Genomic DNA, 57,671 nt, shown 5'->3' with positions numbered 1-57,671 from the left:
CCCTCACCTGCGTTCCCGCTGGTGAGGGGCTTTTCAGTGCGCCATCAGGGACTCGAACCCCGAACCCGCTGATTAAGAGTCAGCTGCTCTGCCAATTGAGCTAATGGCGCGTGCCGTGCGAGAGGAAACCTTACAGGCTCACCGGTGCAGAAGTGAAATCGCCTGCTCGGGTGGCCATGACGGCTCTCGCACGGGCCTGCCCGTCAGGCGTTGCCCTTCTTCCACACCGCCCAGGGGACGTTCCAGTCACCGAGTCCGTCGTCGCCGGGCAGCTGAGGACCCACGGTGTTCTTGGCGATCACCACATCTCCACGCAGCGAGTTGTTGAGGAACCACTCCGCGTTGGCGGGACTCACGTTGAGGCAGCCGTTGCTGACGTCGTCCACCCCCTGATCGCCCAACGACCACGGCGCCGAGTGAACGTAGATGCCGCTGAACGAGATTCGCGTCGCGTCGTATACCGTCTCGCGGTAGCCGCCGGGCGAGCTGACCGGCACACCGTAGGTGGACGAGTCCATGATGACGCTCGGCGCGCGTTCGGCTGTGATGTAGATGCCGTTGTTGGTGGGCGTGGAGTCCTTGCCCATCGACGTCGGCATGGTCTTGACCTCCTTGCCGTCGATCGACACGGTGATCATGTGCGTCTTGTCGTCGGCCACCGACACCATGCTCCGGCCGATCTTGAAATCGGTGGTGAGGTCGTTGTCGCCGTAGACGCCGCCACCGAGGTCGATGCCCTTGGTGCGCACCGCCACATGCACTTTGGTGCCGGGCTTCCAGAAGTGTTCCGGACGCCACCGCACCATGCTGTCGTTGAGCCAGTAGAAGGCTCCCTCGACGGGCGGATCGGTGGTGACGGTGATCGCCCGCTGCGCGTTGAGCTTGTTGACGATCGGGGTGTCGAAGTTGATCGCGACGGGCTGGCCGATGCCGACGGTCTCGTTGTCCTCGACCACCGACGATGCGTCGGCCAGTGACTCGGCAGACGCGGTGGTGAACCCGATCTTGCGGGCGCCGTTGCCCTCGACGCCCTGCGCCGCCGCGGTCAGCGTGTAGTCGCCGCCGAAGTCGAGCGCCTGCCCCGAGGTCCAGGTGGACCCATCAGCCGACAGCGCGCCCTGGACCGGACCGTTCGGGCCGGACACGACCACCGAGGTGAGGTTGCCGTTCTGCGCGCTCACGCGGATCGGCGCACCGGGCATCACGCCGACAGCGTGATTGATCATCGGCTTGTCGCCCCAGCCGGTCACCGAGATGTCCGGTTGCGCGAGCGACTGCAACGCCGGAGCGTTGGTCACTGCGTCCGAGTAGGTGGGTTGCTGCGAGCAACCGGCCACCCCGACGACGACGACTCCCGCCGCGGTCAGCGCGCACAGCCCACGCTTCATGCCACGATCTTCCGGACCACCACGACCACGACGAGCGCGCCGGCGGCGGCCAGCGAGTACTTGACGGCCGGCTTGCCGAGAAATGCCTTCACGGTCGACTTCGCGTCCGACGCCAATCGGTCCGGGCTCACCCGCTCGGCGAGTGTGTCGAGCGTGTTGGCGAGGTCCTCCCGGGCCTGCACGATGTCCTGTTCGATACGGTCGGTATCCCCGGCCACTTCTGTCCTCCCACTGCTGTGTACCCACTCGGCCCGAGGTGCCCACCACCTGCGGCCACGACACAATCGGCGCGCTGATCCCCGACGACTTCGGGAGTGCGCGCCGACGATGTCGAACGATGGCACCAGGATACGTCATCGGCACGCGATTTCCGGGCAGAGGCACGTCACACCAGGAACTTTGACCCATATGTCCGACTACCGGGTGTGGTCGGACTCATCCGGGCGATCGACTAGCCTGGCCACATGGCTGGCACCGCACGCCTCGCCGTCGGCGACAAGGCCCCCGGGTTCACGCTCTCCGACGCACACGGCAACCCCATCTCCCTGTCCGACTACGCCGGACGCAAGGTGATCGTCTACTTCTATCCGGCGGCGGGCACACCCGGCTGCACCAAGCAGGCCTGCGACTTTCGCGACAACCTGGCCGAACTCGAGGGTGAAGGCCTCGCGGTGGTCGGCATCTCGCCGGACAAACCCGCGAAGCTGGCGGCGTTCGCCGACGCACAGGGACTCACCTTTCCCCTGCTCAGCGACCCCGACAAGGAGGTCATGACAGCCTGGGGCGCGTTCGGCGAGAAGAAGCTCTACGGCAAGATCGTCAACGGGGTGATCCGGTCGACATTCCTGGTCGACGCCGACGGCACCATCGCGCTCGCGCAGTACAACGTGCGGGCCACCGGACACGTGGCCAAGCTGCGCCGCGACCTGTCGGCCTGACGCCACCGGACCGATGAGCGCCCACTCGCTGGCACCCGATCCCCTGGTCCCGCGTAAACGTCCGACGCAGGAACGCAGCAAACGGAAGTTCTCCGCGATGCTCACCGCAGCCCGCGAATTGCTCACCGAGGTGGGTTTCGAGTCGCTCACCTGCGAAGAAATCGCCGCGCGGGCGGGTGTCCCGATCGGCACCCTCTACCAGTACTTCGCGAACAAGTACGTCATCGTCTGCGAACTCGACCGGCAGGACACCGTCGGGGTGCGCGAGGAGTTGGCCGCGTTCGGCTCGGAGGTGCCGTCGCTGGACTGGCCGATCCTGCTCGAACGCTTTCTCGATCACCTCGCCGCACTCTGGCGCGACGATCCGTCGCGCCGCGCCGTGTGGCTGGCGGTGCAGTCCACACCCGCCACCCGTGCCACCGCGTCGCTCAACGAGCGGGTGCTCGCCGAGCAGGTGGCCCGAATTCTGGCGCCGCTGACACCGTCGCAACGCGAACGGCGCGAGATGATGGCCCAGGTGCTGGTACACACCGCGTATTCGTTGCTGAGCTTCTCGGTCCAGGACGGCCACGACCACCCCGAAACCGTCACCGAACTCAAACGCATGCTCGCCGGCTACCTGATGCTCGAAGAGGCCACCGCCTGAGTCGTGGTCCGAGGCGGCGAGGGTTACGTCGGCTCCTGGCCCACCGACCTTCCCCGGGCTTTCCGACGTTCCCCTAGGAATATCTGGGGGACGAATGCGAAAGTAGGGGAAGGACATTCGTCCCCTACTTTCGGCCCGCCGCCGGGAGCAGTCTGGGGCAGTCTGGGGTGCGAACGCGACGCACCGGCGCCGACTAGCCGTCGCCGGCCGGCTGGTCCTCCAGAATGGCCACGGCCGCGGCGGTGGGCCCGTCGTGCGTCAGGGAGATGTGCACCGCCGCGCCGCGCAGGTGCTCGGCGATCTCGCCCGACAGCCGGATCGCGGGCCGGCCCCAGGTGTCGGTGACCACCTCGATGTCGCTGTGACGGATCAACGGCAACAGCGGTGATCGCGAGAACCGGCTCACCGACCACGCCTTGACCACGGCCTCCTTCGCCGCCCACCGGGCCGCCAGATGACGTGCCTCGTCTCCGGTGCCGGTGGCCGAGTCGCGCCGCTCCCCCACCGTGAACCGGTCGGCGAAGGTGGTCCCCGGCTGGGCGAGTTGCTCGCCGAACTCCGGTATCGACACCACGTCGATACCGACTCCCACGACCGCCATCGTCAGCTCACGCCGGTTGCGGTCGGCCCGTAGGCGCCCGTCGCCGACAGCCGTAGCTCCGGATCGAGCAGCAACTCCGACTCCGCGTCGTGTTCGTCACGGACGGAATCGAATCGGCGGTCGGCGGGCCTGCGGTAGGCCGGTTCGCCGCCACACATCGCGACGAGTCGACGTTGCGCACCGTCACGCTCCCGACGCGCAGACCGCGCCCGGTAGGTGCGCGCCGCCTCCGAATCCAGTGTTGCCACAAACGCTTCCGGATGCACCACCGCGATGAGACCGGAGACGTGCCCGAAACCGAGACTGGTCAGCAGGCCCGCCTTGAGCGGGAACCGGTCTTCGAGCACGAGGGGTTCGCGGGGCCACACCAGGTGCGGGTACTCGCGCATCTGCTCGTCGACACAGTCGAGGCTGCGGTTGGGAGGGATCACCCCGTCGCGCAGTACCTGGCACAGCCCGATCAGCTGAAAGGCCGCCGCCCCGCCCTTCGCGTGGCCGGTGAGTGACTTCTGCGATACGACGAACAACGGTGCCCCGTCGCCCCGGCCGATCGCCGCAGCCAGCCGTTCATGCAACTCCGATTCGTTGGGATCGTTTGCCCGAGTGGAGGTGTCGTGCTTGGAGACCACCGCCACATCGTCGGCGCTCACCCCGAGTGCCGAGAGCGCGGTGGCCAGCGGGGAATCCTGCGCACCGCGTGCCGCTCCCAACGCACCCAGACCCGGAGCGGGAATGGAGGTGTGCACGCCATCACCGAAGCTCTGCGCCCAGGCGACCACGCCGAGGACGGGCAGCCCCATCTGCGCTGCCACGTCGCCGCGGGCCAGCAGAATGGTTCCGCCGCCCTGGGATTCGACGAATCCGCCGCGGCGCCGGTCGTTGGCACGGGAGAAGCGGCGCTCATCGATGCCACGCGCGGCCAGTGCGTCGGATTCCGCGGTCGCCGACATGTCACCGAACCCGACGATGCCCTCGATACCGAGATCGTCGAATCCGCCGGCGACTGCGAACAGGGCCTTGCCGAGACGGATCTTGTCGACGCCCTCCTCGACCGACACGGCCGCGGTGGCGCACGCGGCCACCGGGTGGATCATCGCGCCGTAACTGCCGACATACGACTGGACCACGTGCGCGGCAACGATATTGGGCAACGCCTCCTGCAGGATGTCGTTTGCCTTGGACTCGCCCAGCAGGGTGTTGACGTAGAGCTCGCGCATCGACGTCATCCCGCCCATGCCGGTGCCCTGGGTGTTGGCCACCAGTCCCGGATGCACCCACCGCATCAGTTCGCTCGGGGTGAAGCCCGACGACAGGAAGGCGTCGACGGTCGCCACCAGGTTCCACAGCGCCACCCGGTCGATCGACTCGGCCATGTCGGGGGTGACGCCCCATCGGGTGGGGTCGAACCCGGTCGGGATCTGACCGCCGACCTTGCGGCTCAATTCGAACCGGCGCGGCACGCGGATCTCGGTACCGGCCATCCTGGTGACCGTCCAGTCACCGGACTCCGCGTCGGCCACGATGCGGGTCCGCTCGGGATCGGCCGCGGCGAACGCGCGGGCCTCGGCTTCCGAACTCACCGTGAACGACAGATCGGAGTCGAGGAACACCGACGTCAGCAGCGGCGACGAGTTGTCGACCATGGCACCGTCGTCGCCGTACCGGCGAATTCCGCACCGTGCCACCACCTCGTCGTGGTAGCGCTGCGCGATCTCGGCTTCGGGAACCGGGTCGCCGCTCGCGGTGTCGTACCAGCCGGGTTTGGGCACCGAATCCCAGTGGATCAGCCCCGTATTCCAGGCCAGTTCGAGAACCCCTGCCGCACTGAGCTTCTCGTCGACCTCCATCTCGAAGCGGGTGCGCGCCGATCCATACGGGCCGAGTTCCCCGGCGCCGACGATGACCACGAGGTCCTCGGGGGCGGTGTCGAGCGACGGCCACTCCGGCGTCATCGCCCTGTCCGCGCGTGCGGGAGCCGGCAGTGCGGCCACGGTGGCCGACTCGTCGAGGCCGGCGTCGTCCGCATCGGCGACCAAGTCGGTATCGGCCGCGGCTGCCTTCGCGGCCAGCGACTTCAGATCGATCGACGGATCGAGCCCGCCGGTGAAGTCGGCGACGATGGCAGCTTCGGTTGCGGCCGAGCGCTGTTCGGCCGAGCACAGTCCCAGCAGCCGGGCCGCCATCTCGTCGGTGCTCCACGTGCGCACCCCGGCCGCCTGGACCGCGGTGACCATTCCGTCGTTGTGCCCCATCAGGCCGGTGCCGCGCACCCAGCCGATCAGTGCGTGCGCGAGTGTCGTCTTGGCTCCCCAGGATTCCTCGGCTGCCCATCGGGTGACCAGGGCGTCGAGCGCAGCCTTGCTCTCGCCGTAGGCGCCGTCACCACCGAACATGCCGCGATTGGGGGATCCGGGCAACACCACGTGCAGTCGTGCGGCGAGGTCGTGATCGGAACCGATGTCCGACAGCCCGGCGATGAGACGCTCCACCGACCAGAGCAGCACCTTCATCTCCAGTTCGGCGCGGCCACCGGCCTCGGTGAGGTCCCCGGCCACGCGGGGCGCGGCGAACGGGAACAGCAGCGTCGGCTTCATCGCCGGTTTCACGACGGCGGTGGTGCCACCGAGGTTCTCGGTCTGCTCGGAGCCCAGCCAACCCACCAGGTCGTCGACGTCGGTGTAGGACGCCATGTTGGCCGGCGTCACCCACAACGCCGCGTCGAAGCGGGCATGGGTGCGGTAGAGGTTCTTGTAGAACGCCAGCCGGTCCGAGTCGAGCCGGGAGGTGGTGGCCACCACCGTGGCACCGCCGGCCAGCAGTCCGGCGACCACCGATGCGGCGATCGAGTCCTTGCTGGCGCCGGTGACCACCGCGATGTCGTCGGAGAACTCACCGCGTGCGGGGTGGTCGGCGAGGTGTGCGATTTCCTCGAACGCGCGGGCGTGCACCCCGTTGCCCGCGACGAGTGCCTTGCCCTGCCACCACGTGGCGTGTTGCGCGACCACCGCTCCGGCGCCGGCGAAACGAGCCACCACATCGTCGAATCCGGTGTGCAGCGACTCCTCGTCGCTCAGCCACAGCCGCACCAGATCCTCGCGGGCGGTGGCCCACCGGTCGTCCACCAGCACCACCTTCGCCTCGTCGAAAGCCGGTGCGACGGTGCGCGCCCAGTCGGTGCCGAGCTCGGCGCCGACCCGTTCGGCCACCAGCGCGTCGGCGTTGTCGGCGGCCTGCGGTGCCGAGACCTCTTCGGCGAGGCCGAGTTTGGTGAGGATCGTCTGGGCGGCCGCGGCCAGCACTCCGCTGCGGCCGGTGATCTGCTCGGTGAACTCGCCGAGCGCGGCAGCGTCGACGGTCGCCCCGCCACCGGATTCGGCGGCCGGCTTGGCCACCGCGACACCACGCTGGGCGCCCACCGCGCCGACGGCTCGGTCGATGAGGGCATCGAGCGCACCGACGGTCGACGGCGGGCCGTCGAGCAGATCGCCGAGATCGCCGCCGCGTACGCTCACGCCGTCGCGGGTGCCGAGCGCCAGTGCGATCACGGTATGCGTGCCCCAGCCCGAACCGAGTTGCCAGACCTCGCTCACCCGGTCGGTGATGTAGGACTGACGTTTGCCGACGGGCCCGAGGATCTTGCGGATCTGGTCGGCGACCGCATCGGTGAGCACCGCACCCAGTGGCCGGTACCCGCGGGCAAGTGTGTCGACGGTGGATGCCAGCGCCACCATGTCGGCCTCGGCGGCGCCGTCGATGGCGCCGAGGCCGAGTTCACCGCCGATGTCGAGCAGTAGCTGATTGCGCCGCGACGACACGCCATCGCAGAGGGCCTCGATGGTGTCGGCCGGCCCGATCTGATCGACCCTGATCTTGGTCCACAGCGCGATCACGGCCTGCACCGCATCCGACGGACCGAACGCGAGGTCGTCGGGGCGGGGAGCACCGGCCGGGGCTGCCGGCGCCGGGACGGCGGCGGGGGTATTCGCCGTCCCGGCTCCGGGGGTGGCCGATTCGGCTGCGGCGGCGACGTCATTGTCGGCCGCGGCCGCGTCGACCTGGTCATCGACGATCTCGGGTGCGGAATCGCGGGCGAGGATCACCTCGGAATCACGTTCCAGATTGAGCACCTCGGTGGTCGCCGACGCGTAGTCGTCGAGCTTGAGGGTGTTGGTGGCCAGACCGGTCAGGGTCGGGGCGCCCTTGAGCCCGATCTCGACGAATCGCTGCACGTCCAGGCCGCCGGGCCCGGCGTCGGCGAAGAGCAGGTCTTGCGTCTCGATCCAGCGGACGGGGCTGGCGAACTGCCAGGCCAGCAGCTCGATGAGGATGGTGCGGGCCAGGCGGTGCGGGTCGGCCGACCACGTGTCCCAATCGGCCAGTACCGCATCAAGGGGATCGGAGGGCACCAGCGCTGCGATCTCCTCCACGAACGAGCGGTCGAGGGTGAACAGCCGCGGCACCAGGTTGGGAATGTAGCGGCCCACCAGGATCTGGGGGTCGATGTCGGCGGGCAGCAGTTCGTCGAGCTTGCCGCGGAACTCGGGGACCCCGGCACGCAACACCGTCGAGTGGAAGGGCACGTCGATGCCGGGCACCAGAATGAACGAGCGTTTCCCGCCGAATTCGATACGGCGACGCTCGATCTCGGCCTCGAGGTGTTCCAAACCGCGTACCGTGCCGGCGATCGCGTACTGCGAACCCAGCAGGTTGAGGTTGACCACCTCGAGGAACTCCCCGCACGCCGAACCGATCTCGGCCACAAATGCGGGCACCTGCGCATCGTCCAGCCCGAACTGGCTGGGCCGGATCGCCGCCATACGGTAGTCGCTGCGTCCCAGGTCGTCTCGCGGCACCAGATGATGCATGGCCTCACCGCGCTGGAACACCACCTCCAGCACGGCTTCCAGCGGCAGCACTCCGGCACAGGCGGCGAGCGCGTTGTATTCCCCGACCGAGTGCCCACAGGTGATGGCACCCTCGACGAACCCGCCGGACTCCTCGAGTTCGGCGATCTGCGCGACACCCAGGGTGGCCATCGCCACCTGGGTGAACTGGGTCAGGTAGAGCACGCCCTCGGGATGCGAGTACGTGGTGCCGCCGGCCACGAGCGTGGTGGGGTTGTCGCGCACCACCGCGAGGATCGAGAAGCCGAGCGCGTCGCGGGTGTGCCGGTCGGCTCGATCCCACACCGCGCGTGCGGCTTTCGAGCGTGAACGCGCATCGAGGCCCATACCCTTGCTCTGAATGCCCTGGCCCGGGAAGGCGTAGACGGTGCGCGGGGCGGCCAGCAGACCGGTGGCACTCATCACCAGATCGTCGCCGATCCGGCACGACACCTCCACCACCTCACGTCCGTGGTCGAGACCCACCCGGTCGACACGCACCGTGATCGGGTCACCGGTGCGCACCATGCCCAGATACCGCGCCGTCCAACCGAGCAGGCGGCGCGGAGACGGCGTCGGATTCTTCGAATCGGTGGCGGTGACCACGTGCTGGGCGGCCGCCGACAACCACATGCCGTGCACGATCGGGGCGCCGAGTCCGGCCAGTTTCGCCGCCGACGCATCGGTGTGGATGGGGTTGCGGTCGCCGGACACCGCGGCAAACGCGCCCATGCGGGCCGGGGCCACGATGGTGGCCGCGCGCAATGGTTTGCGGGTGGCCTGCTGTTCGTCGGTGGTCGCTCCCCCGGCCCGGACCGGGTCGGTGAGCTCGGCGGACCCGTGACGACCGCGGATGGCGAAACGTTCTGCCAGCCGTGCGATCTCGCCTTGGGGTCCACTGACCTCGACACTCACGCCGATGACGCGGCCGACCTCGGTGTCGAGAACTCCGGTGGTGCGCGCGGTGACGGTGAGTTCGGCCCCGGCCATCGGGATGGGACCGGTGAGTTCGATCGCGTGGTCGAGGTGCACGAGGTCGAGGAGACCCTCCACGACGGGTGCGCCGTCGTCGGTGCGGGCGGCACCGATCACGCTGAACACGCTCGGCCAGCATGCCCCCACCAGGGTGTCGGGGACGGCGAAGCCGTTGGGCTGCGACGGGGTGGTGGCGTGCAGGTGCGGCGGCAGGGTGTTCGCGGTCACCAGCGCGTGGTCGGCGATGCGGTCGGGGTCCCAGGACACGGTGGTGGTCGCCGTACCGTCGTGAACCTCGGCGAGCGATCCGCCCGCGGCGACCCGCAGGATCGCCGACATCGCGCCGGCGGCATCGGCGCTGTCGACGCGAGGGTTTCCGCCGTCGCGGATCGACGGTCCCACCTGCAGCGGGATGCGTACCGCACTCCCGGAGATCGGCACCACGAGGTCGAAACGGTCGTCGATGACGTGCTCGAGCAGAGACCCGGTGGGCTCGTGTTCGGCACGGCGCGCGTCGACGATCTCCCAGCGATCCCGGTCACCTAGCGCCACAACGGGACTGGGCACCATACGACCCACCCACGAGACGTCGTCGGCGTCGAGGATCGCGGTGAGGACGCCGCCGTCGGCAATGCTGCTGTTGCGTTTACGGACATCGACCGGAGTCGGCCGCACACCGGTGGCGGCGAGGTCGGTGACGACCTGCGCCTCGAAGCGGTCGAGCAGATCGCCCACCGGCTCGTCGACACGCGTGATGCCCGACACGGCGACGGGACCGGGAATGATGCACACCTGATCGGCGCGATACCGCGGATCATGGGCCTGCCACAGCGAATCGCTGCGCCACCACCGCCGGACGTCCTTGTCGATCACCGGTACGAAGTTGACCGGCTTGCCCGGGGTGCGGCACAGGTCGAGGAAGAACGCCACATCGGCGGGGTGCAGGATGTCCACCTCGACTGCGGGGTAGACGCTCGCGAGGGCGTCGATCGCGGCGTGCGGGTCGTCGGTGCTCGCCGGCGAGGCGAACATGGTGGGCACCGGGCCGCGGTCGGCCGGGTGCAGCCGCGCCTCGGTGCGCTGCAGCATCTCGACAAATCGCTGCTGCCAGGTGATGTCGGCCCACGGTAGCTGATCTCGGCGGCCATCGGTGCCGGGAGCGAGTTGCGCGTCGTCGCCCACGGCCAGCGTCGCGTAGCGGTCGAGCCACTCGCGGTAGGTCATCTCCGACACGTCGCCGAAGTACGGCTTGGCGGTGTCGGCGAGCGCGCCGATGATCTCGTCACGACGCTCGGCGACGGCCTCGGCGTCGCCGGCCACCTCGTCGAGCAGTCGGCCGCATCGCGACGCGGTGTTGTCCACCTCGTGGATGTCGGCACCGAGTTGGCTTCGGCCCGAGGCCATTCCGTGGTCGGCGTGTCCGGCGCCGATCCATTCGTCGCAGCCTGCGGTGTCGACCAGCAGTTGTTTCACCTCGGGTGTGGTGGTGGCCTCGGCGGTCGCCATGGCCGCGGTGCCCACCAGGATGCCGTCGAGCGGCATCGTCGGATAGCCGTGGTCGGCGGCCCACGCCCCGGTCAGGTAGGCGCTGGCGCGTTCGGGGGTGCCGATGCCGCCACCGACGCAGATCACCACGTTCGGGCGGGCGCGCAGTTCGCCGTAGGTGGCCAGCAGCAGGTCGTCGAGGTCCTCCCAGGAGTGGTGTCCGCCCGCGCGTCCACCCTCGATCTGGACGATGACCGGGTGGTGGGGCACCTCCGCGGCGATCCGGACGACCGACCGGATCTGCTCCACGGTGCCGGGTTTGAATGCCACGAACCGCAAGCCGGCGTCAACGAACTCGTCGACGAGGGCGACCGCGTCGGCGAGTTCGGGGATGCCCGCGGAAATGATGACGCCGTCGATGGGAGCGCCCTGCGCGCGGGCCTTCTGCACCAGGCGTTTGCCGCCGAGTTGCAGTTTCCACAGGTACGGGTCGAGGAACAGTGCGTTGAACTGCGCCTCGCGTCCGGGTTCGAGGAGGTCGGTCAGCCGGGCGATGTTGCCCGCGAAGATCTCCTCGGTGACCTGCCCGCCACCGGCGAGTTCGGCCCAGTGCCCGGCATTGGCGGCCGCCGCGACGATACCGGGGTCCACGGTGGTGGGCGTCATGCCGGCGAGCAGCATCGGCGAACGACCGGTGAGCCGCGTGAAGGCGGTCTCCACCACCCTACGTCCGTCGGGCAGGGTGGCCAGCGTCGGCGCGAACGCCGACCAGGGCCGGGACACCTCGGGAATTCCGCCGGGGCTGAACAGGTTTCGCTGTCCGCCGCGCGATGCGGCGGCAACCAGGCCCACCCCCTGCCCACGCACCAGCGGTGCGGCCAGACGGGTCGCGAGGTCACCGGGCCCCAGGTCGATCATCCATTTCGCCCCGTCGGCGACCGTGGCGTCGACGGCCGAAACCCAGTCCACCGGATTCACCAGGATGTCGGCCGCGTGCTGTGCGGCCACCTCTGCGTCGATGCCGCAGGCGAGCGCCCATTCGCGGACCAGCTCGACCGCGTCGGCCATGCCGGGATGGTGGAAGGCCACGCTGACCGTCAACGCGTCGAAGATGGGCGCGAAGGGGGCACCGCCGGTGACCTTGCGCTTGCGGGCGTCGGCCTCGGCGGCGGCGATGGTCTCGCACCGGGCGGCGAACGCGGCGAGGTGTCGGGGCGCACCGGACAGCACCACCGACCGCCGGCTGTTGCGGATCGCGACCACCGGCACGGTGCTCGAACCCGCCTCGGCCGCGCCCTGCCCGGTGACGTCCGCGCAGTAGTCGGCGAGGATCGTGTCGATCCGCGCCGGGTCGACACCGCCGATCGCGAGCATCGGGCTGCCGTCGGGACCGGCCGCCAGGCCACGACGCCGCGCGATGAGGGTGCCCGCGGCGCCGATGAGGTGCGCCACCGCCAGCAGCAGTCCCGGACCGGTTTCCGCGGCGTCGCCACGTCCGATGGCGTCGACGGCCAGCGACCCCTGAGAATGCCCGATCACGGCGCGCGGAGTCAGCACCGAGGGGTCGAGTCCCTGTTTGCGGACCGATTCGATGCCGGCGAGCTGGGAGAGCAGCACACCGGGTCCCGAGAGAGCGAAGTCGGCGAGCGCGGCGTCGTCGGGCACGTCGTCGCCGGAGTCGTGTGAGCGTATCCAGGAAATCGGGTGGAATCCGTCGGGCCGCGCCACGGCCAGGGAGTCTGCGACCGGCTCCACAAGTCGTTCGGCGGCGGTGACGACCGTCGACACGCGGTGTTCGAGATCGGCGTCGATCACGAGTTCGGCGAGGGTGGGCAACCACGGCCCTCCCTGCCCGCCGAAGCTGATGGCGTAGGGCTCGCCGGCGGCGATTCGCTCGATCAGGGACTGCGCGGGCTGGCCGATGTTCGCGGCGCCATGTGCTCCGGGGCGGAATTGATCGACGGTCACAGACTCTCCTCGTGGCGGTTGGCTTGTCGGCACGCACATCGGCGAGGTCGGCCAGAGACCCGCGGCGGGGTTCGGCGCCTCGGTTGCGCGATGACGCGAACACGCTTGCACCCCAACACTTCTCGCTCGCTCGGGGACACCTGGCGACTCGGCGACGAGTCTGCCTACGTGAACGTGGGACCCATCATGGCACACAAAAGTGAGGGATTCCTCATGTTTGTTGGTGACCCTCGGGTATACCCACGGGTAACCGCGCGGGTAACTTCTCGCCGGACCGGGAGGGCCGCACGAAGCCACGCCATCCGCCCTGCTGGGGCCGAATTCGAGGCCGCAAATGACATGGGCGGGGACACCCCTGGGGACCGTTATCAGATTGTGATGTGATCTGGTGCACTCGTCGTGTCGTCCGCCCGCCGACACTGTCGGCCCGAGGCAGCGACGGCCCGGACAAGGCGCGACCCCAACCCCCGATAGGGTGCAGGGATGACCGAATGCATCTTCTGTCAGATCGTCGACGGGTCGGCGCCGGCACGGAAGGTGTACGAGGACGAGACCGTGATCGGCTTCCTCGACATCCGCCCCGTCGCGCGCGGCCACACGCTGCTGATTCCCCGCACCCATTCGTCGGGCCTGGCCGACCTGGATCCGGAAACAGGCGCAGCCCTCTTCCGTGCCGGACAACGTGTCGCCGCGGCGCTGCGACGCGCGCCGCTTGCATCCGACCGGCCCGCCGACGGCGTCAACCTCGTGGTCAACGACGGGCGCGCCGCCTTTCAGACCGTGTTCCACACACACCTGCACGTCGTCCCCCGCCAGCAGGGCGACAAACTGCGTCTGGCCAGGACACTGGTGGTACGACGCGATCCCGACCCCGACGCCACCGCGGCGGCGCTGCGATCGGCACTGACCAACTCGCCGGAGTCGCCGTGATCGCCGAGCACGGCGAGACGGCCGGGGTCGAGGTACCCGAGGGCGCCGTCGCGGCCCTCGCGAACGCCGAGTGGGTCACCGTGTTCACCGGCGCCGGGATGTCCGCCGAAAGCGGTGTGCCGACCTTCCGTGACGCCCAGACCGGCCTGTGGCGCAACTTCGAGGCCGAAAGTCTGGCCACTCCGGCGGCCTGGCGCGCCGACCCCGCCCTCGTCTGGGGCTGGTATCAGTGGCGCGCCCGCCGGGTACGTGAGGTCGCCCCCAATGCGGGTCACCGCGCGCTCGCCGAGTTCGGCCACGACACCGCGGTGCAGATCGTCACCCAGAACGTCGACGACCTGCACGAACGGGCGGGCAGTTCGGTGATCAGCCACCTGCACGGCAGCCTGTTCGAACCTCGGTGTTCGCGCTGTGGACTCCCCTACGAGGGCACCGACGCCGATCCGGGCACCGCCACCGACGAGTCGCCGGCCGAGCCACCGCTGTGCCCGGTGTGCTTGTCTCCGGTGCGCCCCGGCGTGGTCTGGTTCGGTGAGCCGTTGCCCGCGGATGCCTGGGAACGGGCCCAACGGGTGTTCGACCTCGCCGACGTGATCGTGGTGGTGGGCACCAGTGGCGTGGTGTACCCGGCCGCCGCGCTACCCGAACAAGCCGCCGACCGCGGCGTGCCGTTGATCGAGATCAATCCGGAACCGACGGTCCTCACATCCAGGGCCACACACAGCATCCGGACCACCGCGGCGGTCGGCCTGCCCGCCCTGATCGCCGCCGCGCGGCAGCGCTGATCCCGCGATCACTCCCCTACGGTCAGGTCGATCGGCTCCCACGCGACCGCATCGCGCGACGCCGTCGCCGACACCGATCCCGGCTTGACCCCGCGGGATTCGAGCGCGCGGACCACCGAGGCCAACGCGGTGTCGGCGTCGAGTTCGAACTCCGATTCACGCACGCGGGCGAATTCCCATCCGCACCGACGCAATTCGCGTTCGCGTTCCAGGTCGGAGCGCGCCTGCGCGCCGGTGGTTGTGAATTCGTCTCCGTCGCATTCGACGGCCATCCGCCCGTCCGAACCGGTCACCACGAGGTCGATGGTCCGATTGTTGACCACAACCTTCGGTGTCACGTGATAGCCGAGCGCGGCGAGATGGTTGAACACGCGCTGTTCGAAGAGGCTGTCGAACGGCGGTACGCGACGGTCGCCGGGCACATCGACCGGCATCGGTTCGATGGTCGGCCCCTGATTGGCCTGCATGTAGCCCAGCAGCGAGAAACGCAGGTCGCTGTGGCCGAGATCGTCGAGTGCGATGGAGTGGAAAAGCCACATCTGGTCCATCGCCCTCGACGCGGCGACATTGACGCGCCGCTGTGACTCCGCGCGGGTGAGGGCGTTGACCGCGTCGGGGTCGGACACCACCATCGACAAGAACACCACGTGCCGCTCGTCGCCCTGGAAGTCCGGTGGCGTGCCAACCCGGATACGGCGCTGCCGCCACACCTGTTCGCCGACGCGCTCGCGCAGTCGGCGCGAGATCTCGTCGACCTGTTTGCTGCCCTGCAGCGCGATCACGCCGACGTCGAGGCCGTCGTAGGCGGGATCGGCGAGACAGTCGGCGACCGTCGCGGCGATCGCCTCGGCCTCGGCATCGTTGGTCAGTGACTGCCCCGATCCCGTCGCGATCCCGTCGACCCGCACGGTGCGCAGCGGCTCGAGCCGGTCGGCGCCGAACTGCCGGACCGGGACCAGCGGGGAACCGCGGTAGAACTGTTGCGACGAGTACTCGATGATCTCGGGCATCGACCGGAAGTGTTCGCGCAAGCGGATCAGATGACCGAATCGGCTGCGCAGCAACGCGAACAGGCTCGACCTCGGCGTCAGTCCGTCGCGCAGATAGTGCGGCAGGTCGGGCAACGCGGAATCGAGTTTGGCGAACGCCTCGTCGAGCGAGGTGCCGGTCACCCCGCTGGGTGCGCACTGTTTGTCGTCGCCGACCACGATCACCCGCGGCGCCAGCCACAGCAGGAAGGCGCTGGTGATGTCAGCCTGGCTGGACTCGTCGACGATCACCACGTCGAACGAATTCGGTTCCGGCGCAAGCATGTCGGCAACCTGGCCGGTGGACATGATCCACGCCGGTACCGCCGAGGACGCCTGCACCATGGCATCGCGCGCCGCGGCACGAAACCTGTTGGCGTGCTTGCCCGATCCCTTGCCCAGGTTGATCATGTGGTCGCGATAGGACTGCAGCGCCTGCACCTGCGCGACCGTGGTGCGTTCCAGACAGGCACGCCAGGCGCGAGCGGCGGCGAGCTTGGTGGTCAGTTGCGCGATGTCCACGTCGGCCTCGTCGATGGCCGCCGACAGCCGCGTCTGCGCCTCGGGATCGCTGCGTTGCGCCACCCAACTCCTGGCCCGGCGCCACGACCATGCGCCACCCACCTCGCGCAGCCGCGCCCCCCACTCCGGGTTGTCGGCGGTGTCGGCGAGAAGTGCCGCGAAGTCGGGCGCCTTGCTGCGCAGCCGCAGCATCAGCAGGTCAAGGCCCGCCTGATCCTCGAACTCGGATCTGGCGGTCACCAGGGCGCGGCGCGCGGTCCGGATCGCGTCGGCGTCGGCATTGGCCAGCGCCGCCACCAGCGCGTCTCCCTCCGGTGACGGCCCGTGCTCGAGTTCGGTGGCCAGCCGGTAGGCGTGGTCGGCGAGTTCGTGCTCGGCGAGCACGGCATCGTTGGTGGCCGCGATCGCCGCACCCTGATGCGCCACCTCGGTCACCTCGCCGACGGTGCGGGGCCGCGGTCCGCCGGGGCTGATGGCCTCCAGCTCGCGCACCAGCTGATCCCGGGTGAACAGCAGTTCGGAGACCCAGGCGAGTTGGCTGTCGAGCCGGACGAGGCGATCGAGTTGCGCCGACCGTGAACCGGAGGTGTCCACCTGCACGTGCAGGTCGGCGAGCACCCGGTGCACCTGGTGCACCGCGTCGAGGACGGTGAGGTGATCGGCGACCAGCGCCAGCGACGTCGCATCGGTGGCGGCACGGCCGTCGACGGTGGCGGTGACCCCGGATTCCTCCACCGCGCGCTGCTCGTCGGAACGCAGCAGCCTGCCCCGCCACCGTCCGCCCGAGGCGAAATGCTCGGCGGCGGCGGCGAACACCGCGGACGCTCCCGGCCGCCCGCCCTCGGTGACGACGGTGTGCACACCGATGGACCGATCACGCTGCGCGGCGTCGGCGATCAGTGGTGACAGTGCGGTGACCCGGGACCACAGGTGTGCCGCCTGACCGGAGAGCAGACGGTCGGCCATGTCGACGATCATCGGCGGGAAGCCGGACACCTCGGCACAGGCGATGGCGAGCTGATCGCACGTCGCCTTGATCCGGAGCAGCCGATCGCTGTCGACGTCGGCGAGGATCGACAGTAGCGATCCGCTGCCGACCATGGGTTCGGCGGGACGCTTGGCGATCCGTTCGCAGATCGCGTCCATCTCGACGGTGTCGGGGAGATATTCGTCGAGTGCCGGCAGGCGTTGCGCGAGCCGGGCACTGCTGCCGCCGGTGCGACGCAGCAGTTCGAGAAGCCGGCCGAACTCCGCGTCGTCGAGCGGCGGCAGCGCTCCGTCGAGCGGGCCGGGCAGCCAGTCGAACCGGGCGGCGTCGGCGTTGCACTGCCGCACGACCTGCGCGGCGGTGCCCCGGTAATCGCCGGCAACCCATTCGTGGACCTCGGTCTCGGCCGCCCGCAGGTCCCACAGGCCACGCAGTGCACGTTCTCTGCGGTCGAGTGCCTGCCGTCGCCTGCTGTCGAGATCGTCGATCTCGGCCTCCGCGACACGCGCGGAGTACGTGGACTTGCGTTCGGCGATCGCCCCCACCCCGCCGACGATCGCCTCGTGGCGGTCGGTCGCGACATCGGCGATCGAGATGGTGAGTTCCCGCAACTCCGGGGGCAGGATGTCGCGCAGCACCCGCAGTGCATTGGCCTTCTCGCTGGTGACCAGCACGCGTTGTCCCTTGGCGAGCAGCGCCGCGAGCACGTTCGCGATGGTCTGGGTCTTACCGGTTCCGGGTGGTCCCTCGACCACCACACCGCTGTCGACGCCGAGCTGGGCGAACACGTCGCGCTGCTCGACGTTGGACGGGAGTGGGAACAGCGCGTCGGCCACCAAACGGTCGGCGGGCATCGCGTCGCCGTCGGCCAACGCCGCCAGCCGCTCGTCGGCCTCGATCGGCGCCACCAGCTGCGCCAGCCCGATCGGGACCGGGATGTCGGTGTCGCGCAGCGAGGCGAGGATCGTGTCGTAGAAGCGCAGCGACGCCATGCTGCCGCGTTCGCGCAGCACCACCGCGGGGCGCATGTCGACGGTGATCCGGTGAGCTCCCGGGTGGACCCGCTGCTGCCAGTCGTCGATGAGTTCGCCGGCCTGCGGAATCAGCACGTTGGTGAGCCCCGCCACCCGGCCCCGCACCTTGAGGGTGTCGGCGAGGTCGACGCCGTCGAGTGAGGCCAACAGGTGCATGTCGTGGATCATCGGCACCGACCCGGCGCCGAGGGAGAGCCGGATCGTTCCCGTCTCGGCGTCGCGGTCGGCGACCAGTTCCTGGGTGAGCAGGTGCTCGCGGACCCGGTGGTCTGTGTCGTCCTCGGCGTCGACGACGGTCACCAGGGCGTTGGCCAAGACCAGCTCGTAGGTTTCGGGAGAACTGTGCAGTTCGTCGACCAGGACGGCCAGCTCGTCGTATGCCGGGTCGTCGACAGCACGCTCGATGACCACCTGGCCGGCCGCAGCCGACATACGCACACCGACCGGCGTTGCCCGACCCACCCACAGCACGCCGGGATGCGCGTCGACATCGCTGACCGACACCGAGCGCGAGCGCACCAGCTCCCGCAGGAAGTCCAGCAGCCGGGTCACCTGATCCCGACGGGTATCGGTGACGCAGGGGTCAGGAGCGTCGTCGGACATCGATGGACAACCTCCTGAGGTGAATACCGGATGCTCAACGCTATCAAGGCACCGGTCAGGGGGCCGTCGGGCCGATTGTCGCCGGCCGGCGACTCACCGCGGGGTGTTGCCTCGCAGGGCCGGGTACCCGCCGTCGACGTAGTGCACGTTGGTGTAGCCGAGGTCGGCGATCTGCTCGGCGATCCGCGGCGCCTGCGAGTTCACCGAGACGACGGCGATCTCGGTGTCGCGGTCACGGATCACCGGAAAAGTGCCGGACGGCGTCGGCGCCAGCCGCTCGCACACGTCGGTCGGCTCGACGACCACCGCACCGGGCAGGCTGCCCTGGTGGCGCACAACCTGCGGTCGCGCGTCGACAACCACGGCACGTCCGTGCTCGTAGTGGTCCAGTACTTCGGCTGCTGACATCGAATTCACCACTGACACTGGTGACTCACCATTCCCTGATCGTGCTTCTCGACTTACGTTGTGGGGAAGCCGATTGCGGCCGCGCGGCCCGTCTTCCCTCAACCGAGGTTACGGATTTATCTCAATCTGTAAAGCTCCGCACCACACGTCGCACGTCGCGCTGTGGCTGCGCCGCCGGAGGCGCGGCGGTTCGCTAGCCGCGCCTGCGGCCGGCGACGTGGGGAGTGTTGCGCTTGCCCCAGGTGTCGCCGCGTTTGCCGTGGCCTTCGCGTCCATACCCGCGCTGCCCCTGAGCACCGCGTTTACCGCCGCGAGCGCGCGGCGGGCCCTGGTCGCGCCGGATGTCGATCGGATTCTTGCCGATCCTGGTGTGTCGCAGCGACTCGAGCGTCTCGCGATCGAGATTCTCGGGCAGCTCCACCAGACTGAAGTCGTCGCGGATGCTGATGTTGCCGAAATCACCCCGCGTGAGGCCGCCTTCGTTGGCGATGGCGCCGACGATCGCGCCGGGAGACACCTTGTGTTTACGGCCGACCGCGATGCGATAGGTCGCAAAAGCACCTCCCGCGCCCCGCGGCTTGCGCTCACGGCGTTCCTCGCGACGCCCCTCCGGCGGATCGGGAGCCATCAGGAAGCCGCCGTCGCGGGTCTCCAGCGCAAGCGCGGCGGCGATGTCGGCCATCGCCACATCGTTGTCGCGGGCGTAGTTCTCCACCAGCTGCCGGAACATGTCGAGATTGTCCGACGCCAGGTTCTCGGTGATCGAGTCGGCGAAGCGCGACACCCGCTGCGCGTTGACGTCGTCGACCGACGGCAGCCCGATCTCGGTCAGCGGCTGGCGGGTCGCCCGCTCGATGGCGCGCAGCAGGTGACGCTCGCGCGGTGACACGAACAGCAGGGCATTTCCCGAACGGCCGGCACGGCCCGTGCGGCCGATGCGGTGGACGTAGGACTCGGTGTCGTGCGGGATGTCGTAGTTCACGACGTGCGAGATGCGGTCGACGTCGAGTCCGCGTGCGGCGACGTCGGTGGCCACCAGGATGTCGATCGAACCATCCTTGAGCTGGTTGATGGTGCGTTCGCGTTGCGCCTGCACCATGTCGCCGTTGATCGCGACTGCGGAGAACCCGCGGGCACGCAACTTCTCGGCGAGTTCCTCGGTGGCCTGTTTGGTGCGCACGAACACGATCATCGCGTCGAATGTCTCGACCTCGAGGAAGCGCGTCAGGGCGTCGAGTTTGCGCTGGTGGGAGACCTGCAGATAGCGCTGCGTGATGTTCTGGGCGGTGGCGGTCTTGGACTTGACCGTGATCTCTTGCGCGTCGTGGAGGTAGCGCTGAGCCAGACGCCGGATCGCCGAGGGCATGGTGGCCGAGAACAGGGCCACCTGCTTGCTGTCGGGGGTCTCGGCGAGGATCCGTTCCACATCCTCGGCAAACCCCATGGTCAGCATCTCGTCGGCCTCGTCGAGCACGAGGAAATCGAGCTCGGAGATGTCGAGGGTCCCCTTGTCGAGGTGATCGATCACCCGGCCGGGGGTGCCGACGATCACCTGCGCGCCGCGCTTGAGGCCGGCGAGTTGCACTCCGTAGCTCTGACCGCCGTAGATGGGCAGCACCCGCACCTCGGGCATGTGCGCGGAATAACGACCGAACGCCTCGGCCACCTGCAGCGCGAGTTCACGGGTGGGCGCGAGCACCAGGGCCTGCGGGCGTCGCTGCGACGGGTCGATCCGCGACAGGATCGGGATCGCGAAGGCCGCGGTCTTTCCGGTGCCGGTCTGCGCGAGCCCCACCACGTCGCGTCCCGCGGACAGCGGCGGGATGGTGGCGGCCTGGATCGGCGACGGCGTCTCGTAGCCGACCTCCGCGATGGCGCTACGGACACGGGGGTCGATGTCGAGATCGTCGAAGGTCAGCGTTGCGGCGGGCTCGGTGGGCGACGCGTCGGCAACGGGTGAGTCGGTCATGGCGTGGGTATCGCATTCATCGAGACAACTGTAAACCGCGGGGTGCCCCACAGTGGCATCGAGCGCAGGCGACAACGACCCCAGAATGTGATGCACGCCACTACTGCTGGTAGTCTCGTATCACTTGCCCCCGAAACGCAAGCGTTGCCGCTTGCCCCATTTGCCGTGTTCTGAATCAGGAGCGACATGCAGGAATACACCACCCCGTCGAACCTCACGATCGAGGAGAAGGCCACCACGGTCGACGCGATCCTGCGGCACCGAGAACAGCGGCCGACGTTGCCGGCGCTGCGTCGACGAGTGGCCGGAGAATGGACCACCGTGACGTCCAAGCAGTTCGCCGATGAGGTGGATGCGCTGGCCAAGGGGCTCATCGCCTCGGGTGTGGTGCCCGGCGATCGCGTCGCGATCATGTCGGCCACTCGCTACGAGTGGAGTCTCATCGACTACGCGATCTGGCGAACCGGGGCCGTGACGGTCGCGGTCTACGAGACATCCGCGCCCGACCAGGTCCAATACATCCTCGAGAATTCCGGTACCACCGTCCTGTTCGTCGAGGACGACACCTACCGCGACCGGCTCCGCGAGGTCACCGACGCCGCACCCGAACTGCGCGAGACGTTCGTGATCGACGACGGCGCCGTCGACGACCTCGCTGCGCGCGGCGCCCAGGTGTCCGACACCGAACTCGATCAGCGCCATGCGAACGCGTTGTCGTCGGATGCGGCAACCCTGATCTACACCTCGGGGACCACCGGGCGCCCCAAGGGCGTGGTGCTCACCCACGCCAATTTCCTGGCCGAATGCGCAGCCACCCGCGACGCCGTCGGCCCCGGACTCACCGAAGGCAAGACCACCCTGCTGTTCCTGCCGCTCGCGCACGTCTTCGCCCGCGTCGTTGCCGTCGCGTGCATCGAGAACTCGGTGGTGCTCGGACACACCAGCGACATCCCCAATCTGGTCGCCGACCTGGGGGTGTTCCAGCCGAACTATGTGCTGTCGGTACCGCGGGTGTTCGAGAAGGTCTACAACTCCGCCAAGCAGAAGGCCTACGACGGCGGCAAGGGAGCGATCTTCGAGAAGGCGTCCGACACCGCCATCGAGTACAGCAAGTCACTCGACACCGGCGGCCCCGGACTGCTCCTCAAGGCCCGCCACGCGCTGTTCGATGTCCTGGTCTACAAGAAGCTGCGCGAGGCGCTCGGCGGCAATTGCGAAGGCGCGATCTCCGGTGGCGCTCCGCTCGGCGCGCGGCTCGGGCACTTCTTCCGCGGTGCCGGCATCCCCGTGTACGAGGGGTACGGACTGTCGGAGACCACCGCAGCGGTCACCGCCAACAACGAGGCACACATCAAGGTGGGCTCGGTGGGTCGACCGATCCCCGGTATGAGCGTCGGCATAGGCGACGATGGCGAAGTGCTCCTGAAGGGGCCGGTGGTGTTCACCGAGTACTGGCATAACCCGGACGCCACCGCCGACGCCATTCGTGACGGCTGGTTCCACACCGGCGACATCGGCCACCTCGACGACGGGTTCCTGTTCATCACCGGCCGCAAGAAGGAGCTTATCGTCACCGCCGGCGGCAAGAACGTCTCACCCGCGCAGCTCGAGGACAGTATCCGGGCGCATCCACTGGTCAGTCAGTGTCTGGTGGTGGGCGACAACAAGCCGTTCATCGCCGCTCTGATCACCTTGGACCCCGAGGCGCTGCCCGGATGGCTCGAGCGTCATCACCTGCCCGAGGACACGTCGCTGGCCGATCTCGCCACCAACGACAAGTTGCGCGCGGAGATCGACACCGCCGTTGCCGACGCCAACTCCAAGGTGTCCAAGGCCGAGGCGATCAAGAAGTTCGCCGTGCTCGACACCGACTTCACCATCGAATCCGGGGAACTCACGCCGACGATGAAGCTCAAGCGCAACATCATCCACTCCTCCTACCAGCAGGCGATCGCCGACCTGTACACCTGAGGCGCTAAACCGCCTGCGCGGTAGCGCATTACACTCGCGAGTGGCCCGGACCCAGTCCGGGCCACTCGTCGTTTGTACGCACGGAGGAGGAGACATGCCGATGAGTGAACCCGGATCGCCGGGCGACATGACGGTCGCCGTACACAGCGGCAACGACGACTCCGGCCCGTCAATCCGGACACCGATCACGATGGCGAACTCGTATCACCTGTCCGCGGAGCCCGAGAAGGCCGACTGGTCGGGCACCGACAGCCTGCTCTACACCCGCAACTCCGGCGTCAATCAGCTTGCGCTGCAACGCAAACTGGCAGCGATGGACGGCGGGGAGGATGCCGTCGCGCTGGCGTCCGGGGTGGCCGCGTTGCACGCGGTGTTCTTCACGCTGCTGCAATCGGGCGACCACGTGGTGGTCTCCGACACCACCTACGAGGCCACCTGGAAGCTGTGGACGGAGCTGCTACCACGCAAGTACGGCATCGATGCCACGTTCGTCGACGTCGCCGATCCCGCGGCGGTCGCCCACGCGCTACGCCCGACGACCCGTCTGGTGATCACCGAGGCGATCGCCAATCCGACCACCAAGGTCGCCGACATTGCCGTTCTTGCCCATATCGCCCATTCCGCGGGCGCGCTGCTGATGGTCGATTCGACCTACACTCCCCCGCCGCTCTACCGGCCGCTGCGTGACGGTGCCGATCTGGTGGTGCATTCGCTGACCAAGTACATCAACGGGCACGGCGACGCGATGGGCGGCGCGGTGATCGGTCGCCGCGCCCTGATCTCTGACATCAAATCGCAGGCGATGGTCGACGTCGGCGGGGTGATCTCGCCGTTCAACGCCTGGCTCATCGAGCGCGGGTCGGTGACACTGCCGCTACGGCTCGCGCAACACCAATCCTCGGCGCAGGCGGTGGCCGAGTTCCTCGACGCAGACCCCCGCGTCGCCTTCGTCGCCTATCCGGGGCTGGCGACGCATCCACAGCATGAACTGGCGACCAAGCAGTTCGGCGGCCGCGGGTTCGGGGGCATGATGGCGCTCGCCGTCGACGGCGACCCGGCCACCCAGAACCGGTTTGTCTCCCACCTGCGCATCATCACCTCGGCAGTGTCGCTGGGGCACGACGAATCGCTGATTGTGCATGTCGGCACCGATGGGCCGCGAGTGGCCGCCTATCCCGAACCGTTTCGCCGGCTCGGGCACCTGCGGCTGTCGGTGGGACTCGAGGACGCCGTCGACCTCATCGCCGACCTGCGACGCGCGCTCGACCTGACGTTCGCGTGACCTGCCGGATTCAGCCCGCGGTCCACGCTCGCGCGATGTCGAGGCGCTGCCAGCCGCCCTGCGGACCGGACTTGTCGAGCGGGTAACCGCCCGGCAGCGCGGTGCGGGCGAGCGGGTCCCGCAACTGCGCGGTGGACCAGCCCGGATGGGCGGCGCGGATCAGATTTTCCGCACCCGCGGGCACCTGCACGGGCGTCACCGGCCCGGTCGGCAGGAAGGAATACGTCGAGCGCTGCCGGTAGCTGCTCAGCGCGTCCGCGGTGCCGACGTAGGGCTGCTGGCAGGCCACGATCCGGCCAATCGGCGCGCCGACGCGGGCGGCGAGCACGGTGCGCAGTTCGGTGCGGGCCTGCGCGAGGAGAGTGGCGAAGTGCGGGTCGGCGATCACCTCACTGGCGATGGCCTCGCCCATCATCCGGCCGCCGATCACGTCGAGCGGGTAGTGCACGCCCAGCACGATGCGGTGATACCCGTATTCGGCCCCGCGGGCCAGCACCTGCGGACCGACTTCGGGGAGCATGGTGGCGATGAGGAAGGCCTGCGTGTATCCCCACGTGGTGTGCCCGGAGGGGTACGACCCGCTACCGCGGACCGACTCGTAGAGGTCGGGCCGACCGTCGCCGTAATGCCGGATGAGGCCGGGCGCGACCTCGAACGGCCGCTTGTAGTCGAAGTGCTTCTTCTCCTTCGACGTGGAGACCCGCTCACCCACGAGCGCATTCTCACCGAGCAGCAGTTGCGAGGTCTTCGGCAACTGACCGGCCTGCAGGGCGTCGTAGAACGCCGGGGAGAGTCGGGAGCCCAGCGCATTGAAGATCGCCGGTCCCCCGATCGCGTAGTTGTCGTCGACGGCGTACTCGGCGACCGGCGGCGACGCGGTGTTGTTGGTGATCACCGTCTCGGCCAGGTTCTGCTGCTTGACCAGCGGCGAGAGGGTGCTGAAGGCGTCCAGGACGCCGATGTGATCCGACGGTGCCGGCGTGGCGAAGGGATCGGACTTCTCCGCAGCACCGAAGCCGGAGTCGGCGCTGACCTTGGTGGGCGCGAACGCGCAGGTGGACGGCGCCGCAGCGGCGTGCCCGGGAACGAGCAGCCCGATCGCGGCGAGCAGGGTGACGACGAGCGTGGCTATCGGTCGGCGGCGCGCTGGACCCATCAACTACCCCTCTGCACGATGCCGCGGGCTCGAACCGGGCATCCGGTGGACTGCAACCTCCCCACGAGACCATGCCCGATCGACGAGGCGTCGACGCCACAGTGAACTCTTGGTGCCGACATCGGTGGTACCGATGGTGTGCCCTCACCGCACTTCGTAGAGAATGCCCCGACCGATGGCTTCGCGGATCACCGGCAGTGCGGCGTCGGAAAGTGCGGTGGCATCGACGTCATGCACTCCGGCGAGGAGTTCTATCAGCATCAACAGCGGCACCTCGCCGCGACAGCCCGCGAGCAGTGCGCGCGACACCTCGTCGACGCCGAGTACGGCTCCCGGGCCGCCCGGGCGCCGCACCGAGGCCCCGATCTCCTGCCAGCCGTCGTCGCCCGGCAACGACTGCGACTCGAGGAACACCGGCGCCGTCCTCAGCCGGGCGTCGAGCAGTTCGGCGTCGCTGACAGCGCGAAGGTAGGTGCGGCGGTCGAGGAATGCCTTGGCCTCCGGACCGGTCATCTCCTCGCCGGCGCCGGTGATCTCCTCGCACACCACGTCGGGCGCGCTGCGAGTGCCGCGTCGATCGCGAAGGGTGATGACGCCCATGCCGATTCCGGTGATGTTCTCGGCGGCGAACCAGTCCAGCCAGTCGGCGCCGCGGGCAGCCACCTGGTCGGGGTCCTCGCCCGCGTCGGACAGCCACAGCGAGATGTAGTCGACCGGATCGGCGAGTTCACGTTGCACCACCCATGCGTCGAGGCCGGTGTCGGCGACCCAGCCGCCCACGCGGTCACGCCAGTCGGCGCCGTCGTGCACGATCCAGTTGGCGAGTAGTTGCGCGGTGCCACCCGGCCGCAGGTGGTCGGGTAATTCCCGGATGAGCTGGGCGCACAACGCATCACCGGCCATGCCCGAATCGCGGTACTCGTAGTCCTGGCTTCCGGCGCCGACGACGAACGGCGGATTGGAGACGACGAGATCGAAACGCTCGTCGCCGACGGGTGCGAAGAGGCTACCCGCGCGCAGATCCCAGCTCATGCCGTTGAGTCGGGCGGTGGCCGCCGCCAGCGCCAGGGCGCGCGGGTTGGTGTCGGTGGCCACGATGCGCTCCGCATGCGTGCCGAGGTGCAGCGACTGGATGCCACATCCGGTGCCGATGTCCAACGCCGACTCGACCGCGTCACGAATGATGGCGCGCGCCAACGAGATCGACGCGCCGCCGATCCCGAGCACATGGTCGGGGCGAACCGGTCCGCTGCGCATCGCGGCATCCTGGTCGGAGACGACGAGGTAGTCGCGGACATCGTCGGCGTGGGGCCGTATGTCGAGGACGGCGCGGACCTCGCCGACGGCGATCTCCTCGACGACGCCGTTGTCGATCAGCGTGCGCGCCCCGGTGGCCGGGAACGCGTCGGCCACCGCGTCGCGGTTCTCGGTGGAACCGAGCAGGAAAAGCCTGATCAGGGTCGCCAGCGCGCGATCTTCGGAGGGCGCATGTCGGGTGGCACGCAGCGCCGGCCACCAGATGCCGCGACCGAGAGCCGAATTCGCATGCTCGCCGAGCAGGGCGGCGACGCCGTCCGAATCGTAGTGCGCGGCGCGCAGATCCGCGCCGATGAGATCGACCACGTGCAAGTCGGTCAGCGGGAGACGCAGTGAGGTGCCGTCGCTCATCCGATCTTCCGATACTTCTTGTGCATTGCCTGCTTGGACACACCCAGCAGAGTGCCGATCTCGGCCCACGACAGACCGGCGTTGCGTGCCCTGCGCACCGCGATCGCTTCCTCACGGACGAGTTCGTTGCGGGTGGCAGCGATCCGGGCGAGCTGTTCGATCGGGTTGTCGGGGTCGTTCGCCCCGTCGACGGCGGTGTTCACGGTGTCCATCGTGCCGCGGAATCACCCTGAACGTCAACCACAGTTGACGTTCTGGGGCGTCGGATCGCGAGGACGCACACGCTACTCGCCGTCGAGGTCGGCCAGGGCGGCCCGCGCGTGCTCGAGTTCATCACGGAGTTCGGCGACGCGACGTTCTGCGCTCGCGCGCGCCGAGGTTATGACACCGTCGACGGCCGAGATCGCGGCGTCGTCGCCGAGTTCCCGCATCGCGCGTGCGACTCGGGCGGCGGAGACCTCTACCGGCTTTCCCTGCTTCTTCGAACCCCGCGACACCGACACCGACCAGGCACCCATGTCCGAGGATGTGATCGCGACGGTCACAGCCGGCGCCGACTGCTTGTCACGACGTGAAGCAGGCCGCGGCGGCGCGCTTTTCGAGTTCGCCGCGGGTTGTGAACTCGCAGTGGGTTTCGAACTCGCAGTGGATTTCGAACTCGCCGTGGGTTTCGCACTCGCCGTGGGTTTCAACCCACTGGGGTCCGGCGCGTCGACTGCCGTCCGAGTCGGCCGACGACGCGTCTTGGTGGTGCTGCTCGCCGTCGCCGCGCGAGTCATGCGTAGTTCCTCGGCCTCGAACGGCAACTCGTCGTCGACGCCCTTCGGCCTCAGCGTGACCGTCGACCCGTCGATGCCGATGACACGGGCCGACGTTCCGGCGTCGAGCCCCAGGGACGGCATCGGTTCACGGAGGTAGACGGTGACCCGTTTACCTGCGGCCAGCCCGGCAACGAGGGTCGCGAGGTCGTCGGCGGTCAGGCCATCAGCCAGTCCATCAGCCTTCCGGCCACTTACATGGTGCACACTCACCGGACCATGTTCGCACACGTGTGCGACACTTCTCATCTCGCGCGATTCTGGGTGCCGTTGGAGAATCTGGGTGCTGCAGCACCCTACTTCTCCAGCGCCACCCAGCTTTCGTGCGCGAGGGGGTTTGGTGCGCGAGGGGGGACTTGAACCCCCACGTCGTAAGACACTGGAACCTAAATCCAGCGCGTCTGCCAATTCCGCCACTCGCGCGTGCGCGGTCAAGCGTACCGGCCGCACGGCGATAGCCGCTGGCCAGGTACCGTCGAAGACATGTCTACGACACCGCGTCGCACCCGCAGACACCGGCCGGCACTGCTGGTGCTGTCGGTGGTGGCGGCCGTGGTGTGCCTGTTGATGGCGTGGTGGCAGTGGAATCGTTTCGAATCGTCGAGCGGCACCGGCCAGAACCTGGGCTACGCCCTGCAGTGGCCGGCGTTCGCCGCGGCCTGCATCTGGGCCTATCGTCGCTTCGTGGTGCTCGAGTCCAACCCCGACGAGGTCGAAAAGCTCAAGCCCAAAGGTATGACCGAAATTCCCGACGGCATCCTCCCCGACCGCGCCAACACCCCGAGCGCCTCGTCTTTTGCCACCCGGTCCGCGCCCGACGACGACGAGACACTGCGCGAGTACAACACTTATCTGGCGGCACTCGGTGACGCGGACCGTCCTCGCGACCACACCGCCGGCACCCCCACTCAGAAACACACGGAGGAACAACACAGGTGACCGACACCACGCAGACAACCACGCCCGTCGCCAAGGTCCGCAGCGCGCTACTGCGTTATCGGGTCATGGCGTGGATCACCGGCGTCTGGCTGCTGCTGCTGGTGGCCGAATTGATCCTGCGGTACGGATTCGACATCCGTGTGCTCGACTTCGTTCCGCCGGTGCACGGCTGGATCTACTTCATCTACCTGATCTGCGCGATCGACCTCGGCATCAAGGTGCGGTGGTCGGTGCCGAAGATCATCGTCACCGCGATCGCCGGCACCATCCCGTTCCTGTCGTTCTGGTTCGAACACATCCGGACCAAGGAAGTAAAGACGCAGTTCAACCTCCACTAAGGGTCCCGCAGCACCGCGTTCACCGTCGCCCGGCTCACTGACAGGTGTGCGCATCGTCCAACTGGCGAACTTCTACGGTGAGCGCTCCGGTGGATTACGCACAGCCGTCGACCGCTGGGGCGCGGGTTACGTGGCCGCAGGCCACGAGGCGGTGCTGGTGGTGCCGGGAGGCGAACCGTCCGAACAACTCACGCCGTCGGGTGTCCTCAAGATCTGTGTGCCTGCCCGGCGTTTGCCGTTCTCGGGCGGGTACCGGCTGGCCTCGCCGCGCCGCGTCGCCGATGTGCTGGGACATCTGCGTCCCGACGCCATCGAGGTGTCCGACAGGTTGACCCTGCGCGGATTCGGAGCCTGGGCACGCCGACGCGATGTCCACGCCACGATGGTCTCGCATGAGCGGCTCGATCGACTACTCGGTCTTGTGTTACCTCGCCCGATGGCACGCGCCGCGGCCGACCGTGCGAATGCCGCCACCGCACGGGCCTTCGATGCCGTCGTCTGCACCACCGGTTTCGCCGCGGCCGAGTTCGAACGTATCGGCGCCGACAATCTTGTCCGCGCCCCGCTCGGCGTCGACCTCGAGCAGTTCGATCCCCGCCACCTGGACCCGGAACTGGCGACCCGCTGGACCGACGACGGCGCCACGCTGCTCGGGCACTGTGGGCGGCTGTCGGTGGAGAAGCGTGCCGACCGCAGCATCGCGGCGGCGGCGCGGCTGCACCGCGCGGGTGTGCCGATCCACCTGGTGGTCGCCGGCGACGGCCCCATGCGCCCGGCTTTGCAGCATGCCGCGAGGGGGTTGCCGATTACCTTTCTCGGACACCTCGCCGACCGCACGCAGGTGGCGTCGCTACTGGCCAGCACCGACATCTCCCTCGCGCCCGGACCGCACGAGACCTTCTGCTTGTCGGCGCTGGAGTCGCTGGCGTCGGGAACGCCCGTCGTCGGATCGCGCTCGTCAGCGGTGGCCGGCATGGTCGACGACTCCTGCGGCGCCCTCGCCGCCAACTCCGGAGCCGGGTTCGCCGCCGCGATCGAACAGGTGATGGCGATGCCCCGGCACGAACGCGAGCAGGCGGCGCGGCGACGAGCGTCGCAGTTCCGCTGGCCCGACTCGGTGTCGCGGATGCTGGCGGTGCACGGTGGTGTCCTCGCCGGGGGGTGAGCCACAGTTGAGCGTCCCCTCGCCGGTTGAGCGGCCCCTCGCCGGTTGAGGGTCCCCTCGCCGGTTGAGCGTCCCCCCGCCGGGTGAGGGTCCCCTCGCCGGTTGAGCGTCCCCCCGCCGGGTGAGCGTCCCCTCGCCGGTTGAGCGTCCCCTCGCCGGTTGAGCGTCCCCTCGCCGGGTGAGCGTCCCCCCGCCGGGTGAGCGTCCCCTCGCCGGGTGAGCGTCCCCCCGCCGGTTGCGCGTCCCCTCGCCGGGTGAGGCGACCTCCGCGGGTTGAGCTTGTCGAAACCCCTCGACGGCGGGTGATCTCGACAAGCTCGATCAGCGGGAGGGGTGCGCTCGATCAGCGGAAAACACGACGTGATCAATGAAGACAAGGGCCACCGAGCAGTAGGAGCAGGCAAGCTCGACGCCGAACCGGGCACGCTCGACGCCGAACCGGGCACGCTCGACGGGCGGGTGGGCACGCTCGACGCGGAACCGGGCACGCTCGACGCCGAAGTGGACACGCTCGACGGGGATCTGGACACGCTCGACGGGGATCTGGACACGCTCGACGGGGATCTGGGCACGCGCGACGCCGAATTGGACACGCTCGACGGGGATCTGGGCACGCTCGACGCGGAACCGGGCACGCTCGACGCGGATGTGGGCACGCTCGACGGGAGCGGGTCAGCGGGCGGCGAGGGCGCGCAGCGCCGGCACCAGCTGCGCCAGGGCCTTGCCGCGATGGCTCAGCGCATCCTTCTCCGCCGCCGACAGCTCCGCCGCCGACCTCCCGGCCGCGGCGGGGTCGTCCGGGCGGAACAGCGGGTCGTAGCCGAAACCGTTCTCGCCGTGCGGTTCCCGAAGAATCACTCCGCGCCATTCACCGCGCACCACCGTCTCCTCCCCGGACGGCAGCACCAGAGCGCACACCGACACGAACGCCGCGCCCCGGCGTTCGTCGGGGACATCGGAGATCTGGTCGAGCAGCAGGGCGTTGTTGGCCGCGTCGTCGCCATGACTACCGCTCCACCGCGCCGAGAGCACACCCGGCATCCCGTTCAGAGCATCCACCGCGATACCGGAATCATCTGCCAGACAAGGCAATCCGGTCGCACGCGCACCGGAGCGGGCCTTGATGAGCGCATTGTCGGCGAACGTCGCGCCGGTCTCGGGTTCCTCCGGGTACTCCGGCACCGCGTCGAGTCCCACCACGTCGAGTCCGGTGATGCCGGCGGCGTCGACCACCCGTTGCAGTTCGGCGAGCTTCTTGCGGTTTCGGCTCGCCAGCAGAATCCTCGACATCGGTCGCGGCTCAGACCGGCTGCGGCAGCTCACCCGGGTACGGAGCGGCGAGCGCCTCCCGCTGGGCGACGAACAATTTATCCGTGCCGACCTCGGCGATGTCGAGAAGCTTGTCGAGGGTGCCGCGCGGGAAGGTGGCACCCTCACCGGTGCCCTGCACCTCCACGAGGGTGCCCGCGTCGGTGGCCACCACATTCATGTCGACCTCGGCCCGCGAATCCTCCTCGTAGGGCAGGTCGAGACGCACCCGACCATCCACCACACCGACGCTGACCGCGGCGATCATGCACGACAGCGGTTGCGGATCCGAAAGCTTGCCCGCCGCCTTGAGCCACGTGACCGCGTCGGCGAGCGCCACATACGCGCCGGTGATCGCTGCGGTACGGGTACCGCCGTCGGCCTGCAGCACGTCGCAGTCGAGTGCGATGGTGTTCTCGCCGAGGGCGGCGAGGTCGATGCATGCCCGCAGCGAACGGCCGATCAGGCGGCTGATCTCGTGGGTGCGGCCACCGATCTTTCCCTTCACCGACTCGCGTCGCGAGCGTTCGTGGGTGGCGGCCGGCAGCATCGCGTACTCGGCGGTGAGCCAGCCCAGTCCGGACCCGCGACGCCACGGCGGCACGCCGTCGGTGACGCTCGCGGTGCACATCACGCGGGTCTGACCGAACTCGATGAGCACCGAACCCGCCGGATTCGAGGTGAATCCCCGGGTGATGGTGATCGGACGAAGTTCGTCGTCGGCCCTGCCGTCAGCTCGTGTGGTCACGATCTCACTGTAGAGATCAACCGAGCAGGTCGAACACCTGCCCCTGATGCACCAGATCGACCGGACCGCTGAACGTACTGCGGGCCTCGGCGAGGATCGCCTGGGCATCCGACCACGGCGCGACATGGGTGATGGCCAGTGACTTGGCGTTCGCCTTGGTGGCCATCTCCCCCGCCTCGATCCCCGACATGTGCAGGTGGGGCGGCCGTTCCGAAGGCGCGTGCGTCCATGACGCCTCGCACAGGAAGATGTCGGCGTCGGCGGCCAGATCCACCAGCTCGTCGCACGGGCCGCTGTCGCCGCTGAACGCGACGACCTGGCCCTGCGGTCCGGTGATCCGGAGCCCGAAAGTGGCCGGCGGATGATCCACCCGTACCGGATGGATGGTCATGCCGCCGAGCGTGATCTCGATACCGTCGCTCCACTCGTGCGGATCGAACGTGTCGCCGACATCGTCGATCTGTCCGGCGAATTCGCTCGAACCCGCGCCGATGCGCAGTGCGGTTCCGGGCGGGCCGTACAGCGGCGCCTTGCCGACCGCGGGGACCGGGGCGTAACGACGCCACACCAGCATGGCGGGCAGATCGAGGCAGTGATCGGCGTGCAGATGACTGAGTACGACGGCGACGGAGTTGGGGTCGGCGAAACGCTGCAGTTCGCCGAACACACCGGGCCCACAATCCACCAGCACCGGCTGTTCGCCCGGAACGGTGAAGAGATATCCCGAACACGCCGCCCCCGGGCCGCCGACACTGCCCGAACACCCCAGGACCGTCAGACGCATACGCCCTACCATGCCACGCCGCCGGTGGCCGGAGACCACGTACCGGTCACAAGTGCCGTACAGACCGATTGCGTGCCCGTCCGATCACGTTTCTGTCCGATCGCGTTTCTATGCGTGGTCGACGCGCACGTGCGCGACAGGTCGCACCACCGGCCCCAGGAAACGACTCGACAAGCGCGCGAAGAACTCGGGATCGCCGGTCGCTTCGAATACCCGGTCGGCCTCGCGGTCGGTGTGCGGATGCAGCATGTCCGATTCGGTGAGCACGCGGAACAGATCCTTGGCCGTCTCCTCGGCGCTCGACACCAGCGTCACCTCGTCGCCCATCGCGAGCTGGATGACTCCCGACAGCAACGGATAGTGCGTGCACCCGAGCACGAGGGTGTCCACATTCGCTTCCTGCAGCGGTTCCAGATAGCCCTGGGCCAGCCCCAGGATCTGCCTGCCGCTGGTGATGCCGCGTTCGACGAAGTCGACGAAGCGGGGACACGCCACGGCGGTGATCTCCACGTCGCGAGCCGCGGCGAACGAATCCTGGTAGGCGCGTGACGCGATCGTGGCCGAGGTCCCGATGACCCCGATACGGCCGGTCTTGGTGGCCACCACCGCACGCCGCACCGCGGGCAGGATCACCTCGATCACCGGGATCGGGGCGTAACGCTCGCGTGCGTCGCGCAGGCACGCCGACGAGGCGGTGTTGCACGCGATGACGATGGCCTTGACCCCGCGGCCGGCGAGGTCGTCGCCGATGGCCAGCGCGTGACGGCGGATCTCGGGGATGGTCAACGGGCCGTAGGGCCCGTTGGCGGTATCGCCGATGTAGATGATGTCCTCGTCGGGCAGCAGGTCGATGACGGCGCGCGCAACGGTGAGACCGCCGACGCCGGAATCGAAGATACCGATGGGCGCGTCGGGACGGGTGTGGGCGTCTATGACCGCACCCCCGGTCCCGCGGCAGAGGAGGACCGTGACGTGCGGCGATCACGATCGGCGAGAAACCAGGCGGCCAGCACACCGCCGACAGCGCCGAACAGGTGGCCCTGCCACGACACCCCGACCTCGCCGGGAAACAGTCCCCAAAGCACCGATCCGTACACGACGAAGAGCAGCACGCCGAGTGCCACCTGCCAGAAATCGCGGTTGAACAGGCCGCGCACCAGCAGGAACGTCAGCCAGCCGAAGATGATCCCGGATGCGCCGACGGTGACGGTATACGGCGGGGCGAACAGCCACACCCCCACACCCGACACCACCCAGACGATGGCGGTGACGATCAGGAAGCGGCGGGTCATCAGAAGCAGGAAACCGAGCACCACACCGGGTATGAGGTTGGCGAACAGGTGCTCGAAGTTCGCGTGCAGAAACGGCGCCCACAGGATGCCGTCGAGGCCGTCGACCTGTCGTGGTTCGATGCCCGCCTGGTCGAGGTCGTAGTGGGTGGCCGCATCGATGGCCTCGATCACCACCAGCAACGCGACGATCGCTGCCATGACGATCACCGACCGCTGCCACAGCGGGCGGGGGCCGCCGGCGGTGGATGTGGTGCGGTTCGGGGTCATCGGGGTTCCTGTCGGGGCGGGATGGGGTGCTGTCGACGGGCGGATGTCACGGGACCCGGTCAGGCCCAGAGTTGCCCGTCGAGTGCCTCCTCGGCATCGTCCAGGCTACCGGTGTAGGCGCCGGTCGACAGATACTTCCAGCCCGCGTCGGGGATCACCAGTCCGATATCGGCGCGCCGACCCTCCTTCATCGCCGTACGGCCCAGGCCGCGCGCCGCCTGCAGGATGGCGCCGGTGGAGATGCCCGCGAAGATGCCCTCGGTGTCGATCAGTTCACGGACCCGGGCCACGGCATCGACACCCTGCACCGAGTAGCGCCGGGTGAGCACCGCGTCGTCGTAGAGCTCCGGGACGAAGCCCTCGTCGATGTTGCGCAGGCCGTACACCTCATCGCCGTAGCGCGGTTCGGCCGCGACGATCTCGACGTCCGGGTTCTGCTCACGCAGGTAGCGCCCCACCCCCATGAGCGTGCCGGTGGTGCCGAGCCCCGCGACGAAGTGGGTGATCTCGGGGAGGTCGACGTAGAGCTCCGGACCGGTGCCCTCGTAGTGGGCCAACATGTTGGCGCGATTGCCGTACTGATAGAGCATCACCCAGTCGGGATGCTCGGCGGCGAGTTCCTTGGCCACCCGCACAGCGGTGTTGGAGCCACCCGCAGCGGGCGACGAGATCACCTGCGCGCCGAACATCGTCAGCAGTTGCCGACGCTCCTCGGAGGTGTTCTCGGGCATCACGCAGATGAGTTGATAGCCCTTGAGTTTCGCCGCCATGGCCAGCGATATCCCGGTGTTTCCGCTGGTGGGTTCGAGGATGATCGAGCCCGGCCGCAGCAGCCCGTCGGCCTCGGCCTGCTCGATCATTCGCAGCGCAGGACGGTCCTTGATCGATCCGGTGGGGTTGCGGTCCTCCAGCTTTGCCCACAGCCGCACATGCGGGCCGCCGCCGCCGGGTTCTCCGGGGTCGGTGTCGTCCCACCGTGGCGAGAGTCGCTGCAGGCCGATCAGCGGGGTGTGCCCCACCGACTCGATGAGTGAGTTGTACCGCGCCACCGGTCTACTGGCCGCCGGCCACGGCGGGCAGGATGGTCACGTCGTCGCCGTCGGCAACGGCGGTGTCGAGACCGCCGGAGAACCTGACGTCCTCGTCGTTGACGTAGATGTTGACGAAGCGGTGCAGTTTCACCGCGCCGCTGCGATCCTGGGCCACCAGCCGCTCCTTGATTCCCGGATTCGACGCGTCGAGGTTGTCGATGATCTCGGCGAGTGTGGTGCCGGTGGCATCCACCCGCTTCTCACCTCCGGTGTGGGTACGCAGGATGGTGGGGATGGACACGGTGACGGGCATGGATGTCAACTCCTGATCTCGATGGGTTCTTCGGTGACCTCGCCATCGACGATGCGATAGCTGCGGACCTCGGCGTTGTCGGCGTCACGGGTGGACACCAGGACGTAGTGGGCGTCGGGTTCACCGGCGTAGGAGATGTCGGTGCGACTCGGGTACGCCTCGGTGGCGGTGTGCGAGTGGTAGATGACGACGGGTTCCTCGTCGTTGCGTTGCATCTCGCGCCACACCGAGAGCTGCTCGGCGGAGTCGAACCGGTAGAAGGTGGGTGACCTCTCGGCGTTGACCATTGCGATGAACCGTTCCGGACGATCCGAGCCCTCGGGCCCGGCGATCACGCCACAGGCCTCGTCGGGGTGGTCGGCGCGCGCATGCGCAATCATGGCGTCCACCAGTTCCTGGCTGATCTGCAGCACCTCCGGCCCTTCCCCGGTGGACGGTCCACCGTTTCCGCAACTGCCATTTCCCGAGACTCAACGAGCCGCGCCGTGCACCTTATTCCATCGGCACGTCATCGCATTCCATCGCCACTTCACCGCCGGGCGAGGCCGCCGACGAAGTCCATCTCGGCGGCGAACGCCGCCGCGACGGTGTCGGCGGGGATGGGCGCAGCCGTGTGCAGACCCCATGAGAGACACCCGGAGTAGGAGACTGCGACCACGCTGATGCGTACGTTGCCGCCGAGGGTGCCCACCGGGTGCAGCCGCAGCAGGGGCGCGCCACCAAACCGGAGTTCGGTCCGTGGCCCGCGCAGGCTGCTGCTGACGGCACCGATGATCCGCTGGTGATCGGCGTACCGCATGAACAGGCGCATCATCAGACGCCCGCGTGGTGCCGGCGGGGCGCCGCCACGGCGTGCTGCCGCGATGGCCGGTGCCGCGCGGGAGTGGATCGTGGCGAGTCGCGCGCCACCGTCGTCGACGCGCAGCGGGACGGACACCAGCACATTCGTCAGCGCGTTGCCCTCTCCACGATGCCGGTCCACCGCGATGGGCACCGACACTCGCACCTCGGTGGGCGGCTGCTCGCCGAGTGCGCGCAGTCCGGCGGCGATGGCGGCCGCGGCGGCGCTGAGTACCGCGTCGTTCACGGTGGCGCCCACCGACCGGGCACCGGCAGCCACCGCGTCGAGGTCGACGTCGCCGAACCGCACGGCGTGCAGGCCACGGATCTCGCCGAGAAGCGCACCCCGCGGGACCCGTGACCCGTGGAACATCTGCGTCCACTGCCCGACAGCACCCGGTCGGCCGCGGTGGGCGGACGGCTCGGGTGTCGAGCCGATCGACCGGCCCTGCTCGTCCGTCGGGGGGATCGCGTCGGCAAGCCCCGCCATCAGCGTCGCCGCCGCCAACCCGTCGGCCAGGCTGTGGTGGATACGTACCAGCATCCCCGCTCTACCCGGGGCCACCCGGGGCTCGAACAGCACTTCCCACAACGGATGGGCGTGATCCATCGCCGTGATCATGCGCTGCACGGCGAGATCACTCAGGGTCATCGAATCAACCACGCGCACATGGTGTTCGGGCACGATGCGGGTGTCGCGCCACCACCAGGTGCGGCCGCTGGTATCGGGTCGCTGACCCAGTCGGGTGATACGCGCCGCACGAGCAGCAAGCATCTCGCGTGCGGCGCCGATGTCGACGTCGCCCTCCGACGACACGAAACCGCCGGGCCCCAGTTCTCCCGCAATCACGAAGGCGTTCACCCGGCTGACGGAATCGAAGACGAGGTTGGCCGCGTCGGCGGCGGAGATCGGTTCGTCGGCCATGGCCGCGGTCCGGTCAGCCGCGCGCCGACGGGACGATGTCGGCGTAGGTGGGCACCCCGGCCACCGGGGTCGCCGCGAGGACCGCCTTGACGATGGCCCGCTGGGTCACCGCGGTGGCCACCCGGCACACGTCGACCAGTACCGCCGCCTCGGGGTTCATCCCCGGGGGCACCAACGGCGTCGAATCGGCCGGGACGGCTCCGGTGGCCACCGCGAAGATCGTGTCGCCGTCCAGCGGCGAATGCACCGGGTGGATCGCCCGGGCCAGTCCGTCGTGCGCCGACATCGCCACCCGGCGCACCGATGCCGCCGACAGCGTGGCATCGGTGGCCACCACCCCGATCGTGGTGTTGAGCACCGTGTGGGTGGTGGTGAACTCGGCGATCCGCGCGACGTCGGCGGCGGCGGGTCGGCGCAGCCCGTACCGGTCGAGGTCGGCGCCCGACGCACCCCACGGCAGTCCGGTGGCCGGATCGATCACCGATCCGACCGGGTTGGCGACGATCACCGCGCCCACCGTGATGCCCGCACCCGGACCGGACTCGATGCGCGTCGACGCGGTTCCCACCCCACCCTTGAGGCCGCCCGCACGGGCTCCGGTGCCCGCACCCACACTGCCCTGCGCGACGTCCGCGCCCGCGGCGGCGAGGGCTTGTCGCCCGAAGTCGGCGTCGGGGCGGCGATCCCATGCGCCCACCGGGAGGTCGAAGATCACCGCGGCGGGCACGATGGGCACCACGTGTCCCACGGCGTCCATCGGCAGCCCCCGGCCCTGGATCTCGAGCGCCGACAACACGCCGTCGGCGGCGGCGAGACCGTACGCGCTGCCGCCGGTCAGCACGATCGCATGTGCGGTGGTCACCGTGTTACTCGGATCGAGCAGGTCGGTCTCACGCGTGCCCGGCCCGCCGCCGCGCACGTCGACCGCCACCGTCGGCGGCACCGACGCCCCCGCCGGGGTGTCAACGGTGATCACGGTGGTTCCGGTGGCCCAACCGGTACCCGGCGGGTCGTCGGGCCCACCGATCCCGATCGACGCGTCCGGGTCGAGCCGATGGTGGTGCCCGACGCCGATCCCGGCCACGTCGGTGATCCGGTCGCGCAGCGTCACCTCACTCACATCAGGGCCTCGACCAGCAACTCCTGCATCACGGTCAGCCAGTGGTAGACGTCGAGGTGTCCGGCGTGCGGGTCGTCGGCGGGCAGATGATCGGGGGTGTCCTCGGAGATCCCCAGCATCGCACCGAGCGCCAGTCGCACGTCATTGAGCGCCGTCAGCCAGGCCATCGCCTGGTCCTCGCTGAGCACCACATCGCCGCCGCCGTCGGGCAGCGTGTCGAGCATCGTGGTGGCCGCAGCCAGCTTGGCGTCGATGATCTTGGGCTCGTTGACGCTGCGCAGCGCCGCGTTGAGCCGGCCGTTGACGACGTCGGCGGACAGTTCGGCGTCCTGATCGGGCCGGTGGAAGTCGGGCAGCAACCGGCCCAGCGTGGCGTCGGTGGGAGCGCTGGTGTGCCCGGTGCGGATTCCGGTGAGTTCGGCCAGTTCGTCGCGGGGTGCGCTGCTCTCGCGATCGTTGAGCAATTCGCACATCGACGACACCAGCGAGGCCAACAGTTCGGCCTCGTGGGCTTCGAGGTTGCTGGTGATTCGCACCGACCGGCCCCGGCCCTTACGTTTCCAGACGCGCATGCTGACCCTCTCCGCGCCGTCGGTCAGCTGTCGCGCTGCATCGTCGCCCACAGGCCGGCGGCATGCAGCTTGGCCACGTCGGCTTCCACCTTGTCGCGATCGCCCGAGGACACCACCGCCTTGCCCTCGGTGTGTACCTGCATCATCAGCTGGTTCGCCCTCGACTCGGAGTATCCGAACACCTTCTGGAACACGAACGTCACGTAACGCATCAGATTCACCGGATCGTCCCAGACGATGGTCACCCACGGGCGGTCGAGCCCAACGGCACCGTCGGCGACCGACGGTTCGGCCACCGCCGTGCCGGTGTGGGATCCCCCGTCGCCGGGAGTAGCCTCGTGCGCACGAATGTCGTCAGGCGCCATACAACCTAGGGTAAGGGATCGTGACCTTCCGCAACACCGCGCTGCTCACCGACCAGTACGAACTCACCATGGTCGCGGCCGCCCTGCGCCAGCCCGTAGCGCAGCGGAAATGTGTGTTCGAAGTGTTCGCCCGGCGCCTGCCCGACGGCCGGCGCTACGGGGTGGTCGCGGGCACCGGGCGGGTCGTGGAGGAATTGGCCGGCTTCCGCTTCGGCGACGACGAGATCGCGGTGGTCCAACGTTTCCTCGATCCCGAGGCCGTCGCATGGCTGCGCGACTATCGCTTCTCCGGTGACATCGACGGCTACCGGGAAGGCGAACTGTACTTCCCCGGCTCGCCGATCCTGACGGTGCGCGGCAGCTTCGCCGACGCCGTGGTGCTCGAGACGCTGATCCTGTCGATCCTCAATCACGACAGTGCGATCGCATCGGCGGCGGCGCGCATGGTCAGCGCAGCCGGGTCGCGCCCGATCATCGAGATGGGATCGCGGCGCACCCACGAACGCGCCGCGGTGGCCAGCGCACGCGCCGCCTATCTGGCCGGCGTGGCGGCCACCTCGAATCTCGAGGCCGCCCGCAGCTACGGCGTCCCCAGCGCGGGCACCGCCGCCCACTCCTTCACGCTGGGCTTCACCAGACCCGACGGACCCGACGAGAAGGCGGCATTCGCCGCGCAGATCGAGGCACTCGGCGTGGGTACCACCCTGCTCGTCGACACCTTCGACATCACCCAGGGGGTGCGCAACGCCATCGAGGTGGCCGGACCCGAACTCGGTGCGGTGCGTATCGATTCCGGCGATCTCGGCGTCCTCGCCCGCCAGGTTCGCGACCAGCTCGACGACCTCGGCGCCCCGAACACCAAGATCGTGGTCTCCGGCGATCTCGACGAGTACGCGATCGCGTCGCTGCGCGCCGAACCGGTCGACACCTACGGGGTGGGCACCTCGCTGGTCACCGGCAGCGGAGCACCCACCGCCGGGATGGTCTACAAGCTCGTCGAGGTCGACGGCATCCCGGTGGCGAAACGCTCCAGCCACAAGGAGTCCCACGGCGGCGCCAAGACCGCGCTACGGGCCGCTCGCGCGTCGGGAACCATCGTCGAGGAGATCGTCTACCCCACCGCGGGCCAACCGCCGAGTGCCAATGGCCACACCCTGCGTCCCCTGCAGATTCCGTTGGTGCGCGGCGGCGAGCCGGTCGCCGACCTGCCGACCCTGGCCGACGGGCGTACCCACCTCGCGGCCGGACTGGTGAGCCTCCCATGGGAGGGCCTCGGTCTGTCCCATGGCGACCCCGCCGTCCCCACCCGATACGCGCTCGGATGAGCGGGCTGCACCACCGAATCACCGCACCGATGCCCCGGCCCCAGCGAGCACAGGAGAACCGATGAGCAGCACCCACTTCCCCGACGCCGACTCCGCCGCGGACGCGCTGATCGTCGTCGACGTCCAGAACGACTTCTGTGAGGGCGGTGCGCTCGGGGTGCGCGGCGGCAACGCCGTCGCCCGGTCGCTCGCGTCCCTGACCGGCGACTATGCCTCGGTGGTGGCCACCCGCGACTACCACATCGATCCCGGCGACCACTTCTCCGAGAATCCCGACTTCGTCGACTCGTGGCCGCCGCATTGCCGCGTGGGCACCGACGGTGTGGCGTTTGCTCCCGACTTCGACACCTCGCGCGTGCAGGAGGTGTTCTCCAAGGGCGAGTACGCCGCCGCCTACTCGGGCTTCGAGGGCGCCGCACAGGACGGCACCACGCTCACGCAGTGGTTACGTGATCACGACGTGACGTCGGTGGACGTGGTGGGGATCGCCACCGATCACTGTGTGCGGGCCACCGCGCTCGACGCCGCCGGCGAAGGGTTCGCCACGCGGGTACTGCTCAACTTCACCGCCGCGGTGGCGCCGGAGACCACCCGCAAGGCGCTCGCCGAGTTGCGTGACGCCGGGGTCACGCTGGTCGGCGACCTGCTCTACGACGGTCAGACCTCCGACACGTGACCGACCTGCCATCGGTGCCCGACCTGCTCGACGCGGCGGTCACCGCCCTCTCGGGTGCCCGGCGCGACGGCCAGGTCCGGATGGCCACCGCGGTGGCGCACGCCATCGACACCCACGAGCATCTCGCCGTGCAGGCGGGCACCGGGACCGGTAAGTCGCTGGCGTACCTGGTGCCCGCGATCCGGCATGCCATGGAATCCGGTCACACCGTGGTGGTGTCCACGGCGACGATCGCACTGCAACGACAGCTCATCGAGCGTGACCTGCCGCGGCTGGCCGGGGCGCTGGCGGGTCAGCTGGGCCGCGAACCCACCTTCGCCATCCTGAAGGGCCGCGCAAACTATCTGTGCCTCAACAAGATCCACTCCGGCACCGCCGACGAGCCGGACACCGAGCTGTTCGATCCGTTCGAGTTGTCGCGGACCGGCCGTGACGTCACCCGGCTGCGGGAGTGGTCCTCGGACACCGACACCGGCGATCGCGACGACCTCTCCCCCGGGGTCGCCGACCGGTCGTGGCGACAGGTGAGCGTGACGTCGCGGGAATGCCTGGGCGCGACGAACTGCTCCTACGGCGAGGATTGCTTTGCCGAGCAGGCCCGCCGCCGCTCCGGGCAGGTCGACGTGGTGGTCACCAACCACGCACTGCTGGCGATCGACGCGATGAGCCCGGCGAACATCCTGCCCGAGCACGACGTGGTGGTGATCGACGAGGCGCACGAACTCGTCGACCGCATCACCTCCGTGTCGACCGCCGAGGTGTCGGCGGCGGCGATCGCCCAGGTGTCACGGCGCTGCGGCAAACTCATCGACGAGGAGACCACCGACGGCCTGCTCGGGGCGGGCGAGGCACTCGGCGAGATGCTCGCCGACGCCCCGGAACGCGAGTGGACGTCGCTGCCGTCGTCGGCCGCGCTGACGCTGGCCGCGTTGCGCGACCGGCTGTGGCAGGCACGCAACGCGATCGGCCCGGTCCGCGCGCCGGGTTCCTCGGACGATCCGGGTGCCGCCGCGGCCCGGTCGGCGGCGCTGACCTCGCTCGACGACCTGCACGACACCGTGGTCCGGATACTCGGCGCGTTCGACGAACCCGACGCCGCCAAGCGACGTGATGTGGTCTGGGTGTCCCAGCAGCGGGTCGGCCGCTCGGCCGACACCCGTGCGGTGCTGCACATCGCGCCGCTGTCGGTCGGCGGGCTGCTGCGCGCCACACTGTTCGCCAAAGCCACGGTGATCCTCACGTCGGCCACCCTGACGGTCGGCGGCTCCTTCGACGCGCTGGCCGCCACATGGGGGTTGCCCGCCGCCGGCCGCGGCACCGACACTCCCGCCGCCGATGCCCGCGCGGTCACCGCGTCCGGTGCGGAGGTGCCGGCCGATTCGGCGTCGGTGCGCTGGACGGGGCTCGACGCCGGCTCGCCCTTCGACTACCCCCGATCGGCCATCCTCTATGTGGCCCGCCACCTGCCACGGCCCGGGCGCGACGCGATGGCACCGGCCGTGCTCGACGAACTCACCTCCCTCGTCGAGGCCGCCGGCGGCCGCACGCTGGGGCTGTTCTCGTCGATGCGTGCGGCGCGCGAGGCCAGCGAGGTGCTGCGCGAGCGGTGCGACCTGCCGATCCTGTGTCAGGGAGACGACACGACGTCGGCGCTGGTGCGGCGATTCGCCGAGGACCCGCAGACGTGCCTGTTCGGCACGCTGTCACTGTGGCAGGGCGTCGACGTGCCCGGCCCCTCGCTGTCGCTGGTGGTGATCGACCGCATCCCCTTCCCCCGGCCCGACGACCCGCTGCTCACCGCCCGCCAGCGCGCGGTGACCGCCGCCGGCGGCAACGGATTCCTGTCGGTTGCGGCCAACCACGCGGCGCTGCTGCTCGCCCAGGGTGCGGGGCGTTTGCTGCGGTCGGTGGACGATCGAGGTGTGGTGGCGGTCCTCGACTCGCGGTTGGCCACCGCCGGGTACGGCGGCTACCTGTTGGCGTCCATGCCGCCGTTCTGGCGGACCACCGATCCCGCCGTGGTGCGGGCTGCGCTCGGCAGACTCGGGGCCGTACCGCTACGGTGAGAGCAACGGAGTCAACGGAGTATCCACGCCGAGCACGGGTCGGCGACGAGAGGGGGCCGCAGTGATCGGCCGGATGGGCATCGACGACATCCAACCATTGGTCTCCGAAGGGCAGGTCCCCGCGAAATGCGTTGTTGGAGAACTCATTCCGATCAGCGCGACGGCCTGGCGCGAGGGGCATGACGCGCTCGGGGTGACCCTGCACGTGGAGACGCCGCGCCGCGACACCATGAAGATCCCGATGGTGGCCTCCATCGAGCCCGATCAGTACAACGCGGCGATCGTGCCCGACGCGGTCGGTTACTGGTCGTTTCGCATCGAGGCCTGGAGTGACCCGTACGAGACGTGGCGGTCGGGGATTCTGAAGAAGATCGACGCCGGGCAGGGTCCCGAGGATCTGGCCAACGACCTCGAGATCGGCGCGCGCATCCTGGTGCGGGCCATCGAACTCGACGGCGACGCGGCTCGTGAACTGCTCACCGACGCCATCCACGACCTGCGTTCCACCCGCCGCCGGGTGGAGAACCGGGTCAGTCTCGCCGTCTCCGACGACGTGCAGGACCTGATGCGCGAGCGCCCGGTGCGCGATCTGGTCACCAAGAGCCGGATGTACCGGATCTGGGTCGACCGGCGCCGCGCCCTGTTCGGGTCGTGGTATGAGATGTTCCCCCGTTCCACCGGCGGCTGGGACGGCGAGGGCCATCCGGTACACGGAACGTTCCTCACCGCGGCGCAGGATCTGTCCCGGATCGCCGACATGGGCTTCGACGTGGTGTACCTGCCGCCCATCCACCCGATCGGCGCGGTGAACCGCAAGGGCCCCAACAACACTCTCGTCGCCGGACCCGACGATGTGGGATCGCCGTGGGCCATCGGGTCGGCCGAGGGCGGGCACGACGCCATCCACCCGCAGCTCGGTTCGGAAGAGGACTTCGCCTATTTCGTCGGCCGCGCCCGCGAACTCGGCATGGAGGTGGCACTCGACCTCGCCCTGCAATGCGCCCCCGACCATCCGTGGGCGATCGACCATCCGGACTGGTTCACCACCCTGCCCGACGGCACCATCGCCTACGCCGAGAACCCGCCCAAGAAGTACCAGGACATCTACCCGCTCAACTTCGACAACGACCGCAACGGCATCTACCGCGCGGTGCTGAAGGTGGCCTTGCACTGGGTGGGCTTGGGGGTCAAGATCTTCCGGGTCGACAATCCGCACACCAAGCCGCCCAACTTCTGGCAGTGGCTGATCAGTGAGATCAAGAAGCGCGATCCCGATGTGCTGTTCTTGTCGGAGGCGTTCACCCGTCCGGCGCGCCTCTACGGGCTGGCACGGATCGGCTTCACGCAGTCCTACACCTACTTCACGTGGAAGACCGCCAAGTGGGAGCTCGAGGAGTTCGGGCGCGAGATCGCCGCGCACGCCGACGAGGCGCGGCCCAACCTCTTCGTGAACACCCCCGACATCCTGCATGAGAGCCTGCAGCACGGCGGGCCGGGCATGTTCGCGCTGCGCGCGGCGCTGGCCGCGACCCTGGCGCCGTCGTGGGGGGTGTACAGCGGCTACGAACTCTACGAGCATGTCGCGGTGCGCGAGGGCAGCGAAGAGTACCTCGACTCGGAGAAATACGAACTGCGCCCGCGTGACTACAAGGCCGCCACCAGCCGCGGTGAGTCCCTCGAGCCGTTCATCACCACGCTCAACCACATCCGGCGACGCCACCCCGCGTTACAGCAGTTGCGCAACATCACCTTTCACCATCTCGACAATCCCGCGCTCATCGCGTTCTCCAAGCTCGATCCGGTCTCGGGTGATCGCGTGGTGGTGGTGGTCAACATCAATCCGTTCGGGCCCGAGGAATCGACGCTGTGGCTCGACATGCCTGCCGTCGGCTTCGACTGGCAGGATCGTTTCGTCGCCCGCGATGAGGTGACCGGCCAGGAATTCGGTTGGGGCCAGGCCAATTACGTACGGCTCGAGCCGTGGCGGGCAGTGGCGCACATCGTGGCGCTGCCGCCGATGGAGTCCGCCGCGGCCGTCCGACTCTCCTATCGTGTGCAGTGAGGATCATCCAGTGAGTGCGTCAGTTCCCCCGCAGCCCTACGCTTCCGACCACGATGTGCGTCGACTGTTCGCGGTGACCCACCCCGACCCCCATGCGTTCCTCGGCGCCCACGACGCACCCGACGGATACACCATCCTGCGGACCCTGCGGCCCAACGCGATCGCGGTGTCGGCGGTGATCGGCGGCGTCGACCATCCGATGATGCGCCAGACCGACGACCTGTTCGTCGTCGCGGTGCCCATCGCCGGCCTGATCGACTACCGCTACCGGGTGATCTACCCGGACGGGCACGGCGGCACCGACGAGTTCGTGGTGGCCGACGGATACCGCTTTCTGCCCAGCCTCGGCGAGATGGACCTGCACCTGTTCTCCGAGGGCCGTCACGAAGCGCTGTGGGACGTCCTCGGCGCTCGCGCGGTCAGCTACACCACCCCCGACGGCGAGGTGTCGGGGACGGCGTTCTCGGTGTGGGCCCCCAATGCCCACGGCGTGGTGGTGGTCGGCGATTTCGACGCCTGGTCGGGACGGGCCACCCCGATGCGCTCGCTGGGTTCGTCAGGGGTGTGGGAGGTGTTCGTGCCCGATGTCGGCGACGGCACGCTCTACAAGTTCCGGGTGCACGGCGCCGACGGGGTGATCCGCGACAAGGCCGATCCGATGGCACGGCGCACCGAGAAGCCGCCGTCGACCGCGTCGGTGGTCAGCGTGTCGGACTACGAGTGGTCCGACGACGCGTGGATCGATCGCCGGGTGCGGTCGAGGTCCGACCAGGAGCCGATGAGCATCTACGAAGTGCACCTGGCCTCCTGGCGGTTCGGACTCGACTACCGCGAAGTGGCCCACCAGCTCGCCGATTATGTGGTGGAGAAGGGTTTCACCCACGTCGAGTTCCTGCCGGTCGCCGAGCATCCGTTCGGCGGTTCGTGGGGCTACCAGGTGACCTCGTACTACGCGCCCACCGCACGATTCGGGACGCCCGACGACTTCCGGTATCTGGTGGACCACCTGCACTCGCGCGGCATCGCGATCCTCGTCGACTGGGTGCCCGCCCACTTCCCCAAGGACGAATGGGCGCTCGCACGGTTCGACGGGACCGCCCTCTACGAGCACGCCGACCCACTGCGTGGCGAGCAACTGGACTGGGGCACATACGTTTTCGATTTCGGTCGACGCGAGGTGCGCAACTTCCTGGTGGCCAACGCGCTGTACTGGTTCGATGAGTTCCACATCGACGGACTGCGGGTGGACGCCGTCGCGTCGATGCTCTACCTCGACTATTCACGGCCGGCCGGCCAGTGGCGGCCCAACGTGTTCGGCGGGCGCGAGAACCTCGAGGCCGTGCAGTTCTTGCAGGAGACCAACGCGACGGTGCACAAACTGTTCCCCGGTGTCATCACGGTGGCCGAGGAATCCACCGCGTGGCCCGGCGTGACGCGGATGACCGACCTCGGCGGGCTCGGATTCAGCTTCAAGTGGAACATGGGCTGGATGCACGACACGCTCGGCTACCTCGGCCGCGACCAGGTGCACCGCAGTTTCCACCATCACGAGATCACGTTCTCACTCATGTACGCGTGGAGCGAGAACTTCGTGCTGCCCCTCTCCCACGACGAGGTGGTGCACGGCAAGGGCACCCTGTGGAGCCGGATGCCCGGCGACTCGTGGACCAAGGCGGCCGGTGTGCGGGTGTTCCTGGCCTACATGTGGAGCCATCCGGGCAAACAGTTGCTGTTCATGGGCCAGGAGTTCGGCCAGAGCGCCGAGTGGGCCGACAACCGCAGCCTCGACTGGAATCAGCTCGACGGGTGGGAGGGCGAGCTGCATTCGGGAATCTCGTCGCTGGTCACCGACCTCAACCGGATCTACCGCGAGTCGCCGTCGCTCTACACCCAGGACACCCTGCCCCAGGGCTACGAGTGGATCGACGCCAACGACACCGCCAACAACGTCATCAGCTTCCTGCGGTTCGGCTCCGACGGCTCGGTGATGGCCTGTCTGTTCAACTTCTCGGGTGTCGATCGCTCCAGCTACCGGGTGGGCCTGCCGCGGGCGGGTACCTGGAGCGAGGTGCTCAACACCGACGCCGCGCACTATTCCGGTGCCGGCAAGGGCAACCTGGGGTCCGTGGAGGCCGACGGCGAGGGCTGGCACGGCCGGCCCGTGTCGGCGTCGGTGATGCTGCCGGCGAACTCCGCGATCTGGCTGGCCCCGGTCGACACGCCGAACAACCGGCCGTGACCGCTCAGTAGAGGGCGCTGGCCAGTTTGCGGCGGGCGGCCACCACGAACGGCTCCGCCGGATCGAACAGCTCGAACAGTTCCAGCAGCCGGGTGCGGGCCCGGGTACGGTCGTCGCCGGCGGTGGCCTTGATCACCCCGATGATCCGGTCGAAGGCGGCGTCGGGCTGTTGTGCGAGCAGCAGCACGTCGGCGGCGGCGAGCTGGGCGTCCACGTCGTGCGGTGCCGCGGTGTCCACGATCGACGGATCGTGGGCCTGGGCGCGCAGCACGAATTCCAGGTTGCGGGTGGCCGAGGCCGCCTCGACATTGCCCGGCTCGGCGGCGACGATGGCGCGATAATCGGCCAGCGCACCGTCGAAATCCCCGGCATTGAGCTTGTCCTCGGCCGCCACCATCCGCGGGTCCTCGGGCTCGGATGCCGGCACGGCGTCGTCGACACCGGTCAATGCGCTGCCCACCTGCGCGAGGATCTCGTCGATCCAGGCCGTGATCTCCTGCTCGGAGCGCACACCGTTGAAGGCGGCCACCGGCTGCCCGGCCGCGACCGCCACCACCATCGGAATCGACTGCACCCGGAACGCCTGGGCGATCCGGGGATTGGCGTCGACGTCGATCTTGGCCAGCACCCACGCGCCTGCGGCCTGCCCGGCCAGGCGTTCGAGCACCGGCGAGAGCTGCTTGCAGGGGCCGCACCATTCGGCCCACAGGTCGATCACCACGAGTTGGCGGGTCGACCGGGCGAGCACCTCGGTCTCGAAGGTCTCCTCGGTGACATCGAGGACTCCACCGCCGGTGGTCGGTGGGGTGGTGCCGGGCGCGGACGTGGCCGCCGGCGGTGGTCGATGTGCCTGGGCGCGCTGGGCGTCGGCGCGTTCCTTGAGTGCGGAGAGGTCGACGGCGCCGGACATCGCCACCGCTGCGGAAGCCTGCTGACGTGCGGCCGCGGCCTGTGCGCGCGTGCCGCTTCCCTGAGGACGGGAGGAAGGTCGAGTCACCCTCCTAGTGTGTCACGACGCCCGCACCTGGCCCACCGCACCATCACTCGCTCTGCCGAACCGGCCGCGGACGCACCACGGGCGCGGCCACCATGGCGAAGACAAGTGCGGCCAGCACCGGCACCAGCCCGGTCGACAACGTCGACCGTGCGGCGATGAATCCGACGACGGCCGGTCCCGACAGCATGCCGAGGTAGCCGCATCCCACCACCGCCGAGATCGCCGCACCGCTCGATTCGGTGGTGAGATTGCCTGCGGCGGTGAAGATCTGCGGAATCAGACCGGCCAATCCCACCCCGAACAGGGTCCAGCCCGCGATCGCGACAGCGGTCACGGGAGCAAGCAGGGCCGTTGCCATCCCCACGATGCCGAGCAGCGAGCCGTACCGGATCACCGCGACGGGGCCGAGGGCGCCGGCGATGGGATCGATACCGAACCGGGCGACGGTCATCGCGGCACTGAACGAGCCGAAGGCCAGCGCTCCGACGGCATCGCGAGTGCCGAACGTCTCCACCACGTGCAACGCGCTCCAGTCGTAGGCGGTGCCCTCGGCCAGCATCAGCGCGAACGCCACGGCCGCCAGGATCACCAGCCGGCGCACGTCGACGCCGCGCCACCACCGACGCGGTGCCGCACCGGCCTGCCCGGCGTGCACCACCGGGGTGGCACCGGTATGCACGCCGCCCACGCGTTCGTGCTCTGCGCGCATCAGGTGACGAGACGATGCCGCGACCACCACCAGTCCGGCGGCCGCGCCGACGGCAACCGTGGCCACCACACCGACGTCGGCCCACAGCGTCGCCGCCACCACCGCCGACCCCACCAGTCCGCCGAGTGAGAAGAAGCCGTGAAAGGCCGACATGATCGGCCGCGCGTAGGCGCGTTCGACGACAACCGCCTGGGCGTTCATGGAGACGTCGAGGCTTCCGTTGACGAATCCGAACGCGGCGAGCGAGGCGGCCAGGGTGGCGGTATCGGTGGCCAGTGCGGGTCCGAGCATCACCGCGCACAGGGCCGTCGCGGCGATCACGGTGGTCAGCCTTGACCCGTAACGGTCCAGCGCGCGGCCGGTGACCTGCATGCCCACGAACGCCGAGCCACCCAGCAGCAGGAGCAGCGCGCCGAGCTGCTGGTGGTCGGTGCCGGTGCGGGCGGTGATCACCGGAATGTGGGCCACCCAGAGGGCGGCCAGGAATCCGTTCAGGCAGAAGATTGCGGCGACGGCCCGACGGGCCGCGGGCAGCGGATGACGCACGGCGGCCGCCTCAGGACAGATGCCGCATCACCCGGTCGACTTTTCCCGTCATCTCGTCGGTGTGCCCGGGCCGGATATCGGCCTTGAGCACGAGACCCACCCGCGGAGCGTGCGCGGCGACCGCGTCGGTGGCGCGTTTCACCACGTCCATCACCTCGTCCCAGTCGCCCTCGAGGTAGGTGAACATCGACGTGGTCTGATGCGGCAGACCGCAGTCGCGGACCACCTCGACCGCGGCGGCGACGGCCTTGCTCATCCCGCCGTCGGCGTCGACGGCATCTCCACCGGAGGGGGTCAGGCTGAAGGCGACGATCATCTCCCGTGCCCGCCTACGCGGCGACCCGGACCTCGCCGTCGCCCGACTGCGCGGGCGAGAGCTCGGCGAGATGACCGGCACGCGCGGCCCACCACTCGAAGACGATGGTGCCGAACGGCGGGATGCTCGACACCAGCGCGAGCAGGGCGACCCACCGGTTCCACTTCAACGACACCGCGGTCGCGAGCGCGATCAGCACGAATGCGACGAAGACGATGCCGTGCACCATGCCCGGATACCGCACCGCCTCGGTGTGGCCGAGGACCCACTTGAAGTACATGGCGATCAGTAGCGCGAGCCACGTGATCGCTTCGAGGATGGCGACGAACCGGAACCGCTTGGCGGGTGTGGACAGGTTGAACAACTGGGTCATGCCTTCCATTGTGCCGAAATGCCGCGTGGCCTACGACGATGTGTCGTAGGCCACGTGCGTCGAGCGAACCGGCAGATGGTGACCCGGATCAGGATGCGGGCACGCGCAGGATCAGGCCGTCGCCCTGCCCGCCGGCACCGCACAGCGCGGCGGCACCCACACCGCCACCGCGACGCCCCAGCTCCAACGCGAGGTGCAACGCGATCCGAGCACCCGAGCTGCCGATGGGATGGCCGACGGCGATCGCCCCGCCGTTGACGTTGACGATCTCCGGATCGATTCCCAGCGCGCGGGTCGAGGCCAGTCCCACCGCGGCGAACGCCTCGTTGATCTCGACGAGGTCGAGGTCCTTGGGGGTGATTCCGGCACGCGCACAGGCCTTCTCGATCGCATTCGCCGGCTGCAGCTGCAACGACGAATCCGGACCGGCCACCACGCCGTGCGGACCGATCTCGGCCAGCGGGGTGAGGCCGAGCTCGTCGGCCTTGGCCTTGCTCATCACCACCACCGCGGCGGCCCCGTCGGAGATCTGCGACGAGTTGCCCGCGGTGATCGTGCCGTCCTTGCGGAACGCCGGACGCAGTCCGGCCAGGCTGTCGACGGTGGTGTCGGCGCGGATGCCCTCGTCCTCGACGAACTCGACCGGGTCGCCCTTGCGCTGCGGAATGGCCACCGGCACCACCTCGTCGGCGAACACGCCGTTCTTCCATGCCGTGGCGGCGAGCTGGTGGCTACGCGCAGCGAACTCGTCCTGCTCGGCGCGGCTGAAACCGCGGGTGTCGTTGCCCTGCTCGGTGAGCGCGCCCATCGGCTGATCGGTGAAGGCGTCGTAGAGTCCGTCGAAGGCCGTGTGGTCCACCAGCTCGGTGTTGCCGTACTTGAATCCCGAACGGCTGCCGGGCAGCAGATGCGGTGCCTGCGTCATCGACTCCTGACCTCCGGCCACGATGCAGTCGAACTCCCCGGCCCGGATCAGCTGATCGGCCAGCGCAATGGCGTCGATCCCCGACAGGCACATCTTGTTGATCGTCAGCGCCGGTACATCCCACCCGATGCCCGCCTTGATCGAGGTCTGGCGGGCGGGCATCTGACCGGCGCCGGCGGTGAGCACCTGGCCCATGATGACGTACTCGACGGCCGAGGCCGGTACGCCGCCACGCTCGAGTGCTCCCTTGATGGCGATGGCGCCCAGATCGACGCCGCTGAATCCCTTGAGCGAGCCCAGCAGACGGCCGAACGGCGTGCGGGCACCGGCGACGATGACCGAGGTCGGTTGATCGGAAGCCGCGGGCATGTTTACCTCCAGAAAAGCGATGTGTGCGCCGCCAACCGAGCGGTCGCTCTGTCGTTCATTCTCCACCACGCTACCGTTAGCTCATGACCACCTCATCATCAGACCCCGCGCAGGCAGCGGGCGGCGCCACCGCCCTGATCTCCGACCTCGTCGTCGCCGTCGATCACGTCGGTATCGCTGTCCCCGATCTGGAGGCGGCGAAGAAGTGGTACGGCGACAACCTGGGATTCGTCACACATCACCAGGAGACCAACACCGAGCAGGGCGTCGAGGAGGCGATGATCGGCCCGGCCGCAGTGGGCGGCGGCACCGTCATCCAGCTCCTCGCACCGCTGACCCCCGAGTCGACCATCGCGAAGTTCATCGGACGCAGCGGCCCCGGCCTGCAACAGCTGGCGCTGCGGGTCACCGATGTCGACGCGGTGGCGCAACGCCTCACCGACGCCGGGGTACGCGTGCTGTATCCGCAGGCCAAGCACGGCACCGCGGATTCCCGGGTCAACTTCGTCCACCCCAAGGACGCCGGCGGCGTGCTGCTGGAATTGGTGGAACCCGCCCACTGAGCCCGGTGACCGGCAGCAGCCACGCCGGTCAGAGTGCGGCGATAGACTGTCGTGCATGGCAGCGCAGGTACCGAGGCAGCAGCTACCGTTCGCCGTCGTCATGCGTGGATACGACCGCGAGCAGGTCGCCGACACGATGCGGCGTTTCGATGCCGAGATGCGGGTTCTCGCGGCCGACCGCGACGCCGCGACGGCCAATGCCCACGAGCTCGCGGCGCACCTGCAGGACGCACGTGACCAGATCGAGGATCTGCGTCGGGAGGTCGACACCCTGTCGGTGCCGCCGACCACCGCTCAGGGAATGAGCGAACGACTCAGCCGGATGCTGCAGCTCGCGTCCGACGAGTCGTCGGAGATGCGCGCCGAAGCATCCGCCGAGGCTGCCGAGACCTTGTCGGTGGCACGACAGGAGGCCGCACAACTCGTCTCCGATTCCCACGCCGAGGCCGACCGGATTCTCGCCGAGGCACGCCACCGCGCGGCGGGCATCGTGGCCGAGGCCGAGGAGAAGGCCACCGAACTGCGCGACGAGGCCGACGCGGTGAACGCGAAGTCCAAGGCCGACGCCGAGGAAGACGACCGACTGCGCGACGAACGGCGGGCGGCGATGGAGGCCGAACACACCAAGACCATGACCGCCGCCCGCGAGGAGGCGCAGCGGATGGTCGCCAAGGCACAGGCCGAGGCCGCCGAACTCGAGCGCGAGAGTGCGCAGACCAGAGCCGAGATGCAGCGGCAGCACGAGGCGGACCTCGCCGATCAACGACGGGTGGCGCTCGGCGAGGCGCAGACCATTCGACAGACCGCGCTGGAGATCGCCACCGAACGGCTGGCCCGTTCGCGCGAGCTGGCCGCGCGCGCCGACGAGGCGCGGGCGGGAGTTCTCGACGAGTTCGAGGAGATCCGTACCAAACTCGGCGAGTTCCCCGAGATTCTCCGGCGTCCCGGCGACGTCGACTACACCGCCATGTCCGACGCCGACGATCTCGACGAGCTCAACCGCGTGCTGTCGGAACGGTCACGGGTCGGCGCCGAGGACTGACCGGTCAGAAGAGCCGGAACTCGGTGCTTTCGGCACCCCGGAGCGCGTCGTAGTCGAGCACCACGCACCGGATTCCCCGGTCGGTGGCCAGCGTGCGGGCCTGCGGTTTGATCTGCTGGGCAGCGAACACTCCGCTCACCGGCGCGAGCAACGGGTCGCGATTGAGCAACTCGAGATAGCGGGTGAGCTGCTCGACACCGTCGATCTCGCCGCGACGTTTGATCTCCACCGCCACGGTGGCACCGTCGGCGTCGCGGCAGAGCAGATCCACCGGGCCGATCGCGGTCATGTATTCGCGTCGCACCAGACTGTGGCCGGGTCCGAGTGTCTCCACGTGCTCGGCCAGCAACTCCTGCAGGTGCGCCTCGACGCCGTCCTTCACCAGCCCGGGATCCACACCGAGGTCGTGACTCGAGTCGTGGTCGATCGAGGCGATGGTGATCCGCAGTTCCTCGCCCGCCTTGTTCGTGACCACCCAGTACGCCGCGACCGAGTCGTGCACCGCGGCAACCTCGTCGGGCACCTCCGTCTCGGTCAGCCGGCACGGCGGGCTCATCCAGTTCAGCGGCTTGTATGCGCGGTCGTCGGCGTGCACACTCACCGACCCGTCCGACTTGATCAGCAACAACCGCTTGGCCATCGGCAGATGGGCGGTCAACCGCCCCACATAGTCCACTTGGCATTCCGCGATCACCAGACGCACAGACCGCAGCTTATCGGGCGCGCACTCCGCGCCCGCACCCCCGTCATGTCATGATCTCTCGTCGGGTGCTCGGCTCAGCGGTTGCGGTAGTCCTTGAGCAGGAACTCCTCGGCGTCCTCCACCGCATCGGCCATGGCGGAATGCACATGCGGCAGTGTCGGATCGAGGCCGAGATAGGCATCGGGCACGGCCAGCTGCGGCACCACGGTGTCGTGGCGATGCCGTTCCACACTCGCCCGGATCTCGCCGTCGGGATCGACCAGGATTGCCCGACGGCCCGAGGAGTCGGCGGTGTTCTTCATCGCGAGCATCATCGTGCGCGCCACCGGATCGATCACACCGACCCGGGAGATGTCGATGATCACCACCCCGACCTTGTCGTCGTCGAGGTCCTTCTCGACCCGGCGGAACGCACGTTCGGCGCCGGCGAACGTCAGATCTCCCTGCAGCTCATAGACGCGTACCCGATCTCGGCAGGTGCGCAGGTAGCTGCGTTCGATCTCCGACCAGTCATCGCTGATCGGGAACTCCCCGATGTCGTACACCGAGCGCACGGTGATCCGGCTTCCCCGGGTGACGTTGAACATGTGCAGTCCGAGGTCGGTCGACAGGTGCCGGCAGGTGTCGACGCCGCGCACGCTGTTGCCGTGCTCATCGAGCCGTGGTGAGTAGACACCGATGCCCAGTTGACCCGGCAGCACCGCGAGGATGCCGCCCCCGACGCCACTCTTGGCGGGCAGGCCCACCGATGTCACCCAGTCGCCGGCCCCGTCGTACATCCCGCACGTGGTCATCACCGAGAGCACGCGTTGCGCCACCTCCTGGGTGAAGGCGTGTCGCCCCGTGCGGGGGTTGACTCCGCCGCAGGCGATCGTGGTGCCCATGACGGCGAGATCGTCGGCGGTGACCTCGATCGAGCATTGCCGATAGTAGAGCTCCAGTGCGGCGTCGGGATCGGTGTCCAGGGCGCCGAAACTGTCGAGCATGTAGGCGATGGCCCGATTGCGCGATCCGGTGGCGGCCTCGGACGCGAAAACCTCCTCGTTCATGGTCAACCGGCGTCCGGCACACGCCGAGTAGAAGTCGAGGACCTCACCGAAGACCTCACCGACCACACCCGGCCCCACGTCACCCACCGGCGGCAACAGCAGCGACGCGGCCACGATGGCACCGGCGTTGATCATCGGATTACGTGGGCGTCGGCGCGAGTCGACGCTGATCTCGTTGAACGCCTCTCCCGACGGTTCCACCCCGATCCGCTCGTCCACCGCGGCCGGCCCGAGTCGGCCGAGTGCCAGTGCGTATGTCAGCGGCTTGGACACCGACTGAATGGTGAAGACAACGTCGGTGTCGCCGAGCGAATAGGTGTACCCGTCGTGCACGCACACGGTGAGCGCGTAGCCGTCGGGGTCGACGGTCGAGAGTTCGGGAATGTAGTCGGCGACGGTTCCGGACCTGTCGTCGGCACAATCGTCCATGATCTTGCGGAGGTAGCCGTCCACATGAGAGATCGTCACGGCTCGACGGTAGTCCCCCGCGCCGCCAAGATGGCGGACGCGGTTCGGACCCGGCGATGTTCGATCCTCGAACGCGACGATGTGACGCGGTGATCTCCGGTACGGTTCACGCCGGACAGGCATCATGGAGTCGTGCCCGCCGAACTCTGCGGGCGCGACACGATCCGAACGGAGCGCAGCACAATGGCATCCCGGCCGAACTTTCTGGTGGCCTATCTCGCAACACCGGGAGGCGAGGATGCCCTAGCGCTCGGCGGGCAACTCGCCGAGTGCTTCGACACCGATCTTCGGGTCTGCATGGTGGTGCCGCCGGTGCGCAGCAACGACGCGACCGCTCCCCTCGGAGATTTCGTCGAGATCGTGGATCGTCAGACCACCGAGTCGCTGGATGAGGCGCGCGCCGAACTCCCCGACGACGTGGCCGCCGACGCGTACGTCGCCACCTACGAGAACACCGCGGACGGAATCGCTTCGGAGGCACGCCGTTTGGACTCGGCGGCCATCGTCGTCGGCGGTTCGGGCGGCGGCATTCTCGGACGGCACTCGCTCGGATCTGTGGTGAACGGGTTGCTGCACGTCGCCACCACCCCGGTGGTGGTCGCCCCCCGCGGTATGCGGGAGGTTGCGACGCCGATACGGCGGGTCACCTGCGCGGTGGGCAGCGGCCCCGGAAATCCGGCCCTCATCCGTGCCGCCATCCGCGCGTGTGTGCGCGCCGATCTCGAACTACGCCTGCTTTCGCTGGTCTCCCTCGACGACCGGGAGACTGCAGCCTCCCAACTCGACGAGCTGGTGGCTGCGGTGCGCCCCCAACTACCCGACGGACACCCGGTGACCGCTGTACTCGGCGCCGGCCACACGGTGGAGGACGCGGTGGGCTCTCTCGAGTGGGATCCGGGCGATTTTCTCTTCGTCGGATCGTCACGGCTCGCTCGTCCGCTGCACATGTTCCTCGGCACCACCGCCGCGAAGATGATGCGGGTGTTGGCGGTCCCCGTGGTGGTCGTGCCACGCGACGCCTGAGCCGATCACCCGCGCGACCCCAGAACGCACAAAGCAGTGTGGCCCCTCGCGAAATGCGAAGGGCCACACTGGAAATTGTGTTCGGCGGTGTCCTACTCTCCCACACTGGTTAGGGTGCAGTACCATTGGCGCTGGAGGGCTTAGCTTCCGGGTTCGGAATGGGGCCG

47 protein-coding genes, 2 tRNA genes and 1 rRNA gene are annotated in these 57,671 nt (G+C 68.9%); 17 read left to right on the top strand and 33 right to left on the bottom strand.

The genetic code is table 11. The features are described 5' to 3' along the window. Positions 1-37: 37 nt before the first annotated feature. From ACWDTD_RS19445 to ACWDTD_RS19435, 3 genes are all read right to left on the bottom strand, one after another. Positions 38-110, bottom strand: a tRNA-Lys gene (locus tag ACWDTD_RS19445). Positions 111-203: 93 nt separating this feature from the next. Next, a complete protein-coding gene (locus ACWDTD_RS19440) occupies positions 204-1,388 on the bottom strand; it encodes a L,D-transpeptidase (protein ID WP_449748778.1) in 1,185 nt (394 codons plus the stop codon). Beyond that, positions 1,385-1,606 (bottom strand): DUF3618 domain-containing protein, encoded by a 222-nt coding sequence (locus ACWDTD_RS19435; protein WP_449748777.1) that lies wholly within the window; start codon positions 1,604-1,606, stop codon positions 1,385-1,387. The genes ACWDTD_RS19440 and ACWDTD_RS19435 overlap by 4 nt, the downstream gene beginning before the upstream one ends. 246 nt (positions 1,607-1,852) lie before the next feature. On the opposite strand from ACWDTD_RS19435, the gene bcp reads away from it, so the two are divergent. Together bcp and ACWDTD_RS19425 are read left to right on the top strand one after the other, a co-directional pair. Next, positions 1,853-2,326, top strand: a complete 474-nt coding sequence (gene bcp / locus ACWDTD_RS19430) for a thioredoxin-dependent thiol peroxidase (protein ID WP_449748776.1) — start codon at positions 1,853-1,855, stop codon at positions 2,324-2,326. A 13-nt stretch (positions 2,327-2,339) separates the two neighbouring features. Further along, entirely contained in the window at positions 2,340-2,972 is a 633-nt protein-coding gene (locus ACWDTD_RS19425; protein WP_449748775.1) for a TetR family transcriptional regulator, read from the top strand. Positions 2,973-3,165: 193 nt separating this feature from the next. Here ACWDTD_RS19425 and acpS read toward each other — a convergent pair whose 3' ends face one another. Together acpS and ACWDTD_RS19415 are read right to left on the bottom strand one after the other, a co-directional pair. After that, positions 3,166-3,573, bottom strand: coding sequence for a holo-ACP synthase AcpS (gene acpS / locus ACWDTD_RS19420; protein WP_449748774.1), 408 nt, complete (start codon positions 3,571-3,573; stop codon positions 3,166-3,168). A gap of 2 nt (positions 3,574-3,575) precedes the next feature. Continuing rightward, entirely contained in the window at positions 3,576-12,884 is a 9,309-nt protein-coding gene (locus ACWDTD_RS19415) for a fatty acid synthase subunit beta domain-containing protein (RefSeq protein WP_449748773.1), read from the bottom strand. A gap of 483 nt (positions 12,885-13,367) precedes the next feature. Here ACWDTD_RS19415 and ACWDTD_RS19410 point away from each other — a divergent pair, with 483 nt between their 5' ends. After that, the gene (locus tag ACWDTD_RS19410) at positions 13,368-13,814 is read left to right on the top strand and encodes an HIT family protein (protein ID WP_449748772.1); all 447 of its coding nucleotides are present in this window, start codon (positions 13,368-13,370) and stop codon (positions 13,812-13,814) included. Further along, on the top strand, positions 13,811-14,599 hold the full coding sequence (locus ACWDTD_RS19405) for an SIR2 family NAD-dependent protein deacylase (protein WP_449748771.1): 789 nt from the start codon (positions 13,811-13,813) through the stop codon (positions 14,597-14,599). Before ACWDTD_RS19410 ends, ACWDTD_RS19405 begins: the two co-directional genes overlap by 4 nt. An 8-nt stretch (positions 14,600-14,607) precedes the next feature. Here ACWDTD_RS19405 and ACWDTD_RS19400 read toward each other — a convergent pair whose 3' ends face one another. The 3 genes from ACWDTD_RS19400 to ACWDTD_RS19390 form a co-directional block, all read right to left on the bottom strand. Continuing rightward, positions 14,608-18,774, bottom strand: a complete 4,167-nt coding sequence (locus ACWDTD_RS19400; RefSeq protein ID WP_449748770.1) for an AAA domain-containing protein — start codon at positions 18,772-18,774, stop codon at positions 14,608-14,610. Positions 18,775-18,867: 93 nt separating this feature from the next. Further along, positions 18,868-19,200 (bottom strand): rhodanese-like domain-containing protein, encoded by a 333-nt coding sequence (locus ACWDTD_RS19395; RefSeq protein ID WP_449748769.1) that lies wholly within the window; start codon positions 19,198-19,200, stop codon positions 18,868-18,870. Between the two features lie 175 nt (positions 19,201-19,375). Continuing rightward, positions 19,376-21,151 (bottom strand): DEAD/DEAH box helicase, encoded by a 1,776-nt coding sequence (locus ACWDTD_RS19390; RefSeq protein WP_449748768.1) that lies wholly within the window; start codon positions 21,149-21,151, stop codon positions 19,376-19,378. Between the two features lie 186 nt (positions 21,152-21,337). On the opposite strand from ACWDTD_RS19390, the gene ACWDTD_RS19385 reads away from it, so the two are divergent. After that, a complete protein-coding gene (locus ACWDTD_RS19385; RefSeq protein WP_449748767.1) occupies positions 21,338-23,122 on the top strand; it encodes an AMP-dependent synthetase/ligase in 1,785 nt (594 codons plus the stop codon). Between the two features lie 94 nt (positions 23,123-23,216). Then, positions 23,217-24,404, top strand: a complete 1,188-nt coding sequence (locus tag ACWDTD_RS19380; protein ID WP_449748766.1) for a trans-sulfuration enzyme family protein — start codon at positions 23,217-23,219, stop codon at positions 24,402-24,404. 10 nt (positions 24,405-24,414) lie between these two features. Here the strand turns inward: ACWDTD_RS19380 and ACWDTD_RS19375 are convergent, their stop codons facing one another. The 5 genes from ACWDTD_RS19375 to ACWDTD_RS19355 all read right to left on the bottom strand — a co-directional run bounded on the left by ACWDTD_RS19375 (position 24,415) and on the right by ACWDTD_RS19355 (position 28,469). Then, entirely contained in the window at positions 24,415-25,560 is a 1,146-nt protein-coding gene (locus ACWDTD_RS19375; RefSeq protein WP_449748765.1) for an acid phosphatase, read from the bottom strand. Between the two features lie 144 nt (positions 25,561-25,704). Continuing rightward, positions 25,705-27,228: a DUF7782 domain-containing protein gene (locus ACWDTD_RS19370; RefSeq protein ID WP_449748764.1), complete on the bottom strand. Its 1,524-nt coding sequence runs from the start codon at positions 27,226-27,228 to the stop codon at positions 25,705-25,707. After that, positions 27,225-27,440: a hypothetical protein gene (locus ACWDTD_RS19365; RefSeq protein WP_449748763.1), complete on the bottom strand. Its 216-nt coding sequence runs from the start codon at positions 27,438-27,440 to the stop codon at positions 27,225-27,227. Before ACWDTD_RS19365 ends, ACWDTD_RS19370 begins: the two co-directional genes overlap by 4 nt. A gap of 72 nt (positions 27,441-27,512) precedes the next feature. After that, on the bottom strand, positions 27,513-28,007 hold the full coding sequence (locus ACWDTD_RS19360) for a DUF6319 family protein (RefSeq protein WP_449748783.1): 495 nt from the start codon (positions 28,005-28,007) through the stop codon (positions 27,513-27,515). A 377-nt stretch (positions 28,008-28,384) separates the two neighbouring features. After that, positions 28,385-28,469, bottom strand: a tRNA-Leu gene (locus ACWDTD_RS19355). Positions 28,470-28,529: 60 nt separating this feature from the next. Between ACWDTD_RS19355 and ACWDTD_RS19350 the strand changes: the two genes are divergently transcribed. The 3 genes from ACWDTD_RS19350 to ACWDTD_RS19340 are packed head-to-tail and all read left to right on the top strand — an operon-like array spanning position 28,530 to position 30,488. Beyond that, positions 28,530-28,985 (top strand): transcriptional regulator, encoded by a 456-nt coding sequence (locus tag ACWDTD_RS19350; RefSeq protein ID WP_449748762.1) that lies wholly within the window; start codon positions 28,530-28,532, stop codon positions 28,983-28,985. Further along, positions 28,982-29,323 (top strand): DUF3817 domain-containing protein, encoded by a 342-nt coding sequence (locus ACWDTD_RS19345; protein WP_449748761.1) that lies wholly within the window; start codon positions 28,982-28,984, stop codon positions 29,321-29,323. Before ACWDTD_RS19350 ends, ACWDTD_RS19345 begins: the two co-directional genes overlap by 4 nt. A gap of 46 nt (positions 29,324-29,369) precedes the next feature. Further along, positions 29,370-30,488, top strand: coding sequence for a glycosyltransferase (locus ACWDTD_RS19340; RefSeq protein WP_449748760.1), 1,119 nt, complete (start codon positions 29,370-29,372; stop codon positions 30,486-30,488). Positions 30,489-31,160: 672 nt separating this feature from the next. On the opposite strand, the gene rdgB is transcribed toward ACWDTD_RS19340, so the two are convergent. From rdgB to clpS, 12 genes are all read right to left on the bottom strand, one after another. Next, positions 31,161-31,778 carry an RdgB/HAM1 family non-canonical purine NTP pyrophosphatase gene (gene rdgB / locus ACWDTD_RS19335; RefSeq protein ID WP_449748759.1) on the bottom strand — a complete coding sequence of 206 codons (618 nt, stop codon included), beginning with the start codon at positions 31,776-31,778 and terminating at the stop codon, positions 31,161-31,163. A 10-nt stretch (positions 31,779-31,788) separates the two neighbouring features. Next, on the bottom strand, positions 31,789-32,544 hold the full coding sequence (rph, locus tag ACWDTD_RS19330; RefSeq protein WP_449748758.1) for a ribonuclease PH: 756 nt from the start codon (positions 32,542-32,544) through the stop codon (positions 31,789-31,791). Between the two features lie 16 nt (positions 32,545-32,560). Continuing rightward, complete coding sequence (locus ACWDTD_RS19325) at positions 32,561-33,328, bottom strand: cyclic nucleotide-degrading phosphodiesterase (RefSeq protein WP_449748757.1); 768 nt, start codon at positions 33,326-33,328, stop codon at positions 32,561-32,563. Between the two features lie 108 nt (positions 33,329-33,436). Next, positions 33,437-34,261 carry a glutamate racemase gene (gene murI, locus ACWDTD_RS19320; protein ID WP_449748782.1) on the bottom strand — a complete coding sequence of 275 codons (825 nt, stop codon included), beginning with the start codon at positions 34,259-34,261 and terminating at the stop codon, positions 33,437-33,439. Then, positions 34,258-34,887, bottom strand: a complete 630-nt coding sequence (locus ACWDTD_RS19315) for a rhomboid family intramembrane serine protease (protein WP_449748756.1) — start codon at positions 34,885-34,887, stop codon at positions 34,258-34,260. The genes murI and ACWDTD_RS19315 overlap by 4 nt, the downstream gene beginning before the upstream one ends. Before the next feature lie 59 nt (positions 34,888-34,946). Then, positions 34,947-35,936, bottom strand: a complete 990-nt coding sequence (locus tag ACWDTD_RS19310) for a PLP-dependent cysteine synthase family protein (protein WP_449748755.1) — start codon at positions 35,934-35,936, stop codon at positions 34,947-34,949. A 4-nt stretch (positions 35,937-35,940) separates the two neighbouring features. Then, positions 35,941-36,231: a MoaD/ThiS family protein gene (locus ACWDTD_RS19305; RefSeq protein WP_449748754.1), complete on the bottom strand. Its 291-nt coding sequence runs from the start codon at positions 36,229-36,231 to the stop codon at positions 35,941-35,943. A 5-nt stretch (positions 36,232-36,236) separates the two neighbouring features. Beyond that, positions 36,237-36,644, bottom strand: a complete 408-nt coding sequence (locus ACWDTD_RS19300; protein WP_449748753.1) for a Mov34/MPN/PAD-1 family protein — start codon at positions 36,642-36,644, stop codon at positions 36,237-36,239. A 116-nt stretch (positions 36,645-36,760) separates the two neighbouring features. Continuing rightward, positions 36,761-37,996, bottom strand: coding sequence for a wax ester/triacylglycerol synthase domain-containing protein (locus ACWDTD_RS19295; protein ID WP_449748752.1), 1,236 nt, complete (start codon positions 37,994-37,996; stop codon positions 36,761-36,763). A gap of 13 nt (positions 37,997-38,009) precedes the next feature. Further along, entirely contained in the window at positions 38,010-39,116 is a 1,107-nt protein-coding gene (locus ACWDTD_RS19290; protein WP_449748751.1) for a P1 family peptidase, read from the bottom strand. After that, complete coding sequence (gene aosR / locus ACWDTD_RS19285; protein ID WP_449748750.1) at positions 39,113-39,688, bottom strand: oxidative stress transcriptional regulator AosR; 576 nt, start codon at positions 39,686-39,688, stop codon at positions 39,113-39,115. The genes ACWDTD_RS19290 and aosR overlap by 4 nt, the downstream gene beginning before the upstream one ends. A gap of 23 nt (positions 39,689-39,711) precedes the next feature. Continuing rightward, positions 39,712-40,053, bottom strand: a complete 342-nt coding sequence (gene clpS / locus ACWDTD_RS19280; protein ID WP_449748749.1) for an ATP-dependent Clp protease adapter ClpS — start codon at positions 40,051-40,053, stop codon at positions 39,712-39,714. Positions 40,054-40,073: 20 nt separating this feature from the next. Here clpS and ACWDTD_RS19275 point away from each other — a divergent pair, with 20 nt between their 5' ends. The 5 genes from ACWDTD_RS19275 to glgB all read left to right on the top strand — a co-directional run bounded on the left by ACWDTD_RS19275 (position 40,074) and on the right by glgB (position 48,421). Then, positions 40,074-41,378 (top strand): nicotinate phosphoribosyltransferase, encoded by a 1,305-nt coding sequence (locus tag ACWDTD_RS19275; RefSeq protein ID WP_449748748.1) that lies wholly within the window; start codon positions 40,074-40,076, stop codon positions 41,376-41,378. 61 nt (positions 41,379-41,439) lie between these two features. Continuing rightward, positions 41,440-42,054 (top strand): isochorismatase family protein, encoded by a 615-nt coding sequence (locus ACWDTD_RS19270; RefSeq protein WP_449748747.1) that lies wholly within the window; start codon positions 41,440-41,442, stop codon positions 42,052-42,054. Further along, a complete protein-coding gene (locus tag ACWDTD_RS19265) occupies positions 42,051-44,120 on the top strand; it encodes an ATP-dependent DNA helicase (protein ID WP_449748746.1) in 2,070 nt (689 codons plus the stop codon). Before ACWDTD_RS19270 ends, ACWDTD_RS19265 begins: the two co-directional genes overlap by 4 nt. Positions 44,121-44,181: 61 nt before the next feature. After that, positions 44,182-46,182: a maltotransferase domain-containing protein gene (locus tag ACWDTD_RS19260; RefSeq protein ID WP_449748745.1), complete on the top strand. Its 2,001-nt coding sequence runs from the start codon at positions 44,182-44,184 to the stop codon at positions 46,180-46,182. A 10-nt stretch (positions 46,183-46,192) separates the two neighbouring features. Next, on the top strand, positions 46,193-48,421 hold the full coding sequence (gene glgB, locus ACWDTD_RS19255) for a 1,4-alpha-glucan branching protein GlgB (protein ID WP_449748744.1): 2,229 nt from the start codon (positions 46,193-46,195) through the stop codon (positions 48,419-48,421). Positions 48,422-48,425: 4 nt separating this feature from the next. On the opposite strand, the gene ACWDTD_RS19250 is transcribed toward glgB, so the two are convergent. The 5 genes from ACWDTD_RS19250 to ACWDTD_RS19230 all read right to left on the bottom strand — a co-directional run bounded on the left by ACWDTD_RS19250 (position 48,426) and on the right by ACWDTD_RS19230 (position 52,656). Next, positions 48,426-49,331, bottom strand: coding sequence for a tetratricopeptide repeat protein (locus ACWDTD_RS19250; RefSeq protein WP_449748781.1), 906 nt, complete (start codon positions 49,329-49,331; stop codon positions 48,426-48,428). Between the two features lie 130 nt (positions 49,332-49,461). After that, positions 49,462-50,673, bottom strand: coding sequence for an MFS transporter (locus ACWDTD_RS19245; protein WP_449748743.1), 1,212 nt, complete (start codon positions 50,671-50,673; stop codon positions 49,462-49,464). A gap of 10 nt (positions 50,674-50,683) precedes the next feature. Continuing rightward, positions 50,684-50,989 (bottom strand): thiamine-binding protein, encoded by a 306-nt coding sequence (locus tag ACWDTD_RS19240; RefSeq protein WP_449748742.1) that lies wholly within the window; start codon positions 50,987-50,989, stop codon positions 50,684-50,686. Positions 50,990-51,002: 13 nt separating this feature from the next. Then, complete coding sequence (locus ACWDTD_RS19235) at positions 51,003-51,371, bottom strand: DUF3817 domain-containing protein (protein ID WP_449748741.1); 369 nt, start codon at positions 51,369-51,371, stop codon at positions 51,003-51,005. 79 nt (positions 51,372-51,450) lie between these two features. Continuing rightward, positions 51,451-52,656 carry an acetyl-CoA C-acetyltransferase gene (locus ACWDTD_RS19230; protein ID WP_449748740.1) on the bottom strand — a complete coding sequence of 402 codons (1,206 nt, stop codon included), beginning with the start codon at positions 52,654-52,656 and terminating at the stop codon, positions 51,451-51,453. Positions 52,657-52,739: 83 nt separating this feature from the next. Here ACWDTD_RS19230 and mce point away from each other — a divergent pair, with 83 nt between their 5' ends. Next, positions 52,740-53,219 (top strand): methylmalonyl-CoA epimerase, encoded by a 480-nt coding sequence (gene mce / locus ACWDTD_RS19225; protein WP_449748739.1) that lies wholly within the window; start codon positions 52,740-52,742, stop codon positions 53,217-53,219. A 55-nt stretch (positions 53,220-53,274) separates the two neighbouring features. Further along, a complete protein-coding gene (locus ACWDTD_RS19220) occupies positions 53,275-54,261 on the top strand; it encodes a hypothetical protein (RefSeq protein ID WP_449748738.1) in 987 nt (328 codons plus the stop codon). A 4-nt stretch (positions 54,262-54,265) separates the two neighbouring features. Here the strand turns inward: ACWDTD_RS19220 and nucS are convergent, their stop codons facing one another. Next, positions 54,266-54,964: an endonuclease NucS gene (gene nucS / locus ACWDTD_RS19215; RefSeq protein ID WP_449748737.1), complete on the bottom strand. Its 699-nt coding sequence runs from the start codon at positions 54,962-54,964 to the stop codon at positions 54,266-54,268. Between the two features lie 74 nt (positions 54,965-55,038). Further along, on the bottom strand, positions 55,039-56,442 hold the full coding sequence (gene glsA, locus ACWDTD_RS19210; RefSeq protein ID WP_449748780.1) for a glutaminase A: 1,404 nt from the start codon (positions 56,440-56,442) through the stop codon (positions 55,039-55,041). A 222-nt stretch (positions 56,443-56,664) separates the two neighbouring features. Here glsA and ACWDTD_RS19205 point away from each other — a divergent pair, with 222 nt between their 5' ends. Next, positions 56,665-57,504, top strand: coding sequence for a universal stress protein (locus ACWDTD_RS19205; RefSeq protein ID WP_449748736.1), 840 nt, complete (start codon positions 56,665-56,667; stop codon positions 57,502-57,504). Positions 57,505-57,583: 79 nt separating this feature from the next. Here the strand turns inward: ACWDTD_RS19205 and rrf are convergent. Continuing rightward, positions 57,584-57,671 (bottom strand): 5S ribosomal RNA (rrf, locus tag ACWDTD_RS19200); the annotation flags it as partial.

This window comes from Gordonia sp. NPDC003425 (assembly GCF_053588635.1).
Note: the sequence above shows the minus strand (reverse complement) of the source record. Positions and strands in the feature narration are given on the sequence as shown.

What these genes read in the sequence shown, in the direction of transcription:
- ACWDTD_RS19270 (WP_449748747.1), top strand. Translation starts at nt 41,440, where the DNA reads ATGAGCAGCACCCACTTCCCCGACGCCGACTCCGCCGCGGACGCGCTG.
- ACWDTD_RS19235 (WP_449748741.1), bottom strand. Translation starts at nt 51,371, where the DNA reads ATGGAAGGCATGACCCAGTTGTTCAACCTGTCCACACCCGCCAAGCGG.
- ACWDTD_RS19230 (WP_449748740.1), bottom strand. Translation starts at nt 52,656, where the DNA reads ATGCCCGCGGCTTCCGATCAACCGACCTCGGTCATCGTCGCCGGTGCC.
- ACWDTD_RS19295 (WP_449748752.1), bottom strand. Translation starts at nt 37,996, where the DNA reads ATGGCCGACGAACCGATCTCCGCCGCCGACGCGGCCAACCTCGTCTTC.
- glsA (WP_449748780.1), bottom strand. Translation starts at nt 56,442, where the DNA reads ATGGACGATTGTGCCGACGACAGGTCCGGAACCGTCGCCGACTACATT.
- mce (WP_449748739.1), top strand. Translation starts at nt 52,740, where the DNA reads ATGACCACCTCATCATCAGACCCCGCGCAGGCAGCGGGCGGCGCCACC.
- ACWDTD_RS19440 (WP_449748778.1), bottom strand. Translation starts at nt 1,388, where the DNA reads ATGAAGCGTGGGCTGTGCGCGCTGACCGCGGCGGGAGTCGTCGTCGTC.
- ACWDTD_RS19250 (WP_449748781.1), bottom strand. Translation starts at nt 49,331, where the DNA reads ATGTCCGGCGCCGTCGACCTCTCCGCACTCAAGGAACGCGCCGACGCC.
- ACWDTD_RS19425 (WP_449748775.1), top strand. Translation starts at nt 2,340, where the DNA reads ATGAGCGCCCACTCGCTGGCACCCGATCCCCTGGTCCCGCGTAAACGT.
- ACWDTD_RS19390 (WP_449748768.1), bottom strand. Translation starts at nt 21,151, where the DNA reads ATGACCGACTCACCCGTTGCCGACGCGTCGCCCACCGAGCCCGCCGCA.
- ACWDTD_RS19410 (WP_449748772.1), top strand. Translation starts at nt 13,368, where the DNA reads ATGACCGAATGCATCTTCTGTCAGATCGTCGACGGGTCGGCGCCGGCA.
- ACWDTD_RS19360 (WP_449748783.1), bottom strand. Translation starts at nt 28,007, where the DNA reads ATGACTCGCGCGGCGACGGCGAGCAGCACCACCAAGACGCGTCGTCGG.
- ACWDTD_RS19240 (WP_449748742.1), bottom strand. Translation starts at nt 50,989, where the DNA reads ATGATCGTCGCCTTCAGCCTGACCCCCTCCGGTGGAGATGCCGTCGAC.
- ACWDTD_RS19385 (WP_449748767.1), top strand. Translation starts at nt 21,338, where the DNA reads ATGCAGGAATACACCACCCCGTCGAACCTCACGATCGAGGAGAAGGCC.
- ACWDTD_RS19325 (WP_449748757.1), bottom strand. Translation starts at nt 33,328, where the DNA reads ATGCGTCTGACGGTCCTGGGGTGTTCGGGCAGTGTCGGCGGCCCGGGG.
- ACWDTD_RS19315 (WP_449748756.1), bottom strand. Translation starts at nt 34,887, where the DNA reads ATGACCCCGAACCGCACCACATCCACCGCCGGCGGCCCCCGCCCGCTG.
- ACWDTD_RS19380 (WP_449748766.1), top strand. Translation starts at nt 23,217, where the DNA reads ATGCCGATGAGTGAACCCGGATCGCCGGGCGACATGACGGTCGCCGTA.
- clpS (WP_449748749.1), bottom strand. Translation starts at nt 40,053, where the DNA reads ATGGCGCCTGACGACATTCGTGCGCACGAGGCTACTCCCGGCGACGGG.
- ACWDTD_RS19375 (WP_449748765.1), bottom strand. Translation starts at nt 25,560, where the DNA reads ATGGGTCCAGCGCGCCGCCGACCGATAGCCACGCTCGTCGTCACCCTG.
- ACWDTD_RS19205 (WP_449748736.1), top strand. Translation starts at nt 56,665, where the DNA reads ATGGCATCCCGGCCGAACTTTCTGGTGGCCTATCTCGCAACACCGGGA.
- ACWDTD_RS19365 (WP_449748763.1), bottom strand. Translation starts at nt 27,440, where the DNA reads ATGGACACCGTGAACACCGCCGTCGACGGGGCGAACGACCCCGACAAC.
- ACWDTD_RS19350 (WP_449748762.1), top strand. Translation starts at nt 28,530, where the DNA reads ATGTCTACGACACCGCGTCGCACCCGCAGACACCGGCCGGCACTGCTG.
- ACWDTD_RS19400 (WP_449748770.1), bottom strand. Translation starts at nt 18,774, where the DNA reads ATGTCCGACGACGCTCCTGACCCCTGCGTCACCGATACCCGTCGGGAT.
- ACWDTD_RS19370 (WP_449748764.1), bottom strand. Translation starts at nt 27,228, where the DNA reads ATGAGCGACGGCACCTCACTGCGTCTCCCGCTGACCGACTTGCACGTG.
- aosR (WP_449748750.1), bottom strand. Translation starts at nt 39,688, where the DNA reads ATGCGCGTCTGGAAACGTAAGGGCCGGGGCCGGTCGGTGCGAATCACC.
- bcp (WP_449748776.1), top strand. Translation starts at nt 1,853, where the DNA reads ATGGCTGGCACCGCACGCCTCGCCGTCGGCGACAAGGCCCCCGGGTTC.
- ACWDTD_RS19220 (WP_449748738.1), top strand. Translation starts at nt 53,275, where the DNA reads ATGGCAGCGCAGGTACCGAGGCAGCAGCTACCGTTCGCCGTCGTCATG.
- rdgB (WP_449748759.1), bottom strand. Translation starts at nt 31,778, where the DNA reads ATGTCGAGGATTCTGCTGGCGAGCCGAAACCGCAAGAAGCTCGCCGAA.
- ACWDTD_RS19305 (WP_449748754.1), bottom strand. Translation starts at nt 36,231, where the DNA reads ATGCCCGTCACCGTGTCCATCCCCACCATCCTGCGTACCCACACCGGA.
- acpS (WP_449748774.1), bottom strand. Translation starts at nt 3,573, where the DNA reads ATGGCGGTCGTGGGAGTCGGTATCGACGTGGTGTCGATACCGGAGTTC.